Origin of the sequence: Acinetobacter sp. TYF_19, assembly GCF_043105125.1 — a bacterium.
GTDB lineage: Bacteria > Pseudomonadota > Gammaproteobacteria > Pseudomonadales > Moraxellaceae > Acinetobacter > Acinetobacter johnsonii.
The window spans coordinates 1-57,671 of record NZ_JBICLH010000084.1 but is presented as its reverse complement, the minus strand read 5'-3'; the positions used below and the strand labels follow the sequence as shown (position 1 = coordinate 57,671).

Below are 57,671 nucleotides of genomic sequence, written 5' to 3'. Positions count from 1 at the left end.
ATTAAACTCGGCATCATTTTCACCATACCCATCACCGTCGATTGATGACTCGGCATAATACGCCCCGTCACACTCGCTTGTGCAACCCCTTCCCCGATAGCAAATTGGTTCTCTTTGGATTCAAAACGGAAACCTTCATTGATCACTGCCAATAAAGCAGGCTCCATATCTTTTTCCATTGCCTCTTTTGCCAAACAACTGTTTTCACTTTTCGCCAAAATATCAAACAGCGTCTGTAATTTTTGTCGGTTTACATCGAGTACATTAAAATTAAACTGTACGTTTTGGACGGCGGGTGCTGAAGGCATTTTCATTTCATCTAGACGCAACAACATTTCAGTGTTTACAACTCGGTCTGTCAGTTCACTTTGCGTTTCTATACTAAAATTCTTTAGTTCAGCATTGATGGGTTTCTTAATATCTCGATCTGACATTTTCAGCAGATCCATCTGAATTTTGGTTTCACCCGCCTCAAGATACTCGCCATTCAATCCTTGGTTGCTTTCTAACTTCAGCCCCATCATTTGCAAATGTATATTTGGATCAGTGACTGTTAAATTTGGAATTTCAAGCTGCAAATCCAGTATCTTAAGCTGTTGTTCGATCGGTTTTGCCCGAAACTTTAATGTCATCGGGTCTAATCTAGACTGGAGTTGAGCCTCATTGCGGGTAATCACTGGCGTAGTCAAGGTACTATTCAAAGTCCCTAACCAGTTCACTTTGCTTTGTACTTTAAGTGGTTCCTTCAACAAAGACTGAATTGCACCGGGTGCCTGAGTAATGTTAATATCTGAACGAATCGCATATCCATTCCAACTCCGTTGAATATGATCCTGCCCCTTCAATTGGATCACTTCTTTCGGTTTGCATGGGTCTAGGACTAATTCAGCGGTCCAGTTTGCACTGCCATTTAAAGCCCCCATTTGAAATTGTTGATATTGCAACTTTAAATCATTCGACTGTTTGGTGCTGTGTTGATAATAAGCCTTCAAACTTTTATCCGCATAAAGATTCCCCCCTACTGCGACACAGCAAGCGTAAGTACGCCTCCAATACCCCACTTCAATTGAGTCATTTCTTCTATCTCAAGTTGTTTGTTTTTTATTAAAATAAATTATAAAGAGAATCTTTAAATAAAGATAATTGTTTTGCAAATAAACCCCTTAGATGCCATGCCCATCACATAAATGTGAAAACTTACGTCACATTTTTGCTTAAAAGTGTCATCTTTTAACATTTCTATCACGCAATAAAAAACCCAGCCGAAGCTGGGTTTTTTAGTTTCAATGAACCGTTTAAATGATTAACTCATTTTCACTTTGTCAAAGCTCAACTGACCATCTTGTGCAGTGATCATAATATTGTCTCCGGCCACATAGTAACCCGACAATATTTTTTGAGCTAAGTTGTTTTCAACCTGTTGCTGGATGGCACGTTTCAATGGGCGTGCACCGTAAACAGGGTCAAAACCAGCGTCAATCAATAAGTCAAAGGCTTGATCATCCACCGTTAAGCGCATATCTTTTTCAACCAAACGATCACGTAAACGAGCCAATTGGATATCGGCAATACCACGAATTTGCGCTTTTTTGAGTGAATGGAAGACCACTAACTCATCAATACGGTTGATAAACTCTGGACGGAAATGTTGCGTCACAGCATTCATCACCACTGCTCGAACTTCTTCATCTAAAGGATTATCACCCAACTCACGCACATCACTCGAACCTAAATTCGATGTCATGACGATCACGGTATTTTTAAAGTCAACCACGCGACCTTGCGAATCCGTTAAGCGTCCATCATCCAACACTTGGAGCAAGATGTTAAACACATCGGGATGTGCTTTTTCCACTTCATCGAACAGCACGACACTATACGGTTTACGGCGTACAGCTTCGGTTAACACACCACCTTCTTCGTAGCCGACATAACCAGGAGGCGCACCCACCAAACGGCTGACAGAGTGTTTTTCCATAAACTCGGACATGTCTATACGAATCATGGCATCGTCACTATCAAACAAGAAGTTTGCCAGTGCTTTAGTCAACTCTGTTTTACCAACACCAGTTGGGCCCAAGAATAAGAACGAGCCGCTTGGTCGGTTCGGGTCAGACAAGCCCGCACGCGAACGACGAACCGCATTGGATACTGCAACCACAGCATCATCCTGCCCAACGACACGGTTATGTAAGAACTCTTCCATATGGAGAAGTTTCTCACGTTCACCTTGCATCATTTTAGCCACTGGAATGCCCGTAGCAGCACTAACGACTTCTGCAATTTCATTGTCAGTGACTTTGTTACGCAGTAGTTTTGGCTCTTCTTTTTCCTCAACGACTTCTTCTTCATTGAGACGTTTTTCCAACTCTGGAATCACACCATACTGAAGACGCGACATTTCACCCAAGTCGTTTTCACGCTGCGCTTTTTGCAGCGCAATACGCGCCTGATCTAATTCAGCTTGAACTTGTTTGGTACCTTCAACTAAGGTTTTTTCAGCTTTCCAAACTTCTTCTAAATCATTGTATTCGCGCTGAACTTCGCTAATTTGCTTTTCAAGATGAGCGACTTCCGCACGACTACCGGCATCTTCATCCTTTTTCACTGCTTCAAGTTGCAGTTTCAATTGAATCAAACGACGTTCAAGTTTATCCAAAGCTTCTGGCTTAGAGTCCAGCTCCATTTTGATACGAGAAGCCGCTTCATCAATTAAATCAATCGCTTTATCAGGCAATTGACGGTCGGTGATATAACGATGTGACATTTTCGCTGCTGCAATGATGGCAGAGTCTAAAATTTTCACACCATGGTGCACCTCATAGCGCTCTTTCAAACCACGTAAAATCGCAATGGTGTCTTCCACACTTGGCTCATCGACCAACACTTTTTGGAAGCGACGCTCTAGCGCAGCATCTTTCTCAATGAATTGGCGATATTCATCTAATGTGGTTGCGCCAACACAGCGTAGCTCACCACGTGCCAGAGCAGGTTTGAGCATATTGCCTGCATCCATCGCACCATCGCCTTTACCTGCGCCTACCAGCGTATGTAATTCGTCGATGAACAAAATGACTTCACCATCTTGTTTAGACAAATCTTTCAGTACTGCTTTTAAGCGTTCTTCAAACTCGCCGCGGTATTTAGCACCCGCGAGCAATGAACCCAAATCTAAGGATAAAACACGTTTACCTTGTAGGCTTTCAGGCACTTCACGGTTAATAATCCGCTGTGCCAAGCCCTCAACAATAGCTGTTTTACCCACCCCGGGTTCACCAATCAACACGGGGTTATTTTTGGTACGACGCGACAAAACTTGAATGGTACGACGAATTTCGTCATCACGCCCAATCACAGGATCTAACTTACCTGCAAGTGCGCGTTCAGTTAAATCAATGGTGTATTTATTCAGAGAATCACGTTGATCTTCATGATTGTTGCTCATGACTTTCTCATCACCTCGAATTTTTAAAATGACTTTACGTAAGCTGTCTGCTTGTACGCCCACGCTGTTGAGTAGCGTTTTAGTTGCCCCCACTTCGGCTAAGGCTTGCATCACCCAATCGGTAGACAAAAACTCATCGCCTGCTTTTTGCGCGAAGCTATCTGCCAAATTCAGTGCTTTGACTGCCTCTGAACTTAAGTTGACGTCTCCTGTAGGATTTGTCAGTGTTGGTGCATCAGCTAGTGCTTGTTTTAATTTGCTTTGTAAAGCAGGTAAATTGGCACCCGCTTGTTGCAACAAACTCAGATTAGAGGTTTCATCTAACAATGTTGATAAAATATGAATACCTTCAATTGCGGTATGGTCTTTCCCCACTGCAAGTGATTGAGCATCTGAGAGAGCTTGCTGTAAGCGGTTTGTGAATTTTTCAAATCGCATTCTTGTTTTCCTCACAACAAATTTCGAACTTGATGAATATATGGGGACAATTGCTCAAAATTCAATTCAAATTTAATTAATTTTTCTACATTTTAACTTATTTTTCATTAGTTTACCTTAAGAATAAACTCATAAGACTCGATTATAAGATGGGTCTTATCCGCCTTATTTTCAAGCGCCAACCTAGATTATTTATGTATTAAAGACCACGACGGCATATCAATCAGTGATAACCAAAATCATTTGATCAATTATTAATCAAACAAGCAACGCATTTTTCTATTTATTCGTGTGATGAATTGTGTCCCAGTTTACGGAATCAAAACAAAAGCGTGAAGCATGAAAAAGGCCGATCACCAGATCAGCCTCAAATGACTTAAAAGTCAGTGTTTAATTTGCTTCAATAATCTCAAAATCATGGGTGATTTCAACCCCACCATCCATCAACATTTTGCTCGCAGAACAGTACTTTTCTGCCGATAATTCCACGGCTTTTGCGACTTGTTTTTCCTTCACCGCATGACCCGTAATCACAAAATGTAAGTGGATTTTTGTGAACACTGCAGGGATGCTATCTGCCCGCTCTGCCTTGAGTTCACAGCGTACATCGGTAATTTCTTGGCGTGATTTTTTAAGTATGGTCACGATGTCAAAAGAGGCACAACCACCCAGTCCTGTCAGGATTAATTCCATTGGTCTTGGACCACGGTTTTCACCACCATATTCTGGCGATCCATCCATGATAACACTGTGACCACTTTGAGTTTTTGCTTCGAAAGCAACATTCTCTAACCAATGAACAGTTGTTTGCATTGCAAGTACCTAAAAAAAGCTATAGATTGACGAAGTGACTGTACACTAACATAAATTGAGTTGATAAGGAATTTCAGCTCTGACTGTGTGACAAGTTCACCCTAGGTCTGTGCGATCTATATTTTATCCATTTTCGGAACCGTTAGCATGACTTCAAGCTTTTCACAATTAAGCACTGATGCGCTGTCTCCAGGTCAACTCCCCGAGTCAGTCAAAGCATTATTAAAACGCGCATATATTAATCGTTATCCTAAGCGTACCACCATCGTAGATGCAGGCTCAGAATCTAAATCTTTATATTTGATTTTAAAAGGTTCGGTCTCCATTATTCTGCGTGAAGACGATGAACGTGAAATCGTGGTCGCTTATTTAAATGCGGGTGATTTTTTTGGGGAAATGGGGCTATTCGAAGCAAACTCACAACGCACTGCTGAAGTGCGTACACGTGATGTCTGCGAAATTGCTGAAGTAACTTATGAAAACTTCCATGAACTCAGCAAGCAATACCCTGACCTAAGCTATGCAGTATTTGCACAGCTGGTACGCCGTCTAAAAAATACCACACGTAAAGTGACTGACCTTGCATTTATCGATGTTTCAGGTCGTATTGCACGTTGCCTAATCGACTTATCGTCGCAACCTGAAGCGATGATTTTACCAAATGGCCGCCAAATTCGTATTACGCGTCAAGAGATTGGACGTATTGTCGGTTGTTCACGTGAAATGGTTGGTCGTGTTTTGAAAACACTCGAAGAGCAAGGCATGATCGAAACTGATGGTAAAGCCATCTTAATTTTTGATGCCTCTTTAGAAGAGTCAAAAGCGAATGCTGATGACTATGAAGACGAAGAATAAGACTTTCCTCCATAGCTGATACAGCCAAAAGCAAATCTTAGGATTTGCTTTTTTTTATGTCTTTAAATCTGCTTCTGCTTTGACAAAATCATGACAAACTTTGTAAAAATAGTGATTTAACCTACTGGGCATAACTGTGTAACCTAATTCGACCGAAAAAACGCAGTCCATAAAAGGAAATGTTGAATGCAATTTAAACCCTTAGCCAATACAGGCATTTTGGTTCCTGAAATTTGTCTCGGTACCATGACCTTTGGTGAACAAAACACCCAAGCGGAAGCTTTTGAGCAACTTGACTATGCTTTGGCGCAAGGCATCAACTTTTGGGACACTGCGGAAATGTACCCTGTTCCTCCAAAACCTGAAACCCAAGGTGCGACCGAAAGCATTATTGGTCAATGGATTGCCCAGCGCGGCGGTCGGGACAAGCTATTTTTAGCCTCTAAAATTGCGGGGCCATCTCAAGGTGGTAGTCATATTCGTGATGGACAGACTCGTTTTAATGCAACCGACATTTCTTCTGCCCTAGATGGCAACCTAAAGCGTTTACAGACCGATTATATCGATTTATATCAACTACACTGGCCACAGCGCCCAACCAACTTTTTCGGCAAATTAGGCTATGAAAACAGTGAAGTCCAAAACACGCAAACCGTGACCTCTTTGCAAGAGACACTACAAGCATTAGAAGCAGAGATTCAAAAAGGACGTATTCGTTATATTGGCTTATCTAATGAAACACCATGGGGCACCATGAAATTCCTGCAGATTGCAGAACAGCTTGGTCTATCTAAATTTGTCAGTGTGCAAAATCCATACAGCCTACTGAACCGTACTTATGAAATTGGTATGTCGGAAATTGCGAAATATGAAGGCGTTGGTTTACTCGCCTACTCCCCACTCGCTTTTGGCTATCTCACAGGTAAATTCCGTAATGGTGCACGCCCAGCGAATGCTCGCGTGACGCTTTTCAGCCGCTTTAGTCGTTATAGCAACCCAGAGAGTGAATGGGCAACAGAACAGTATGCACAGCTGGCTGAACATCACGGTTTAACGCCGACGCAACTGGCTTTAGCCTTCATCAAGCAGCAGTTTTTTGTGACCAGTACGATTATTGGTGCGACCAACTTAGACCAGCTGAAAGAAAATATCCAAGCCTTTGAGATAGATTTATCGGAAGAAGTTTTACAGGGTATTCAAGCTATCCATCAGCAACAACCTAATCCTGCGCCATAGATATTTCTTAGTTAGCTGTTCAGGTGAAACACGACTTCACCTGTCACAAATAATTTATACTTTTCAAAATCATCAACTGACATTAAAAAAGGACGCCTTAGCGTCCTTTTTTACTCAAAGATAAATTAACGTCTTTGATTATAAACCGCTTGAGCAGCAGCTAAATTCTTACGCATTGCTTCAATACGTTGACTATTTGATGGGTGTGTCGACAGGAATGAAGAACCGCCTGCTCCATCAAGCTTATTCATTTTTTCCCACAGACTAATTGCGGCTTGAGGGTTATAGCCTGCTTTAGCCATCAACATTAAACCACCTTGGTCTGCACGACTTTCTAAGCTACGTGAGTAAGGCAAACCAATACCAATTTGACTACCTAGCTGCGCTGCTGCTGAACCTGTTTGACCTACACCTGCCGCACTTAAACCAATACCCAATGCCAAATCCGTTAATGCCTGCGCACCCACTTTACTCTTCGAGTGCTCTTCTAAAGCATGCACCATCTCATGTCCCATCACCGCTGCAATTTCAGCATCCGTTAGGTTCAATTTATCGACAATACCTGTGTAGAACACCACCTTACCACCAGGTGCAACATAGGCGTTGACCTGATTTGACTTAAGTACTGCCAACTGCCAGTCAAATTTCGTTCCAGTTTGATTCATTTGATCGGCATATGGCTTCAAGCGATTGAATACACCATAAATACGCTTATAGGTCGTAGATGAGGTATCTAAGGTCTTTGTGCTTCGCGCTTCATTCACTGTTTTGTTGAAGCCTTGGGTTGCTGCTGCATTTAATGTTGCAGTGTCTGCACCTGCCACTTCCGCAAAAGTTGCACAACCTGAAATGGTAACCACACTTGCTGCACACAAACTCATTAATATTTTATTTTTCATTATTGCTTAACTCCATCCATCTCAAAGCATTTTACATAATGTGCTGAATTATATTGAATAGATTTAAAGTGTTAAATATCATCACCGCGTTTTATCATAGCAATTATGTAAAAATATCTTCACAATTAAGTACAATAAGCCAAATTTCAGCGGTAAAGCCTTATCTACACGCCACCTTAAACCTACTTACATAAACTGAATTAAAAGCCAATAAACCAAACACAGGATATTTAAACCCAAATACAGGTGGCTTAAGGGTTCAATTTTTTCCTCAAGGGTCGCACTTTTACGCTTTGCAAACAGAAATGCATTTTGGAGCAGAATGATTGGCACCAAGATACAAGCAATAATCACAGACAATCCAATGAGCGCACTATAAATCACGTCTGGATCGGTGGTTTGCCCTTGAATAATCATCATCGCGATTGTTGGTGCACCACCCATAGCAAAAAGTAGTGAGTAAAAAATAGTTCCCGCGATATTCTTTTGCATCCTGCCTGCTCATCTGTTTATTGTGCATTTTATTCTAACAAGCACTTATACACTATGTCGTGCTTATTCATGCAACTTTAGTCGGGAAAATCATTCCATCTCAGCAGCTTAAATCAATATCTGTCAAGCGCATGTACAGATGTACCGCACAAATAAAAAAACCCTGTACGAGACAGGGTTTTTATTCAATGCCTTATCGCTTAAGCGTCAAATGGATGACGTAAAACAATCGTTTCTTCACGGTCTGGACCTGTAGAAATGATATCGATTGGGCATTCGATTAATTGTTCAATGCGTTTTACATAGTTGATCGCTGCTTGTGGCAATTGATCCATTGATTTCGCACCAAACGTAGACTCAGACCAACCTGGCATTGTTTCGTAAATTGGTTTTAAAGTTTCAAATGCAAGCGCATCAGAAGAACCAACACAACCAGAATCAGCAGCTTCGTAACCTACGCAGATTTTCACTTCTTCTAAACCGTCAAGAACATCAAGTTTAGTTAAGCAAATACCTGAAAGTGAGTTTACGTCTACAGAACGACGAAGGATTTCAGCATCGAACCAACCACAACGACGTTGACGACCCGTAGAGGCACCAAATTCAGAACCTACAGTCCCTAAGTGCTTACCAATCGCATCACCTACGTCATTTGCAGCGTCATAAACCAACTCAGTTGGGAACGGACCTGCACCTACACGTGTTGTGTATGCTTTAGTAATACCCAATACATAGTCAAGATGTAATGGACCCAAACCAGAACCTGAGCTTACGCCACCAGCAGTCGTGTTTGAAGACGTTACATACGGATATGTACCATGGTCAACATCTAGAAGTGAACCTTGAGCACCTTCAAACATGATGTTATCACCGTTTTTACGGTAATTATGCAGCTCTGTAGTCACATCAATCACAAGTGGTGCAACCACTTCACGCCATTGATCACACAGCGCAAGTACATCTTCTAATTTAACTGCTTCTACGCCGTAGAATTGCGTTAATTGGAAGTTATGGTACTCAAGAAGTTCAGTTAACTGAGCTTTAAGATGCTCGCCACCACGAACCAAGTCTGCAACACGAATTGCACGGCGTGCAACTTTGTCTTCATACGCAGGACCAATACCACGACCAGTGGTACCAATTTTCGCATTACCGCGCTTGATTTCACGCGCTTGGTCAAGTGCAATATGGTTTGGCAAAATCAGTGGACAGTTCGGAGAAATACGTAGACGTTCTTTAACTGGCACGCCTTCTTTTTCAAGAATATCCATCTCTTTGATGAGCGCTTCAGGAGAAAGCACTACACCATTACCAATTAAGCACAGTACGTTTTCACGTAAAATACCAGATGGAATGAGGTGTAATACAGTTTTCTTACCACCAACGACAAGTGTATGACCTGCGTTATGTCCGCCTTGATAACGAACGACCGCAGCCGCTTGATCTGTGAGCAGGTCGACGATTTTACCTTTACCTTCGTCGCCCCATTGGGTACCGAGTACCACAACATTCTTGCCCATAATAGCCTCATTGCATCATGCTGTTAAAATTGAAGAACTTCTCAGGTTTTAGCTTACCTGAAGAAGTGATTAAATCTGTTCTACAGTCCATTGACCTGCAACATTCACCAACTGGTGCGTTGCATATGGAAGTGTAGTTAAATCATCCTGCCCCAAAAGTTGAATCACGCTCATGCCTTGAGCACGCGTGTGTTCAATCGCTTGGATCAAATCTGTTTGAGTACCTTTGGGTGCAACCACAAGACTGTTTTGCTGAAAACGACCTGCACTAAGTGCATATAAGTCACAACTAAAGCCTGTTGCTGGACGTGCACGCCCAAAGTGCTCACCAATTCCATCATAACGTCCACCTTGTGCCAATGGCGCAGCACGGTTTGGTGCATAAACGGCATACATTAAGCCCGTATGGTAGTGATACGAACGTAGCTCAACCACATCAATACCCATCTGAAGATTTGGCCAACGTGCTTGAATCTCAGATTGTGTAGTTTTTAATGCATCAAAAGCGTGCTTAAATTCTGCATCGGCAATGACATCTAAACTTAAATGCGTTTGCAAGGCATCTAAGTCACTTGCATAACGACCTAAAGTATAAAAGTCTGCACCAAAATTTAAATCTTGGGTAAATTCAGCCAATTCTGGCAGTGCTTTACGTTGGTATAAATCAGAGAGTTGACGTTCAGTCGCTTTGTTTAAACCCGCAACTTTCACCATACTACGGAATAAACCCACATGGCCTAAATCCAAATGGATACCGTCTGCAAAACCTGTTTTTTCAAGCAGGCTGATCATCACATCAATCAGTTCCACATCGGCATCAATGCTGTCTGAACCAAATAGCTCAGCACCTAACTGCAAAGGTGTACGCGTGGTATTAAAGCCTTGTGGTTTGGTATGTAGGACTGTTCCTGCATAGCAATAACGAGCAACGCCTTCAACTGGATGTACATGCGCATCAATACGAGCCACTTGTGGTGTCATATCGGCACGCACACCAAGCAAACGACCAGAAAGCTGATCAATCACTTTAAAAGTGGCTAAGTCTAAATCTTGATTCGATTCTGAAAGAGAAGATAACGATTCGATGTATTCAATGAATGGCGTGTACACCAACTGATAACCTCGAGTTGCGAGGAAATCTAATGCTTGACGACGCAAAGTTTCAATCACTTGCGCCTGTTCTGGTAGTACATCAGCTACACCATCAGGTAATAACCATGTCTCTGAAATGGGCATGTTGTAAACCTAAAATCTTGTCTGCGCGGAACGAATCCGCATAAAAAAATCGGGGCACACCCGATTTCTCTTAGTCTATCACGATACAATGTGCTGTGCATTAGACAATTTCGGAAAATTTAATTTATCGTTTCGATGTCATCGTTAACAACTTTATACATTCTTACCGATTTTGAGCGAACCATTCAAAACATGGCTTTAGACAATGCCCAAGTATCAGAATAAATAATATTAACTCAGCCTAGTGCTCTGCACAGATTGGAAAAATTCATATAAGACTTTGTTTTATATTTTATTTCCAATTATACCTATGCTTGCACAAAAGGCACATTCTTTTATACTTCAGCTCAATTTAACAGCAACAATAAATACTACGTCGTTATACCGATAACACTTTTAATCACATATTTTTTACTTGGGGAAAATTCGATGGAAATGCACAGCAACTTATATTACAAGCATCCAGATGCTCAAATCATGTCAAAATTAGACCGATTATTTCAAGAACACCGCGGCGATGCGAGTCAATTTACGGCTTTAGTCTGTGACATCAATCCAGAACATGGCGCTGAACTGGCCGAAGATATTTTAAATACCGTCGATAATATCGAGTTTGACTTGGGTACTGAATCGCTATACTCCCTAGCGGGTTATTCCATCGCACACTTTGTACATGGTTCATCAGGTGATGAGTTCATGGAAGCGATTTTGTTCTTCCTGAAAGCCTTGCTTCCAGACATCCATGCGCAAGCATGGGGTTGCGGTGATGATGATCCTTGGGAGTTTTGGTTCAAATTTGAAGGTGATGAACTGGTTCGTGAAGATGATGAACCCCTAAATGATCCTGAAGAAGATGAAGAAATTAAAGCCAGTATTTATGCATGGTGGCACGCAGATCTACCTAAAGAAATTAAAGAAGGCTTTTTAAACGAAGAGTCATAACATCCTAAGCAGCATGATTAGAGTACAAGTCCTATCACTTTGAGTCATGCTGCCACATTCACGGGCGATTTTGTTATCAACTTTTGAGCTACCAAATCGGCAGTTCTGTGGTTTGTTTGATATTTTGCAAAGGAATTTCTGTTTTAATACTTTGTATATTGGGGATTTTATTCAAGCGATGGATTTGAAACTGCCGATATGCATCCAAATCTGCAACCACAATACGTAAAAAGAAATCACAATCCCCTGCCATTAAATGACACTCGACCACTTCAGGAACTTCACGAATCGATTCAACAAATTGGTTCACCGTTTGCGGATCCTGACTTTTTAGCCAAATGCGTGCAAAAACGGTCAATCGCAGATTCACTTTAGCAGGATCAACCAAAGCCACATAAGCCCGAATAATCCCGTCTTCTTCTAGTTGTTTTACTCGTCTTAAACACGGTGAAGCAGACAGTCCAATGCGCTGAGCCAGTTCATTATTTTGAAGTTTCCCATCGACTTGTAGTACTTGTAATATACGCTTATCTGTTTGATCCATAAATTCCACCCCTAAAGCATAATTTTGCTCAGACTTAACCAATCACAGCATATTATTCCAAACAAGCTCTATATTAAGCTAAATAAAGCAAAAAATATCTTCGAAAAAACCCTACACTTATTCACCTACTGCACCAAAACCTAGCACGCATAGGCGATTTAAAATGTTCTCCCTTAGAAATACGACTCAAGAACTCAATGACTCCACCGATTACGTCGAGTTTAAACGTGGTATTAAAACATCTATCCCCATGCTGCTGGGCATTATTCCTTTTGCTTTGGTCTTAGGAACACAAGCCACTCAAAAAGGCTTTAGCCATTTAGAAGTTCCATTATTTACTGGTCTAAACTTTGCGGGCGGTTCCGAATTTGCTGTGCTCGAAGTTTGGACCAATCCACCCAATTTTCTCGTTTTAATTTTCATTACGTTCCTAGTCAATAGCCGTCACTTACTCATGGGTGCAAGTCTCGTGCCCTATTTACGCCATTTGCCTAATCGACAGGTTTTCCCTGCCCTGTTTTTCATGTGTGATGAAAGTTGGGCCGCAACGCTTGCCGATGCAGAAAAGAAGAAAAGATTTGGGCTACAACAGGCCTTTAGCATGTCCTACTACGCAGGCATCTGTTTTGCTCTGTATTTGATGTGGGTCAGTTTTACCAGCTTAGGAGCCATTCTTGGTCCTTTGCTAGGCGATGTTCACCGTTATGGATTTGATATGGCCTTTGCTGCAGTATTTTTGGTTTTACTACGTGGTATGTGGAAAGGCTTCAGCGCCGCACGCCCTTGGCTTATCAGTCTAATCAGTGCGTCCATTGCTTATTTATATTTACCGACGGGTTGGTATATGCCTATTGGGGCAATCTGTGGCATCGCCTCTACCTTCTTATTTATTCAGGAGGATGAGCTATGATCCACAGCACAACACTTATCGCGATTTTATTGGTCGCAGCAACCACTTATCTGACGCGTATATTGGGCTATGTTTTGCTGAAAAATAAAACTTTAAGCAACAAACAACGAAAGATTTTGGAAGTTGTTCCCGGCTGCGTACTTATTTCAGTAATTGCACCTTATTTTGTCAAAGACAATGTCGCAGATCTACTCGCCATTGCCATCACATTGATTGCAGCTTCACGCTTTTCACTTTTACCAACCGTTGTGATTAGTATGCTGAGCGCGGCATTATTACGTACCGTGCTCATCTAAACTTAATTTTTAGCGTTCAGGCTGTACGGCTTTAGCGAGAATATTCACCAATTCAGCGTTTTGTAACTCAACTTTTTGCAACTTAGACGTGGTCTGTTCGATCACTTCCTGTTGCACATGCATCTTTTTTGCAAGATCTTGCATAATTTCCAAGGTCTTTTTTAAATTTTCTTCAAGATGATGTACTTTTTCTTGCAGTTGATTCTGCTCTATGCTTGGATCGGTTTTATCTGCCTGATTTTTAAATTGAAACCAAATTAAAAATACGACAGCGACCGCCAACAGCAAAATAAATCCCCAAATTAAGATCAACATAAGCACTGCTCTACATTATTTTCGTTTATAAAGTCATGATAACCACAAGTCTGTCTTCGGTCTATGCCTATCATCTTGTTTTCGGAGTAAAAGATGCTTAAAAATAAAGGACTTTAGGTGGTTGATGCACTAAAAGACTCACACAAATCCAATAAGCGGTTTGCATAGCCCCATTCATTGTCATACCACGCAAAGACTTTGGCTTGATGCCCCACCACCATGGTTTGCGTTAAATCAACAATCAGTGAATAGGGTGAATGGTTAAAATCCGAAGACACCAAAGGTTCATCCGTCACATCCATAATTTCACGGTAGTCTAACTTCGCCGCCTGAATCAGCACTTCATTAATTTTATGGTCGGTAATTGGGGTTTGCGAAATAAAGGTCAAATCAATTGCCGCCACATTAATGGTTGGCACACGAATCGAATAACCATCGATACGATCGGCCATTTTTGGCATGACTTGTTTTAAAGCACCAAGGGCTGACGATGTGGTGGGAATAATATTTTGACCTGAAGCACGAGCACGTCTTAAATCACGATGCGCATGATCTAATACAGACTGATCGGCAGTCACTGCATGAATTTCGGTCATGAGCGCAGTATCAATTCCAAAAGCATCATCAATGATTTTAACCAAAGGCACTAAGGCCTGTGTTGTACATGACACACTGGAAATGATTTGGTCACTGGCTTTGACCTCATGATGATTCACCCCATACACAATGGCGGCATCAACCGAATCAAAAGGTGCCGCGCCAATAATCACCCGCTTTGCACCTGCGCCGATATGCCCTGTTGCCGCTTCGCGCGAGCGAAATAAACCTGTGCACTCTAGAACCACGTCTACATGGAGACTTGCCCAAGGTAAATCTTGCGGGCTTTCCTGACGCAAGACTTCAACTTTGAGTTGTGCTTGATTATTTGATAAATGCAGAAAAATACGTTCATTTTCATAACTTAAATCGACTTTCCCCGGAAAGCGCCCATGCGTGGTGTCATATTTAAATAAATGCAATAAGGTTTCTACATCTGCTACATCATTTACCGCGACGATTTCAAACTGAAAGTTCTTTGGATTTTCAAACCAAGCGCGTAGTACATTACGTCCGATTCGACCAAATCCATTTATCGCCACTCGTTGCATGACTTGCCCTTATGTATAAAATGATGAAAGATAAAGCAGGCCTATATTAATGGATTTATACAGATTTGGTTAAGCTTTCTTTTTCTATGACCCATCAGTGAAGATGATGAATATGAACCCTTAAGTCATAAGTTGACCAGCCTGACCACCTCGCACTAATCACCTCATCTCCACGAAATGATATAAATATCCAACAATAACAAGCAAAATCTTAGAACTATCGAATACATAGAAATGTCATCAATTCGCCTTAAAGTGATTGGTACAACATCCTTTTTCCGTTATAATTTGGCGTTTTAAAATTTTTAAGCCAGTATCTGAAGTCAGCGTATTTAGAATAAGACTTTCTTCAGCTACTATTAGCCAAATCGAAATTATGGAGTGACTTGGTTGTGAGTACTCGTTTTATGACATCAGCTGAAATTCGCGAAGCTTTTTTAAGCTACTTTGAATCGCAAGGGCATACACGTGTCGCGTCGAGTTCTCTAGTTCCCGCCAACGACCCTACTTTGTTGTTTACCAACGCGGGTATGAACCAATTTAAAGATTGTTTCTTAGGCCTAGAAAAACGTGATTATGTACGTGCAGTGTCTTCACAAAAGTGTGTCCGTGCAGGTGGTAAACACAACGACTTAGACAATGTCGGTTATACCGCACGTCACCACACCTTCTTTGAAATGTTAGGTAACTTCTCATTTGGCGACTACTTCAAACGTGATGCAATCAAATTTGCATGGGATTTTCTCACTGGTGAAGCTTGGTTAGCTCTACCTAAAGACAAACTCTATGCAACGGTTTACCACACCGACGACGAAGCATTTGATATCTGGAACAAAGAAATTGGTTTAGATGCATCACGTATTATTCGTATTGGTGACAACAAAGGCGGCCAATACGCATCAGATAACTTCTGGGCAATGGGTGATACAGGTCCATGTGGTCCATGTTCTGAAATCTTCTTTGACCATGGCGACCATATTTGGGGTGGCTTACCAGGCACACCTGAAGAAGATGGCGACCGTTTCATTGAAATCTGGAACAACGTTTTCATGCAGTTCAACCGTACTGCGGACGGCGTATTGCACCCTCTTCCGGCGCCTTCTGTTGATACAGGTATGGGCTTAGAGCGTATTTCTGCTGTTTTACAACACGTTAACTCAAACTACGAAATTGACCTATTTCAACACTTACTCAAAGCAGCCGTTGAAATCATTGGTTTAGATACCGTTGCACTTGAAGCAGAAGCTCGCGAAAAAGGTACACCAGTTCAGTACCCTGCATCACTTAAAGTGGTTGCGGATCACGCACGTTCATGTTCATTCCTAATTGCTGATGGTGTAAACCCATCAAATGAAGGTCGTGGTTATGTACTGCGTCGCATTATCCGTCGTGCAGTACGTCATGGTAACAAGCTAGGCGCAACAGGTTCGTTCTTCCACAAAATGTTGAAGCCACTGATTGAAGTGATGGGCGAAGCTTATCCTGAACTTGCTGCTCAACAAGCACGTATCGAAGCACAACTTCTGAAAGAAGAAGAACAATTTGCCAAAACACTTGAGCAAGGTTTGAAATTGCTTGAAGGCGAATTGGCGCAGTTAAAAGGTTCTGTAATTCCGGGCGAAGTAGTATTTAAACTTTACGATACTTACGGTTTCCCAACTGACCTAACTGCTGACATCGCACGTGAACGTGATTTAACAATTGACGAAGCAGGCTTTGAAGTTGAAATGGCTGCTCAACGTCAACGTGCACGCGATGCAGGTAAATTCGCAATTGACTATAACAGCGTGGTTAAAGTTGAAGGCGAAACTCAGTTTGACGGCTATGACGCAACAATTGGCCAAGGTCTAATTATCGCGATCTATAAAGATGGCGAACAAGTTGATGAAGTGGTTGAAGGTGACGAAGCCCTCATCGTACTGAACCAAACCCCGTTCTATGCAGAAAGCGGCGGTCAAATTGGTGACACGGGTATTTTCAAAAATGACACGGGTATTTTTGAGGTTCAAGACACCAAGAAATCAGGTGGCGCTTTTGTCCACCAAGGTATCGTGACTGTAGGTAGCATTAAGCTTGCTCAAAATGTTGAAGCAACAGTCAAAGCAGATATCCGCGCTGCAACTGCGCGCAACCACTCCGCAACTCACCTTTTGCATGCTGCACTACGTCAAATTTTAGGCGAACACGTGCAACAAAAAGGCTCATTGGTTGCGTCAGATATCTTACGTTTTGACTTTGCCAACGATCAGCCCGTTTCATTTGAACAACTTCAAGAAATTGAACGCTTAGTGAATGCTGAAGTGATTGCAAATACAGCAGTAAGTACTGAACTTCTCGACATCGAATCTGCGAAAGCAAAAGGTGCGATGATGTTGTTCGGTGAAAAATATGGCGATGAAGTTCGTGTACTTTCAATGGGTTCAATCATTGAAGAGAAGAACTTCTCAATTGAGCTATGCGGTGGTATTCACGTTAAACGCACAGGCGATATTGGCTTGTTCAAAATCACTTCTGAAGGTGGTGTAGCTGCGGGTGTACGTCGTATTGAAGCGGTAACAGGTACCAAAGCCATTGAAGTTACTCAAAAAGCCGACCGTGATATCAATATCATCAATGGTTTATTGAAAGCTCAAAAAGACCAAACTTTAGAAAAAGTTGAAGCCTTAGTCGACACAGCATCAAGCTTGCAAAAACAGATCGAGCAACTCAATCAAAAACTTGCCAGCTTCCAAGCTGCTGAACTGCTTAGCCAAGTTCAAACGCTTGCGGGTCGTCAAACGCTGATCACGACTGTTCAAAACATGGATGCGAAATCACTTCGCAACCTACATGACGGTGTGAAATCCAAATTAGAAAATGCAGTCATCGTACTTGCTGGTGTTGAAGGTGACAAAGTTAGCCTGATTGCATCTGTAGCAAAAGACTTTACTGCTTCTATTAAAGCAGGTGACATCATCAAACATCTAGCAACTGAGCTTGGTGGTAAAGGTGGTGGCAAACCTGACTTAGCACAAGGTGGCGCGCCACTAAACGAGAAGTTTGCAACAGTGATGGCAGATTTAACTGCTTGGCTTGAAGCGAAATAAAACTTCACCTTTTGTGTAACTGACCCTGAATGATGCATTCAGGGTCATGGTTTATATGGAACAACTATGGCATTAATCGTTCAAAAATATGGCGGTACCTCTATGGGTACTCCAGAGCGCATTTTAAATGTTGCTCGTCGTGTAAAGCGTTGGCATGACCACGGCCACAAGGTTGTAGTGGTTGTATCAGCAATGAGTGGCGAAACCAATCGTCTACTTGCTTTAGCGAAAGCCATTACCGAAACCCCTGACCCACGAGAATTAGACCAAATGGTTTCTACGGGTGAACAGGTAACGATTTCAATGTTAGCAATGGCGCTCAATTCTATTGGCGTTGAAGCTAAGTCACTTACAGGTCGCCAAGTCGGTATCAAAACGGACAATGCGTTTACCAAAGCACGTATCGAGTCGATTGACACCGATACCATGACTGCGCATTTAGATGCTGGTCGTGTGATCGTGGTTGCTGGTTTCCAGGGCTTCGATGCCGATGGTAACACCACCACGCTCGGCCGTGGCGGTTCAGATACTTCGGGTGTAGCACTTGCTGCTGCATTAAAAGCAGATGAATGTCAAATCTATACAGATGTAGATGGCGTTTATACGACTGACCCACGCGTTGCACCAAAAGCGAAAAAAGTAGACCGTATTTCATTTGAAGAAATGCTGGAAATGGCATCACTTGGTTCAAAAGTTCTACAAATTCGTTCGGTTGAATTTGCAGGAAAATACCAAGTGCCTTTACGCGTATTATCAAGTTTTGATAATGACGATGATGGCGCATTCGACGAAGAATTTAAAAAGAACGTCGGAACACTAATCACCACTGAGGCGGAAGACAACATGGAACAACCAATTATCTCTGGTATCGCATTTAACCGTGACGAAGCTAAACTTACGATTCTAGGTGTTCCTGATGAACCAGGTATTGCATCTAAAATTTTATCGCCAATTGGTAATGCCAACATTGAAGTGGATATGATTATCCAAAATGTTGAAGAAGATGGTACAACTGACTTCACCTTCACGGTAAACCGCGGCGAACTTGCAAAAGCAACAAAAATTCTTCAAGAAACTGCTCAAGCCATTGGTGCGCGCGAAGTTGCTACACGTGACGACATTGTTAAAGTGTCAATCGTAGGTGTGGGTATGCGTTCACACGCAGGTGTTGCAAGTAAAATGTTTACCGCCCTGGCTGATGAAGGCATCAACATTTTGATGATCTCAACTTCAGAAATCAAAATTTCTGTGATTATTGAAGAGAACTATCTAGAACTTGCTGTACGTTCTCTACACACTGCTTTCGGTTTAGACCGTGAACACGGTGAATCAAGCGCACGCGCTTAAGCAATCTTGCGAAAAACTTGTCATTGTCTGACAGTTTTTGCAAAAGACTACAAAAATCAGGAGCCACTATAGTTTTTTCTATAGTGGCTCTGTTATATTAAGCCCGAGGCTTTCTTAAATTTAGATGAATGTTATACCTAATGTCACTAGATATCTAAAAATTCAAGTGTCATGCGGTTGTATTAAACATTTGTTTAAATTTTTTTAAATACAAAAAATTATGTATTTTACTTTAGTACAACTGCAGGTTTAGCGTTTTGCAAGGAGATAAACATGCTGATTTTGACCCGACGCGTCGGTGAAACATTAATGATTGGGGATCAAGTAAGTGTTACTGTACTTGGTGTCAAAGGCAACCAAGTTCGTATTGGTGTCAATGCTCCCAAAGAAGTATCTGTACATCGTGAAGAGATTTATCAACGCATTCAGCATGAACGTGCAATGCATGAACATCTTCAACATCTTGATCAGGACTACCAGCCTGCATTTGAAGATGAAGGTGCACAGCAGAATAATTTCAATCGTTAAGATTGAAACATTCAGATATAAAGCGGCCCGATTGGCCGCTTTAAATTTTTATATAGCCTCTTTTTGCTCAAGCGCCTCAATCACTTTCTTTACAGGCCCAAAACTACGACGATGCTCGTCGATGACCCCATGTTCAGCAATCGCTTCAAAATGCGCTTTGGTTGGATAACCCTTGTGTTTGGCAAAACCAAACTGAGGATATTTTCGGTCCATCTCAATCATTTGATGGTCACGTGTCACTTTGGCCAAAATACTCGCTGCTGAGATTTCAGCATGTAAAGCATCCCCACCCACAATTGCCTCACAGCTCATGCTTAAGCCTTGTGGAATTTTATTACCATCAACCAAGACATGTTCGGGCTGTATCGTGAGCTGTTCAACCGCGCGGCGCATCGCAAGCAAAGATGCTTGTAAAATATTGATCTCATCAATTTCAGCAGCACTTGCCTCAGCAATCGCCCATGCCAATGCTTTTTCCTGAATTTCGACAAAAAGTTTTTCACGTTTTTTTTCAGTCAATTTTTTGGAATCATTCAACCCTTGTATTGGGTTATTCGGGTCTAAAATTACCGCAGCAGCGACCACTGAACCCACCAAAGGGCCGCGCCCTGCCTCATCTGCACCTGCAATTTGCATTTTCTACTCTCATAAAAAATGGCTGATCAACAGCCATTTTAAAAACTTAACAATTTATTCGGCTTAGTTTAGCATTTCGGAGGCGCATGTGGCTGTTGTTTTTGTTGCGGCTAAAGCGCCATAGGTTGCCTTTACTTTGGGATCAATTGCCGCCAAAGCCAACTGCTCTTTAGAGAATACTTTGGGAGAGTTATCACCTACACAGTTACATACTTCACGTTTTTTCTTTTGTTTTTGGTCTTCTGATAACAGCTTACTACCCATGATCCATGTCGGATTAGTTTCGATTTCATCCATACATTTTGCATGTGAGGCCATTTTAATAGCCGAGATTCCATCATCATCTGAGATAGATAAAGGATTCGACACACACGCGGAAAGCATAAGCGAGCCAAACAAACAGAGAGTTAACTTATCATTTTTCATACAGATACACCCTTTGTTGTAAAAGAAATCAGGCTTCAATTGTTATTATTCACATCAATATAAAAGATAAACGCCAAAAAGTACAAAAAAACTGCAAAGAAGCCAGGCATGTCCCCGCTTCTTTGATATATCACAACTTAATTCACCGCTTCAGCCACACATGCATTGATGGTTTTGGTTACTGCATTGCTAATAATAGTTGTACGTGCCGCAGGGTCAATGGCCGCTGTTGCCACATCGACAGCGGTAATATTTTGTGGGGCTTTTTCACTTACGCAACCACAAATTTCAGCCTGAATATCGGTTTTTTGATCAGCCGTCATAAATTTGGTTGCTGTTTTCCATGCTGGTAGATTATTCAACTCAGTCGTACATTTTGCATTAATGGCAATTTTAAGCGCTGCTGTACCCAGTTGTTGCGTGGTGGTCGTCGTATTGGTCGTTGCCATATCAGTCGTTGTACAAGCCGAAAGGATCAAAGCCAAAGGAGCAAGCACTGCAATCATTTTTTTCACGGATATATCCATTTATAACAGTTAAAGTGCGCGTATTTTGCCAAATCTTTGCTAGTTACGGAAACACTATTTCCATGCCATTTTAATATCTTTCGCTTATTGCACAGTTTTAGATCAGTCATGCGTCACTGGTCTGTACAGCGTTGCAGAATATCAACGCTATGTTGCATCTACTACATTTTTGACCTACCTATAGTTCTATAAAATGGCGCAACATAAAAATGGATGTGAATCTAATGAACTCGGCAAATACCCATTACACGCGTACTGCTCAAATCCTGCATTGGCTCATGGCAATTATCTTTATTGCTGCTTGGCTGATTGGTTTTTATAGCGGAAACTTCCTCAGCTATGATGCTGACGGTAGCTTTAAAGGGGATGTCATTACCTTACATAAGAACATTGCAACCACGATTATTTTTCTGGTGGTAATTCGTATCTTTTGGCGTTATACCCACCCTGCACCCAAACTTTCAGACAGCATGTCACCGTTAATGCAAAAAATGGCCCACCTCGGTCATTTGGCTTTATATTTCATTTTGTTGGCTTTGCCAATTACTGGCTGTTTATTTAGCTGGAGTGCTGGGCACCCTGCACCGGTATTGTACCTTTTTGAAATTCCCCGTTTAGTACAAGACAATCCACAGTTACTCGCGATCGTAAAACCTTTACATATCTGGATTTCATGGGCAGCTGGATTACTGTTGGTAGGGCATATTGCAGCAGCACTGAAACACCACTTTATTGATAAAGATAATGTGTTAAATAGCATGACCAAACAGGCAAAGTAAGACCAAGTTGAACCAGCCTAAAAGCATCAATCTGTTGCTTTTAGGACTTCATCCACCACACATCCTTTCAGCGTATTCAACACACCCTGTTGGACCACCTGTTTTTTGACTTGTTCATCAACTACGGCATGTAGCAAGGTTGTTGCTGGAATATCCTTTAACGCATTTTCACCCACGCAACCACAGATTTGCGTTTGGAGCTGATTCTTTTTCTCTTCACCAAGCAATGCTGTACTGACTTTCCACAGCCTTGTCGCTTCAAGCTCAACACCGCACTGATACACCACCACTGGCTTTAATAGCTTTTGAGTTAACCCTGTATCGGTTTTGAGCAAATAAACTGCAAAGAGCACAAAAATAACCACAAGCACTGCAATCATTTTTTTCATATTGATCTCACATAAAAAAGACAGAGCGAACTCTGTCTTTAAAAGGGCATCAGATTAAGCAATGGCTGCAATTTCAGCCGCCCATTTTTGCTTCTCTTCTGCCGAAATAAACGACGCCTCAAAAGAGTTCAGCGCCAATTGTTTTAGCTCAGCTGCTGTTAAGTCTAACGCATCTGTAATGGCAATAAAGTTATCATTCATATAACCACCAAAGTACGATGGATCATCTGAATTTACTGTCACTTGCACACCTTGTTGCAACAAACGGCGGATGTTGTGCTGTGCCATATCGTTAACGACACATAGCTTTAAGTTGCTGAGTGGACAAACTGTCAGTGGCATTTTCTCTGCGATCAAACGCTGCATTAATACAGGATCTTCTTCAGAGCGCACACCATGGTCAATACGATTCACTTTAAGCAAATCTAAAGCTTCCCACACATATTCTGCTGGACCTTCTTCACCCGCATGCGCAACCACTAAAAAGCCAGCTTCACGCGCTTTAGCAAAGACACGTTCAAACTTTGAAGGAGGATGCCCAACTTCGCTTGAGTCCAAGCCCACACCAATGATTTGATCTTTATACGGCAATGCCTGTGCTAAAGTTTCAAGGGCTGCTTCTTCACTTAAATGACGCAAGAAACACATAATCAAATGCGAACTAATGCCAAATTTTGCCTTGGCATCATCACATGCGCGTTGCAGACCATTAATCACTGTTTCAAAAGCAATACCGCGGTCAGTATGCGTTTGTGGATCAAAGAACATTTCGGTATGCACTACACGATCTTCGGCACATTTTTCAAAGTATGCCCAAGCCAAGTCATAAAAGTCTTGCTCATGAATCAGTACATTTGCACCTGCATAATAAATGTCTAAAAATGATTGCAGATTGTGAAAATTATAAGCCTGTTTCACTTCTTCAACCGACTTATAAGGAATGTCTATTTGATTACGCTGTGCGATTGCAAACATGAGTTCTGGCTCAAATGTCCCTTCAATATGCACATGCAATTCAGCTTTTGGTAAAGCACGAATGAGCTCCAATTGACTCATATCTTTTCCTCTTTAAAAATAAAAAAGGGCGTAAACTGAGTTTACACCCTTATCACTATTTGATGAATTAGCCACCAAATAACGCGAATTTTAATGCCCAAAGCACAGCCACGATCCACACCATGTACGGTACAGTCGCCGCTTTACCGGTGAACAATTTAACCAATGCATAGCTAATAAAGCCCATCGCAATACCATCTGCAATTGAGTAGGTAAATGGCATAAATACAATGGTTAAGAACGCAGGTACAGCTTCAGTAATATCATCCCAATCAATATGGGTAATCCCCTGAATCATCAACACACCAACAAATAACAATGCTGGAGCTGTTGCAAAACCAGGTACAGATTGAGCTAGAGGTGCTAAAAACAAACATAAGATAAATAACACACCGACCACAACTGCGGTTAAACCTGTACGGCCACCAGCAGCAACACCCGCAGACGACTCAATATATGGTGTCGTCGAAGATGTACCTAATGCTGCACCAGCAACAATTGCGGTTGAGTCTGCAAATAATGCTTTTTTCAAACGTGGAAGCTTGCCATCTTTCAGTAAGCCTGCACGGTGTGACACGCCAACCAATGTACCTGTTGAGTCAAATAAATCGACCAAGAAAAATACAAAGATGACACCCACTAAGCTTGCCGTAAATAGACCTTCAAAGTCCATTTGCATGAATGTTGGAGCAATTGATGGAATCTCACCAACAACACCTTTAAACTCGCTTAAGCCCATTGCTGTTGAAATTGCAGTTAAAGCCAAGATGCTGATAATAATAGCACCACGCACTTTAAAGTGATGCAGTACAACCACCATCAAGAAGCCAAATAAAGCCAAAAGAACCGTCGGTTGCTTTAAGTCGCCCAATCCAACCAAAGTCGCTGGATTGTCCACAATAACGCCTGCATTTTTTAAAGCAATCAGCGCAAGGAATAAACCAATTCCGCCGCCAATCGCAAGCTTAAGCGACATTGGGATTGCATTCACAATGGCTTCACGGATCTTAAACATACTGATCGCAATGAACACCAAACCTGATACAAACACTGCAGCTAAAGCAGTCTGCCAAGGCACACCCATACCCATACACACCGAATAGGTAAAGTAAGCGTTTAAGCCCATACCCGGTGCTAATGCAATTGGATAATTTGCAACAATACCCATAACCAAACAGCCAATTGCGGCTGCAAGACAAGTCGCTACAAAGACAGCACCATGATCCATCCCCGTTTCGGATAAAATCATTGGATTCACAATAATGATGTAACACATGGTTAAGAATGTGGTTACACCTGCAAGAAGCTCTGTACGAAAACTGGTTTTATTTTCACTCAGTTTGAACATACGCTCGAGCATATTTTCTGAAGATGGATTAGGAGTCGTCATGACCTAGCCCCTGTAAATAAACTTTTAAAACTGTATAACTGCCAAAAAATTTCGACACTCAGTACGATGAAAATCTGATTAAATTTCTGGAAGTTAAAGCAATGAATATGCCAAATTTCCTCAATTTAGGAAAAGTTTATTTAGCCATGAATGATTCAAACGCAGGGTCGAACCATATATACCTAAACAAAAAAGCCGCATAAACCGTATGCAGCTTTCAACAAAAAAGTCATTTTAGACTCAAAGTCTAAAATTCAATATATCTTGGCGCGAATTATAACACACTGATTTTTAATTGTTTTAAATTTATTTTTAATTAAAATTCAACACGATAAGTCATTTATACATGATTTTATTCTATCTTAAGCTTCAAATTACTTTAATGGAGACCTGATCGATTATTGCTTCAGCATCACTTTGAAAACGAGCTATTGACTTTTTCAGGCACGACGTTTGCCTTTGAGAGAGGACTCAACTTTTGCACTTTAGGCTCAGTACTGTTCATGAGTTGATTCAACTGTTGCTGTTTTTTCGTTTCTGTATCCTGAAAAACAACAAACCCAAGCAAACAAACAGCAGCCACAAAAATAGGGATTAGAATTTTTTTCATGACATTCACAATATCCACAACTGCTTTAGCATGATTACAAATCATAACAAATAATACAAAGGGCCACACATTTATCAGATAAAAAGTATCTTCACACTTTATAGTTTTTTCTGATTTAATTATTTCAATAACATAAGATTAAATTAAATGAGTGAGAAAAAAATATGATCAAAGTGCTCAATTTTGTAATATTTTATATTTCAAAAAATTACAGTTGATTAACCTTTTATGAACATAATTTGGTTTAGACAAGATCTTCGCATACACGACCATGCCGCACTTTGGCATGCAAGCCAACATGGACCTATGCTGGCTTTAGTGATCCTATCCCCACAACAGTGGCTATTACATCATGATGCAGCTGTAAAAATTGATTTATATGTCAGACAATTGCACGATTTAAAACAGAGCCTTGCTCAGCTGAATATTCCTTTGCTCATTCTAAATATTCCGCTGTGGCAAGATATTCCACGTCGGCTTTCATCTTTGTGTCATACACTGCAAGTACAACAGATTTTTGCAAATATCGAAATGGGCGTGAATGAGCTTAAGCGCGATGCCGAAGTTCAACAATGCTTAAATCAGCAACACATTGAATTTACACTCTTCCAAGATCGAACCCTCTTTCCCTTAAACAGTATTCGTAACCAATCTGGTAAGCCCTATCAAGTCTTTGGCGCTTTTAAAAAAACCTGTTATGAGCGCTTAAATATTGGCTTACCGCAGTGCTATCCACTCCCTTCTACGCAGCAGCCCATACAACTTCCTACCGATTTAAATACAACCATTCCACACATTGAATCGCTGATTGATGTGAATACGAATGAGCTAAATCAAATTAAAGCCTATTGGCCTGAAACGGAAATATATGCGCTTTCAGTGCTCGATGATTTTATTGATCACAAAGTTAGTGGCTATCAAAAAGAGAGGGACTTTCCATTTTTAAATAGCACCAGTCAACTTTCAACTTATTTAAATCTCGGGATCGTGTCGATTCGCCAGTGTCTCAATGCCCTGTTTCGTGCTCAACACGGTCAATTTATGATTGATAACACAGGCCAGCAGACTTGGTTAGATGAATTACTTTGGCGGGAGTTTTATCAACATATTTTATTTGATTTTCCACATGTCTCTAAACATCTACCATTTAAAACCAACACACAGCGTATTGTTTGGCGAGATTCGCCTGAAGATTTAAACGCATGGCAACAAGGTCGTACTGGTATTCCAATTGTGGATGCAGGCATGCGACAACTACTTGCGACAGGCTGGATGCATAATCGAGTTCGTATGATTGTCGCAATGTTCTTAACTAAAAACTTGTTGATTGATTGGCGTCTGGGCGAGCAATGGTTTATGCAACATTTGGCTGATGGTGACTTAGCGGCCAATAATGGCGGATGGCAGTGGTGTGCCTCCACGGGCACCGATGCTGTGCCTTATTTCCGAGTCTTTAACCCTGTGAGCCAATCTCAGAAATTTGATAGCAATGGTGATTATATTCGACAGTGGCTGCCAGAGCTTGCACATTTAGATGCCAAAAACATTCATGAGCCTTATGCGAAGCAGCAGAATATGGATTTGGACTACCCCAAACCAATCGTCGATTTAAAATCCAGTCGTGTTCGTGCCATCGAAGCATTTAAAGGGCTTTAAACACCTAAAGTTTGGGCTAAGTTCTGCTTAGCAAGACGCTCATAGCACTTTTGGAAAAATGGCGTCTGGTACAGTGGCTGCGTTTCCAAAAAGTGCCTTAACACTTGTTGACGCTTCTGCACATAAAGTGAGGGCTCAACCCAAGCATATTCTTGCCGAATTTGGCATTCATATTCAGCAAAACGCATAGGATCGCTGGCTAAAATAGCCAGATCAATATCCAATAGATAAGCCAAATCAGTATCAGCGGTCGGTGCATGTACTTGGGTTGCTAAAATCCATGCATAGATCTTTGCAATTTGCTCAGCTCCAAGCACATTTTCAAGCATCCGTTGCATATAATCGGCGCTTTGCTGCTCATTATCATGTGCTTTCGGGTTATAAATGACATCATGAAACCAAATGGCCAACTCAACAGACAAAGTATCATCCAGGTAGATTTTGATCTGATGAAAATGCTCTAAACATTCAACAATATGTTGAATGTTATGATAATGTCGCTGCACTTCACTATAGGCGCCATACAGCGACGCATAGAAATTTTGAGTGGTATCGTCATCCAAACTCAGTTTCTTTGCGGTAAGCGCCCAATAGTCCTGAAACTGTTTTGTATACTGCGCCATTGGAATGCCCTTGCATTATGCCGCCTGTTCATCTCGTTTAAAGACCAACTCACCTTTTAATGAGCTGTCGGCATCAAAGTAATAACCATCTGTTTGGAATGATTTTAACCCTTCAATTTGATCAATTTGGTTTTCAATCATATAACGCGCCATCAAACCACGTGCTTTTTTGGCATAGAAACTAATGACTTTATATTTACCATTTTTCTGATCTAAAAACACAGGTTTAATAATTTCTGCTTGAATTTTGCTTTCTTTCACGGATTTATAGTATTCATCCGAAGCAATATTCAGCAAAATTTTAGAACCAGCGTGCTCTAAATCTTGGTTAATTAAATCGGTAATATGATTGCCCCAAAACTCATACAGATTATGTCCGCGTGGGTTAGCCAGCTTGGTTCCCATCTCTAAACGATACGGCATCATCAAGTCCAATGGACGTAGCAAACCATATAAACCAGAGAGCATTCTTAAATGTTGCTGTGCGTACTCAATGCTCGACTCTGACAAATGATAAGCATCTAAACCAGTATAGACATCGCCCTTAAAAGCAAACATAGCTTGTCGGGCATTTGCAAAGTTGAATTCTGGCTGCCAATCGCGAAAACGATCGACGTTTAAGGTGGCAATTTTTTCACTGACGCTCATTAAGCTTGCAATTTCACTTGCTGACAGTTTGCGACTAACTTCGATCAATTCTTGGGAATGTTGCAACAATCTGGGTTGTGTATACGCATCGGTAGGTAAAGCAGTTTGGTAATCTAAAGTTTTGGCAGGAGAAACAAGGGCAAGCATAGATAACCTGATTAAAAAACAATTAAACAGACTATATCAGTAGACTTATTTTATTGCCAATCTGTGTTTTTAATAAGCATAAACGGTTAAACTAGCCGATTCTCCTGTTATATGTATCGATTCTCTATGTCTGAGCAGATGTTCATTCAAGGTCCAGTTGGACAAATTGAAGTTTTTGTAGATTATCCACAGGGTGAAGTGAAAGGATTCGCGGTAGTTACTCACCCCCATCCACTCCAAGGTGGTACGCCTCAACACAAGGTTCCAGCATTACTTGCGCAAATGTTCTTAGAACGTGGTTGTATTGTGTACCGTCCAAGTTTCCGTGGCTCAGGTCAAAGTGTTGGTCTACACGATGAAGGTCATGGCGAAACTGATGATGTTCTTGAAGTGATTAAGCATGCTCGTGCAGCACATACAACTTTACCCTTTTATGCGGGTGGTTTTAGTTTCGGTGCGCATGTCATGGCAAAATGCTATGATGCTTTACAAGAAGAAATTCGACCAAAACAAACCATTTTATGTGGTCTACCAACGGCAACGGTCGCAGGTGTGCGCCACTATGTAACACCACAACTTAAAGGTGACATCTTATTCATCCATGGCGAAGCAGATGAAGTTACCTTACTGTCTGACATGATTACATGGGCTAAACCGCAGCGCCATTTAGTGACTGTATTACCTGGTGCAAACCATTTCTTTACCGGTTACTTAAAACAGTTACGTATTGCGATTACACGTTTCTTGTGGATTTAACGCATCACTCAGTTCAGGAAAGAAACGGCTGTCTAACATTAGCCCCTTTCTTTCTTGAACTTTTATTTTTAATCTAGACCTATCTTTTTTTTCTATTCCAACGCTTAATAAGCCATTTCCAGCAGCTTCATTAGTCACCCCTTATATCTCTTGTCAAAATAGTTTTAAGCCTCCTTTTGAGCGCTAAACTCAACCAGCACGATCTCCATCAAATACCTGTTTTAAAAATCAGTGAGCATTTAATCCTGCTAATGGTACTTTATGCAACAATCTACTCTTGAACTTGATATATTCTGCACATCATTATTCAAATAATAAATTATACAATCAACATCTTAGCTCGTGAGAGCTATTCATTTAAATAATTTTTAAAATATTCAGGGATTTTATGAAAACAATTCTCGGGGCAGTTTTAGTCACTATAGCCACCACATCAGCCTGTGCTCAAGACATTATAGGAACTTGGCGTTATATCGATGATAAAACTGGAGAACCCAAAGGTCTGGTGAAAATTGAAAAGCAAGCCAACGGGACTTATGCTGGAACTGCACTGAAAGCAACACCTCGTCCAGGTTATACAGCAAAAGAGTTTTGCACCAACTGCCCTGCACCCTACACCGATAAGCCTATTATTGGTATGCAAGTGATTACCGGTTTAAAAACTGAAAATAATATTAATTATACGCATGGCAAAATCATTGATCCCGTTTCAGGCAAGCTGTATAGCCTAAAAGGTAAAATTAGCCCAAATGGGAAAAAACTATTCTTAAGAGGTTATTTAGGCGTTTCTGCTGTGGGACGCAGCCAGACGTGGTTACGTGTGGAATAAGGCTTATAGCACATCCAGTTATAAGCGCGTTGACCCATCAAAATATTAAACGTGTTCTGTCCTAAAAAATGCTGAATCAGGAAAAATCAATTCAGCATTTTTTATCTATTCAATTAGCCTTTCCACTCAAACTCAGTAAAACTTTTATCTGTTTTTAGCGTATTTTCAACCGCTTGTGCAAGTTGGTTCAACAAGCTTCGTTCAGCAATTCGGTCTAACCAGTCTTGCTCTTCTTCTGGATAAGAGGCAATTTCGCACACCAGATTTCCTTCGCTGTCATGACCTTGGCACGTAATAGACAGTGGCAAAGTATGATTATCGACACTCACAGCCACCTGATCACCACTTTGTGGCAATGTTTCAAAACCAAATTGACCTAACTTTTGAACCAGCAAGTCTTGTACCTGCTTCTGTACCACACCGCTTTCACTTACTTCCTGCTGCTGTCCATGCTGTGCTGTAAATTGTAATTTTCTCATTGATCATCCCAAAGGCTTTTTTGTTATATGGGTTTAGCATAATGACTTAACACAAAACAGCCAAGCAAAAGCTTGGCTGTTCTCACACAAAATATCTAAGCTTTAGTCTTATTCAGTGACTTGGATCGCTAAACCAGCTTGATTGCTTAATTGCGTAAAGGTCGGGAAACTGGTTGCAACCGTTTCAGTACCAATGATTTTAATTTCACCAGAGGTGCGTAAACCTGCCATTGAGAAACTCATTGCAATACGGTGATCGTGATGTGATTCAATTTCGCCACCGGTGAAAATCGCGCCCCACTCACCTGAACGACCTTTACCTTCGATGATGATGCCATCGTCAGTCGGTGTACAATCGATACCCATGGTTTTTAAACCATCCGCCATCACTTGAATACGGTCTGATTCTTTCACACGCAGCTCAGCAGCACCTGTTAATACAGTTTGCCCTTCCGCACATGCCGCAGCAATGAACAATGCAGGAAATTCATCAATCGCCAATGGCACTTGATCTTCAGGCATATGAATACCTTTGAGTGTACGTGTACCTTGAATACGAATGTCTGCAATCGGCTCTCCGCCTGCAATACGTTCATTTTCAACGGTAATGTTCGCACCCATTTGCTTCAAAATCTCGATCACACCTGTACGCGTTGGGTTAATGCCCACTGCTTCTAAAGTCACGTCTGAACCTTCAGTAATCGCAGCACCCACCATAAAGAAAGCAGCCGATGAAATATCTGATGGCACTTGAATCTCTGTACCGACTAACTTACCGCCACCTTGCAGTGAAATACGGTTGCCTTCTGTTTTCACGTCATAACCAAATGCACGTAGCATACGTTCAGTATGGTCACGTGTAGGTTCTGGTTCGGTAACAGATGTTTCACCTGCTGCCCACAAACCTGCCAATAAAATCCCAGACTTCACCTGCGCAGAGGCCATTGGCAAATCATAGTGAATGCCTTGTAAAGCTTGGTTTCCAGTGATCGAAACAGGAGGTGTACCACGCTCACCTGTGGTTTGAATCTGTGCACCCATTTCGCGTAACGGTTTAGCAATACGTTCCATTGGACGCTTCGACAGTGATGCATCACCCGTCATGACAGAGTCAAATTTTTGTGCAGAAAGCATGCCTGAAAGTAGACGCATCGAAGTCCCTGAGTTACCCATGTAAAGCGCACTTGCTGGTGCTTTTAGGCCATTTACGCCCACACCATGAATCGTCACTTCACCATTTTTAGGACCTTCAATGCTCACGCCCATATCACGGAAAGCTTGTAAGGTTGCTAACGCATCTTCACCTTCCAAGAAACCTGTCACATACGTCGTTCCTTCCGCAATTGCACCAAACATGATTGAACGGTGTGACACAGATTTATCACCTGGCACGCTAAACTTACCTTGGAAACTTTTTTTACCCGGTAATATGGTGAATTGCTGTGTCGTCACTTTATTGTTCTCCATGAAAGGTTTTTGAGCGAGCATATGGTTAAAATGCTGGCGTGCTGCTTGCGCATGTCCGAGCAAGCCCATTAAAGCATGTGAATCTTCATCTTCAATGAGTTTACGAATCGTTGCCAGTTGGTTTTCAAAACCATCTACGGCATTTAAAATGGCTTTTTTATTGGCAAAAAAGATGTCATGCCACATTTGTGGGTCACTTGCCGCAATTCGAGAAAAATCGCGGAATCCCCCTGCAGCATAGCGAAAAATGTCTAAATTATCTTCACGGTTTGCCAGTTGTTCAACTAAGTTAAAAGCCATCAAATGCGGAAGATGACTGGTATGCGCTAAGACTTCATCATGCTTGGCCACATCCATACAAATCACTTCTGCTTTCGCAGCTTGCCATAGTTGGATCAGTTTCTCTACGGCCCAATCAGCACTGGTTGGTAACGGTGTCAAAATCACTTTATGATTTGCAAATAAATCGACCTTACCTGCATGCACACCTGTATGTTCTGCACCCGCAATTGGATGCCCCGGTACAAAGCCAGCAGGCAATGCTTCACCGTACACAGCTTTGGCCGCATCGACCACATTACCTTTGGTACTGCCCACATCGGTAATAATCGTATGTTCATGCAAATATGGTTTAATGGTTTCCAATACTTTTTGCGTTGCACGAACAGGCAAGGCCAAAACCACCAAGTCCGCACCTTGAACTGCCTCCACAGGGTCACTATAGCCTTGTTGGATTAAGCCCAAAGCTTTGGCATTCTGTAAGGTTTTTTCCGAACGTGTAGAGGCTACAATATTTTGGGTTAAACCTTCAGCAATCATCACCCGTGCAAGACTTGAACCAATCAGTCCAAGACCAATAAATGCAACTTTTTCAAACAGTGGCGCAGACATAATTTAAGCGTTCGCCTCTAAACCTAGTACGTTGGCCAAAGCCGTTAAAAATTTCGTATTTTCAGCTTCAGTTCCAATCGATACTCGTAAATGACTGGCGATGCCCACGGGACGAACAATCACCCCTTCTTTTAATAAAGCATTAAAAGTTTGTGCAGGATCGGCTTGTATATCGACCAAAATAAAGTTGGCACGAGAAGGCTCATAGTTTAGACCTAGCGCTTTAAACCCTGTTTCAAGTTGCACCATGCCCGCTTTATTGACCACACGTGATTTCTCAATGAAATCTTCATCTTTCAGTGCAGCAACCGCTGCCACCATGGCTAAATGGTTGACGTTAAACGGCTGACGAATACGATTTAAGAAATCTGTCACTTCTGCCGATGCTAAAGCAAAACCAACACGTAATGCCGCTAAACCAAAGCACTTCGACATGGTACGGCTAACAATCAGGTTCTGATACTGTGCTAAAAACTTTAAGCTATTAAAGTTTTCTGGGAAATATTCCACATAAGCTTCATCTAAAACCACGATCACATGGCTCGGTACTTTTTGCATGAAGCGCTCAAATTCGGCCTCTTCAAACCAAGTTCCTGTCGGATTATTGGGATTTGCAATAAACACCAATTTGGTATTGTCTTTAATTGCCGCCACCATCGCGTCAAGGTCATGCGAAAAACCTTGAGCAGGTACCTCAATCGCTTCAGCATTGATGGCTTGCGTGACCAAAGCATAAACTGCAAATGCGTGTTGGCTATACACTACCGAGTCTTTATCTGAAACAAATGCACGGGCAAAAATTTCAAGTAGATCGTTTGAGCCATTGCCTAAAGTAATACAATCATGTGCTACACCAAACTGCGTATGAACTTGATCCTTCAAGATAAAACCACCACCGTCTGGATATCGTCCAATTTCCGCCAATTCAGCAGCAACTGCTTCTTTTACTTTGTCCGAACAACCCAAAGGGTTTTCATTTGATGCAAGTTTAACAATATCGGTTATCCCCAATTCACGCTCTAATTCGCTAATTGGCTTACCTGGTTGATATGGTTTTAACTTCGCAATACCTTCATTGGCTGGAGCAAACGACATGTGACCTTCCATTCTTACAAGTGGTGTACATGGTTGAATTTAGAGTAAACCCAACCACCTTAGAGATTACAGTACTGCAATCGGGTATGAACCCAACACTCGAACTTCTTTCACGAGTGGACGAATCTCTTCAATCGCCGCTTTAACATTGTCTTGTTCCACATGACCTTCTAAGTCGATGAAGAAAACATAAGCCCATTTTTCAGGCAGTGCTGGACGCGTTTCGATACTGGTCAAACTAATGTTGTGCTTTGCAAATGGTGCAAGGATTTCCAATAATGCACCTGCACGATCATGTGCAGAAATCAGCAATGACGTTTTATCATTACCGCTTTGCGGGATTCTTTCACGACCAATCACCAAGAAACGTGTAGTGTTCTCAGGATTATCTTCAATATTGCTGTGTAAAATTTCTAAGTCATAAATACTTGCTGCAACATCAGATGCAATAGCAGCCGAATGCCATTCAGTACGAATACGACGTGCCGCTTCAGCATTCGAGCTTAAAGCTACACGTTCCACACTAGGATAGTGCGCGTCCAACCATGCACGGCACTGCGCCAAAGTTTGCTGATGCGCATAAATTTGTTTAATGCTGTCTTTACGCGTGTTTTCAGACACAAGAAACTGGTGATGAATACGCAATTCAACTTCACCAATCACATTTAAGTTTGAGGCTTTAAAGCAATCTAAAGTATGGTTGACCACACCTTCTGATGAGTTTTCTACCGGCACCAAACCATAGTGGGCACTGCCTGCTTCCACTTCACGGAACACTTCATCAATCGTCGGTAACGGACGAACCACAGCATCATGTCCAAAGTGCTTCAACACCGCAGAATGTGTATACGTACCGACAGGGCCTAAAAATGCAATACTTTGCGGCGCTTCTAGAGCCAAACATGCAGACATGATTTCACGGAACAAACGTGCCATGGTCACATCAGACAAAGGGCCTTCATTACGCTCCATAACATTCCGTAAAACTTGCGCTTCACGTTCTGGACGGTAAAACATTGGATTCTCTTCAGAAGCAAATTTTGCTTTTGCAACAGCTTCCGCCAGTTTCGCTCGACGATTAATAAGTTGTTGAATCTGTTGATCAACAGAGTCGATATCCTGACGGATTTGGTTGAGGTCAAGAGAAGTCGTTGTGTTTTGATCGTCTTGGATCATTGTTATGTCGCCCTTCATAAACATTGTGCAAACAGTATAACAATAGTTAGCTTTGAAATCTTGCGCAATAAGACTTTGTATGTTTCAGTGCTAAAAACATACAGTTGATTTAATCATCAAGTTTATCAATAAACTGCCCCAATAATAGACATCAATAAAACCACTGAGCCCTGCCTATTTTCTTCTTGCTGTTATGCATAGAACAGCACTCAAGCAAAACACTAAGACAATGTTTTGCGAGTCTTAGCTCAGCGCTTTTAAAGCTGCGTCTAGCTTTTGAAAAATTTTGCTACACCTTCACAAAAATCACCATTCATCCGTATTTCAGTGCGTTAGAATATCTTTTAAAATATGCTTTGCTTAAGTTGACGTATTCATAACAAAGAGAGTATGCAGCAGTAGCGATTGCTCTATAGTCTCAATAAAACAATAATGAACTGTAGGTACTGTCATGCACAAAAAAATTGCAGTCTTGGTCACCTATGACTTTGAGGATGCCGAATATGCTGAACCCGTAGAAGCATTTCGAGCAGCTCGGCATAGTATTATTAACCTTGAAAGTCAGGCTGGCAAAATCATTTATGGCAAAAAGCGTAAAGCTTTTGTCACCATTGACCAAAGTATCGATGATGCCTCCGTGCATGACTTCGATGCATTACTCATTCCTGGCGGTTTTTCGCCAGATAAACTGTGCCAAGATGAACGCTATATCTTATTTGTCAGGCACTTTGCAAACATGCAAAAACCCATTTTATGCAGTGCCGATGCCCCAAAAGTTTTGATGCATGCAGGAGTCGTAAAAGGTCGACGTATGACGTGCATCCACCACCTTCATCAGGACTTAAAAGATGCAGGTGCGGTGCTTTATGACACAGGTGTTGTGAATGACAATAATTTATACATTTCATCGCAAACCCGATATGACTTACCCGCCTTTATACAAGAAAGTTTATTGATACTGAACCGATAAAAAAGAGCCTACTTGAGGCTCTTTTACGCATGTTTATATCAACACTTAAGCCTTAGCGCCCAAGTAGACTACGTGCGACAATTTCTTTCATAATTTCATTGGTCCCGCCGTAAATGCGTTGGATACGCGCATCGACAAAGAAACGTGAAATTGGATATTCACTCATATAGCCATAACCACCAAAGAGCTGCAGTAAATTATCTGCCACCTTCATTTGCATGTCTGTTGAAAAACTTTTTAGCGCAGCCGCGGTTTCGACATCCAATTTGCCTTGCATATAAAGCTCAACGTTTTGATTGTAAAAAGCAGCTGTGGCTTGTTCATCAATCTTGGCTTGAGCCAAAACAAAACGTGTATTTTGGAACTGCGAAATATGTTGACCAAAGGCTTGACGCTCTTTGACGTATTGGATAGTGACATCTATCGAACCGCGAATTGCCCCTATAGCCGTTGCTGCAATTGCTGTACGCTCTCGTGGTAGCTCTTGCATCAAATAAGCAAAACCTTGACCTGCTTGTCCCAATAATTGATCTTTCGGGACTTTCACATTGTCATAAAACAACTCAGAAGTGTCTTGCGAATGTAACCCAATTTTGTCGAGGTTGGTGCCTTTTTTAAATCCGTCTAAGTGGGTATCGACTAACATCAGTGAAACACCCTTTGCGCGGGCTTGCGGATCAGTTTTTACTGCCAAGACCACAAGGTCGGCATGCTGCCCATTTGAAATAAAGGTTTTAGAACCATTTAAAATATAATGCTCCCCTTGCAAAATGGCATTACTTCGCATGGCTTGTAAGTCTGAACCCGCACCCGGTTCCGTCATTCCAATCGCACCGACCACCTCACCTGACACCATTTTCGGTAACCAGTACTGCTTCTGTGCTTCCGTTCCAATGTGCAAAATATAAGGCGCAGCAATTTCAGAGTGACACGAAATACCTGTCGATAAAGCACTAAAACCCGCACGTGCCGACTCTTCCACCAACATCAGTGAATAATGCGTTGGAACACCATAACCACCGTATTCTTCAGGAACATCGACACATAAGAAGCCATTTTCACCCAAGGCATTCCAGACTGAGCGCGGCATTAAGCCTTCTCGTTCCCACTGTTCATAGTGTGGTGCAATCTGTTCATTCATAAAACGGCGAAAGTTATCGCGAAATAGTTCTAGGTCTGCATCGTAATTCAACATATTTCTTCCTTGTAGTGACTTAGTTTTATTATTCAGCCCACATGCTAGCCATTTTTAACGCAACTGTCATGACCGCATCAGGCCATTTTTTTTATGTCAATAAAAAAGGAAGCTCTTAGGCTTCCTTTTTAAGATGAACTGAAATTATGCGTGAGCATTTTCTTCAACAGCCATTTGGCGGTCTACTTCATCTGGATTTGCTAGTGCAAAATGTAATTTCTCTTGGTCTAACTGACCGACCCATTTCGCAACAACAATCGTTGCCAATGAGTTACCCACCAAGTTGGTTAAGGCACGTGCTTCAGACATGAAACGGTCAATACCTAAAATGAGCGCAAGACCCGCCACTGGAATATGACCAACGGCTGACAAAGTCGCTGCCATCACAATAAAGCCCGAACCTGTTACACCCGCAGCACCTTTCGATGAAATCAATAACACACCCAATAAAGTCACTTGGTGCATAAGATCTAGCTGAGTATTGGTCGCTTGTGCAATGAAGATCGCAGCCATCGTTAAGTAGATTGAGGTACCGTCTAAGTTAAATGAATAGCCTGTTGGAATAACCAAACCAACCACTGACTTTTCACAACCCGCAATCTCAAGCTTTTTCAACATACGCGGTAAAACCGATTCTGAAGATGAGGTACCCAGTACGATCAACAACTCTTCGCGAATCATACGAATCATTTTCAAAATACTGAAGCCACAAAGACGTGAAATAGTACCTAAAACCAAGAAAATGAAAAGTAAACAAGTAATGTAGAAACAGATAATCAACTGAGCAAGCTGCGCCAAGCTACCAATACCATATTTACCGATGGTATATGCCATTGCACCAAAAGCACCAATTGGAGCAAGTTTCATGATCATGTTTACAATGTTAAAGAACACATGAGAAATTTGATCGATGAACTTGAGTACAGGTTTACCTGCATCGCCCAATTTATGTAATGCAAAACCAAACATCAAGGCAAATAGTAGCACTTGCAGGATTTCACCTTCAGCAAATGCACCAACTACAGTGTTTGGAATAATATGCATGAAGAAGTCGACAGTTGTTTGCTGCTGACCAGATTCAACAAACTTTGAGATACCAGAAGTATCTAGTGTTGAAGGGTCTACGTTCATGCCTACACCTGGCTTCCAGATGTTAATGACCAGTAAACCGATCAATAGTGCAATAGTCGATACAATTTCAAAGTAAAGTAGCGCAACACCGCCTGTTTTACCCACAGACTTCATACTTTCCATACCCGCGATACCACTCACGACGGTACAGAAAATTACTGGCGCAATAATCATCTTGATCAGCTTAATAAAGCCTTGACCTAGAGGATAAAAAAGCTCGCCCCAGCCAGGTACATATTTTTCAACGCCATTGATAACTTGCGTACCACTAGGGAAAAAATGTCCTACTAAGATACCCGCAATAATCGCGACAATAACTTGAAAATATAGTGACTTATAGATTGGTTTCTTAGTCATAACGAATACTTCTGTAAATCAAAAGACTGAAAAAATCGGTATACCTATACTTCCTCATAGGTAGTTGGCTTTCTGATAAACACAAAAAAGCCCACAGTTTGGACCGCATCCAAACACCGGGTAAAAAAATCATGGTGTACAAACAACAGCACTGTGACAAAAATCACAGTTCATTCATATTTACTGCAATGGGAGAGACTAAAAACTAGCGAGTCACAATTATTGGGTAAATTTTACCTAACATTCTTTAATCAAAGTAAACTGATTTCAGTCATAATGTATAAAATCTAAACAATATGACTCATACTTTAGTCTAATGGTGGGAAATTTATTTAAAATTAAAAGTGCTGTTTTTTTTGATTGTTCCACTAAAATAGCACAACACAGCCTTCACTTACTTTGGTTTTTCCATGAACAACAAAAGAAATATTTATAAAGATGCTGAGCACCCTTTTGCCCAGTTTGTTCGCATTATTGGCAAAGGGAAAAATGGTGCGCGCTCACTCAGTTATGAAGAAGCTTACCAAGCCTTTGATATGATCTTGAAAAATCAAGTGTTAGATGTACAGCTCGGTGCATTTCTGATGCTACTACGAGTTAAGGAAGAGTCTGTAGATGAACTGGCAGGCTTTGTTCAAGCCACACGAGATCAACTGCCGTTCACGCCTTTAGAGGTCGATTTAGACTGGTCTTCTTATGCAGGCAAGCGTAAACACTATCCATGGTTTCTCTTAGCGGCACTGACTTTAGCTAAAGCAGGTTATAAGGTCGTGATGCACGGCGCATCTGGTCATACCATTAACCGTATTTATACTGAACAGGTATTAGAATATCTCGATTTTAATATTTGCCAAACTCAAGCAGATGTGGAACAGGAATTAGCGTCGTGTAATTTTGCTTATCTACCGCTGCACGCCATCTCCCCGATTTTAAGTGACTTAATTTCCCTACGAAATGTTATGGGTCTTCGTTCACCTATTCATACTCTTGCACGCTTAATCAATCCATTTAATGCCAAAGCAACCTTGCAAGCTATTTTCCACCCTGCCTATCGTGGTTCGCATCAGCAAGCGGCATTTAAACTGGGCTATCAAAATAGTGCGGTCATTAAAGGTGAAGGCGGTGAATTTGAACGTAACCCAGATGCAAAAACACTGATCTGCGGCATTAAAAATGGTGAACTCTACGAACATGAGCTACCCAAACTCACTGACAACCGAAGCCCAATTGAAGAAGAACTGGATTTGGCTGAGTTTAAAGCAGTTTGGCTGGGTGAAAAACAGCATGAGTATGGTGAAATGGCAGTGACTGAAACCATTGGCATTGCACTCTATACCATGGGGGTGTGCGATACGTATGGCGATGCCATGCAACAGGCCAAGCAGCTTTGGCACACCCGTTTCTAAGCATAAGGGTCAAGCAAAAGCGTGAACGTTATTCGTCACGCTTTTCGATCCAGTAAAAGTCGGCCCAGTAAGGATAATGCTTTCCTGAAGAATGAATATTTCTGAGATTCAACTGATCACCAATATGGATCTCAATTTTTTGAGATTGATAAGGGCCAGATAAATAAACATCTTTTTGTTGTCCAATGAGGTTTGAACAATAGATTTGATGGCTTTTTATCTTTTTCGATGCTTCACCTGCATGGGCGTTATGGATGTTTATTCCAATCAACAACATCGGATAACCATCATTTTTCATTGATGTGTATTGTGTAACTGGATTTTGAAAATTTTGACTCGGTAATACAGAAACATCTAATAAACATTCAATTTTTCTTGCATCACTTGTTGGCTCTGCAAATACATTAGTCGAAATTGCAGTAATGAAGAATAAACTGAGTCGAGTGAGCTTCATTATTTTTATAAGCATAATGATTGAAACAGTTTTACAGGTTATTTTCTTTTTAGATTCAGTTGTTGAATCACCCAGCATCTGTTGCTGAGCGATTCAACGTATTTTTAATCAATTAAATAAAACGAATAGGTTTAAATTCTGGTTCAGGCACATGAGAATCACACTCCTCACCTTCTTCTTTATGTCCTTTATCAATATAACCCGTACGTTCTTTTTCAGGCGTATTCTGATGCTCCCAAGCAATAACGGCTTGCATACAGGTTTGACGTTGTTCAGCCGTCAACGCAACGCCATTTGGCCATTTACCAATTTCTACAGCTGTTTTTAAACGCTCAACAATATCGGCATCTAAAATAGAAAGCATCTGTTCAATATTCATGATTTAATCCTGTTGAAAAGAGTCAAAATCTTGGTTCCACCCAAGTTTAGTACGGCATGACATATAAAAATCATAACCCGGTGGATGTAATAAATTCAGTTTAAAGGGATGCTTACGAATATGTAAGCTATCACCCACATTGAGCGAAACACTGTGTTGACCATCGGCACTGACCATCGGCAAAACACGGTTTTCACGAATCAGAAGCTTAATTTCACTATGACCACCCACCACAATCGGGCGTGAAGACAAGGTATGCGGATGCATCGGTACCAAAGCAATCGCATCCATCCCCGGATGCACGATTGGGCCACCACCTGACAACGAATAGGCTGTTGAACCCGTAGGCGTCGATACAATCAAACCATCACTGTGTTGACGGTAGACATATTGACCATCGATATTCAGTTCGAAGTCAATCATATGCACCGACTTGCCCGAGTGTAGTACCACATCGTTTAGCGCAATCGCATCATAAATCGTCTCGCCCTTTGAGCGAATTTCCATTTCCAATAAGAAACGACGATCTAACTGAAACTCACCTTTTAAAACTTGATCGAGCTTAAAAATCACTTCAGTCGGCTTGATATCGGTTAAAAAACCCAAACGCCCTCGGTTTACACCCATTACAGGAGTATTGAATTTGACCAAGGCACGTGCAGCATGCAGAAGTGAGCCATCCCCGCCCACCACAATTACCAAATCGACCACTTCACCCAGAAGTGCACGACTCACCGTTTGTGTATTTTTATAAGGAACCAGTTCAGCGGTTTGCGCATCAAAAACGGGATGTAACCCTAAGCTGAGTAGATGATCATGAATAAGACATAAGGTTTCGACAACTGAAGATTTATCTGGACGTCCAATTAAGCCTATGTTTCGAAATGTTTTATGTGAAATTTGCACCTGCAACATCGCTCCGCTACGATTCCCGCCTATCATAACATTATTTATTTAAATTGATTCAAAAACTAAAGTGACTGCTGCTACACACGGAATTGTCTCTATATTTCAGTTTGTTCACAGTTTAATTATTGCAAATTAGCGAAAAGCTTCGCATGATTAGCACAATTTCTCAGGATCTTATTCGTATTTATGAAGTCAGAACGTGGCATAGGTTTAATTGCACTGATCTTCTGCATCTTAGTCATTGCAGCATTCTTGGTGTTTAGTATTTATTTAATAAGACTCGACTCCGTTGTACGTGACAAGTTTGAAGGCAAGCGCTGGGACATTCCTGCGAAGGTATTCGCACGCCCACTCGAAGTGTATACCAATGCCCCTGTCAATCAGGCTGACTTCACTCAAGAGTTAAAACTTTTGGGCTATAAGTCCTCGGAAAACTATACCAAATCAGGGAACTTTGTCAGTTCTGGCAATGAGCTATATGTACACACTCGTGGCTTTGACTTCGGTGATAGTGTAGAGCCTGAACAAGTGCTTAAAGTTACCTTTGCAAATGAGCAAGTGGCTGAAGTCAGTGCAACTAAACCCTCATCTACAGGGATTGCACGTTTAGAGCCGATGCTGATTGGCGGGATTTATCCGCAGCATAATGAAGACCGTGTCCTGATTAAACTCGACAAAGTCCCTAAGCCTTTAATTGAGGCTTTAATTGCAACAGAAGATCGTAATTTCTATAGTCACCACGGCGTTTCAATTCGTGGTACGGCACGTGCGATTGTGAGTAATGTCACGGGTGGAAAACGTCAAGGTGGTTCAACACTGACCCAACAGTTGGTGAAAAACTTCTATCTCACCCCTGAAAAAACCATTAAGCGTAAAGTCAATGAAGCATTTATGGCTTTATTGGTCGAATTTCACTATGACAAAGATGAAATCTTAGAAGCCTATCTCAATGAAGTAAACCTCGGTCAAAACGGTAACTATTCTATTAATGGTTATGGTTTGGCTTCGCAGTTTTACTTCGGTATGCCTCTGCGTGAGCTAAATATTGCGCAGCAAGCTTATTTGGTAGGTTTGGTACAAGGTCCAACATTATATAACCCTTGGCGTAACCCAGAAGCTGCAGAAAAGCGTCGTAATATTGTTTTAAACAACATGTTAGTCATGGGCTATCTGACCCAAGAACAATATGAAACTGAAACGGCTCGTCCTTTAAATGTGATTGCCAAACCGACTCTCGGCCCTTCACGTTTCCCAGATTTCTTAGACATTGTACGCCGTCAGTTACGTACCGAATACCAAGAAGGTGATTTGACCAACCAAGGTCTACGCATCTTTACAACGCTCGATCCGATTGCCCAAACCAAAATTCAAGACGCGTTTAAATCGACTGTTGGTCGCTTAAGCCGTGGCTCAAGCCGTCTAAAAGAGCTACAAGGTGCGGTGTTGGTTGCTCATCCTGAAAATAGTGAATTGGTCGCAGCTGTTGGTTCAACCCAAGACTTTACCGGTTTTAACCGTGCACTCGATGCCAAACGTCAAGTCGGCTCACTGCTTAAACCAGTGATTTACCTCAGTGCAATTCAATCGGGACGTTACAACTGGGCCAGCCCAATTGAAGACAGTAGCATTAGTATTCAAGCCAATGGTAAAGCATGGACACCTAAGAACTATAGCGGTGGCGAACATGGCGTTGTGCCGATGGTACAGGCACTGTCTAATTCATATAACTTATCCGCTGTTCGCCTTGGTCAAGAGTTTGGTTTATCAACGTTTAGTAACCACCTAAAACGTTTTGGTGTGACCAGTAATATTCCAACCTATCCATCCATTTTCTTGGGTGCGGTGGACATGTCTCCGATGGAAATGCTCAGCATTTATGGCAACTTTGCCACAGGCGGTTTTAAGTATCCGACTAAATCCATTCGTACTGTTGTCGATCAAAATGGTCGCTTGCTGACCCGTTATGGTTTAAATGTCCAACAAACCATTGACCCTGCTTCTGCCTATGTCCTGAACTATGGTCTACAACAAGTGATGACCTCAGGTACAGGTCGTTCAGCTTATAACACTCTACCAAACTCACTTCAGCTTGCAGGCAAATCTGGAACCACCAATGACACCCGTGACTCATGGTTTGCAGGTTACTCGGGCAACTATGTTTCTGTGGTTTGGCTAGGTTTAGATGACAATAAACAAACTGGCTTAACCGGTTCTTCAGGTGCGTTGCCAGTGTGGACCAATGTAATGAGCCAACTGCGTCAAAAACCAGTTAACTTACGCCAACCAGATGATGTGCAATGGCATTGGATTGATCGTGGCACGGGTTATCTTGCCGCGCAAGGTTGTGAGGGTGCAATGTATATTCCCCTCTTGCGAAACACCGTACCACGCAAAGCAACCACATGTGGCTTACCGCATTATCAAGTTGAACCCACTTACAATCCTGAAACAGATGGTTACCAAGCTACACCTGAACAAGGCGACAGCATAGACAACTATATTCGTGAAAGTGAATCGAACATGCAGCGTAACTTAGAAGATGAGACGCAAGTCATTTCGAGTGGTAGCTATCAACCTGAATAAATAGGACGGATTTAAATTTTGATGTGGTTTAAACGTTTAAGTATCTTAGCAACCATCGTGACTGTGGCAGGCTGTCAAAGCCTCCCACAGCCATCTGAAAAAAAGATACCTGAAAAGCCGACACAGGCGGATAAAGAGCAGAAAACACCCTCAGGAGTTACAATTCACCCTTATGACCGCGAAGAAATTCAACGTCAGAAGATTGTGATTCCTGAACAGAAAAGCAAACAACAGTTTGATGATGGGCGACAGCTTCCTGCTTTTAAAAGCCTGATGCAAAAAACGCAAACGGCCTATCGCCAAGGCCAGTGGAGCCAAGCACAAAGCTACGCCATGCAAGCACAGCGTTTAGCACCACAGTCGAGTGAGACCTTTTTGTATTTGGCTTTAATTGCTAATCAACAAAAACAACCTGCAAATGCGGAATCGCTTGCACGTCGCGGCTTGAGTTATGCCCAAAGCAATGCCATGAAAAAGCAGCTTTGGAGCATTATCTTAAAAGCAGGTCAAATGCAGAAGAATCAGAAAACCATTCAACAAGCCCAAACAGCAATCAAAAGTCTGTCTTAAAAGCACGCTCCGTTAGATGGAGCGCTGCCCTGCTATACCATAAGCACCATAACTTTGCGCCTTGGCTAAATCAGCTAACTGTAAGCCGCCGAGAGCAAAAATCGGGATGTGAATCTCTTCTGCAATCAAACTGAACTGCTCCCAACCCAAAGTTTCACTATTTGGGTGGCTGAGTGTTTCAAGTACAGGGCTGAGTAAAAGAGCATCACAGCCAATTTCTTGTGCATGTTCAGCACTTATACGGTCATGACAGGCCGCTATATAACGCTGCCCAACGTTCAACTCCCCTTTACTCAATTGCATGAGTTGAGATTGTTTCAGGTGTATGGCCGCAACTGCCTGCTGTTGGAGTGGATTTAAACCTTTCCATAGTTCTATATTAACAATCACCCGTGCCAATTGTTCTACACTTAGTTCTGCAATTTTTAAAATATGTTCAGGACTGGCAGGCACTCGCCAATACAGCACTTGTTGTTCAGGCAAATCCTTCAACAGATCGATTTGATCTGAAATTTTAATCACGGGTGCAGCATAAAGTCGCTTCAAAATGGCCTGATTGGCTTTTGGAAAGTTAAGATCTTGTAATTCGGCACGCTTGAACCACGCCCATGGTGAGTGAATGTCTGCCAATAGATGATTTGATACTACGGCATGAAATAAATGCAAATTGACAATCACATCGTCATATTCAAACTGAATACAGTCAAAAGCATGCCAATCTTGTATATCAATTCCGACCTCTTCTAACACTTCACGGCGACAAGCTTGCTCAGGCGTTTCACCTGCTTCCACCTTCCCTCCAGGAAATTCGTGCTTATTGCCCTGATGCTGTTCCGCCTGGCGCCAGCCCACCAACACTTTGCCTTGATGTAAAAGGATGGCTATAGCAACTTGAACCAAAGGTTTTGACATAATCAGATTCCATTTCAGATGTGTAGCGTATTGAGTGATTGCATGTAACGATATTGAAGTTTTTTATATTTTCAGCGAGAAAATGTTGACAGCCTCATTCGATAATGATTATCATTTAAATCGTTCAACATATACCACGGAGTCGCCAGAATGAACGCACCATTTAGCTTATTTACTCGTAACGAAACAGCCCATTCACTACCAATGCTACACTCAAACAACTTATTTGCCCTAGGCCGTGAAATTCGCATTATGCATGCTGGAGAAGAGTATCGTCTACGACTCACTCGCAATAATCGACTCATTCTTACCAAATAAGAACTATAAAAACCCAATAACAATAATCGTGGAAACAAGCAGTATGTCAGCGCGTACTGCTTTTTAATGTCTTTAAGTTTGATCATTTATGCTTTTTTTATCACAGATCACAATCTGCACATCTAAGCCTCAACCCGATTTAACAGCAGTTCCACTTTTAAACCACCTAAGTCGGATGAACTAAATAACAACTGCCCTGCGTGTAAATCGACAATTTTCTGACAAATCGATAAACCCAAGCCTGAACCTTGTGTTTTTGTACCTAAAGCCCGATAAAAGCGTTCACCTAAACGTTGGATAACCGCAGCGTCGACACCGTATCCACTATTTTCAATCCTCAGTCTGAGTTGCTGTTTTTCGATCGTGAGATTGATAAAAATTTGTGCCTGCTCGGGGCTATAGCGAATGGCATTGTCGAGCAAATTGCGAAGTGCGCTAAATAAGAGCTGCTCATTGGCCAATACATAAACCTGCTCTGCAAGCACCGCGCTAATTTTAATCTGTTTTGAGTCCGCAAAAGGCTGTAAAGCTTTCATCACGTCCAGCATTAGCAGACTGAAGTCAAACTTAGTCTTCGCTAAGCTTTCCTTTTGCTCAGGGTCTAGACGTGCCAGCAACAACAAATTATCCAACACCTGTACCCCACGACTGACATCTTGTTGGATCGGTTTGAACTCACTTTCAAGTTCAGGAAACTTGCGCTTGAGCACCTGAAGTCGCATTTGTATCGCAGAAAGTGGAGAACGTAGCTCATGTGAAGCATCCGCGGTAAAGCGCTGCTCTGCCACTAAAGCTTGGTCTAAACGCGCCAATAAGGCATTCAGTTGAGACAGCATCGGTTGCAACTCAATCAGCTCAGGTTCTGGCATAGAAATAGGTGCTAAATCATTGACCGATTTATTTGAAATTTGCTCTGAAACTTGATGTATCACCCGAAATTTACGTCGAATGGCAAAATGTATCAACAACCACTGTACACACCAGACTAAAAACAACACACCACTGAAAACTAGAATGCTTTGCCAAAAGGCTTGGAAACGTTCGGACATCGACTGGGTCACTTGAACCTGTAAACCGTGATTATCCTGCGCAGTATAAATACGCCACAGTTTCTGCTCTGACCAATAAAAACCATAAGGTTCATCGGAAACCAAACTCAAATGATCAACAGTAATTTTTTCAGGTACATCTTCGGATGCAGTCAAAAGTTGCTGTGCATTATCGAGTCGATAGCGAATATCAAACTCATCACTAAGCTCTGCCAAAGCTTGACCATTGCTGACCGTTAAATCATCTGCCAGCAACATATCGGCCATTTCATCCATAATTTCATCTTGCATAGTCATGGTCTGATAAACCGACACCCCAATAAACATCAGCAATGCCAAAAGCCCCGCCAGTATCGAACTGAGGAGCGAACTTTTAACAAGCTGACGCTGCAGTGAAATTGGCTGAGCCATTATGTGTCCTGATTCATTCTGTAGCCCAAACCACGTATGGTTTTAATACAATGACTACCGAGTTTTTTTCGTAATTGATAAATAAAGACCTCAATCGCATTACTTTCGATTTCATCGCCCCATGCATAAAGACTTTCCTCAAGTTGTTCCCGCGTAACAACATATTCGGGCTTGAGCATCAATTTATGCAAAATTTGAAACTCTTTGGCAGTTAAATTAACAGCTTGACCATTTTGAGTCACACTTTTGGCTTGTGGGTCGAGTTGGATATTGGCATAACTCAATACCTGCGAGCTGCTATGCTGTTGCTGTCGAAGTTGTAAGCGAATTCGAGCAGATAATTCCTCTAGACTAAAAGGTTTGACCAAATAATCATTGGCGCCCAAGTCTAGACCTTCGACTCGATCTCGAATACTGTCACGCGCTGTTAAAAAAATCACAGGAGTCGAGAGGTTCTTGCCACGGACTTTCAGCAAAATGTCATCGCCTGTGGCATGCGGCAAACCACGATCTAAAAGCACACAGTCATAGTGATGCTGTTCAATGGCTAAAATGGCATGGTCACCCCGTTCCACCCAATCGACACTGTAGCCATCCATTTCAAGCCAAGTTTTAATACTCTCAGCTTGAGAGGCATCATCTTCTGCCAATAATATCCGCACTGCTTAACCTGCCTTATTACGATTGTTTAGATCATGCCGTGAAATGGCTCAAAATACAAAAACCACAGGGCTAAGATCCAATCGAAGCCCTGTGGTTTTTTAAGAAAGTCCAATCACATTGAATTGAGCTTGGGCAAGTGTGTTTAGAATTTCACTTGATCTACATCAATTTCAACGCGTTTTGCTGGTTTGTAGTCAATATCTACTTCACCGATAATGGTTACAGGTGTTTTAGCCGAAATTGCTTTGCCACCCCATAATTCATCATCAATGTCGACAGTGATTGAACCAGTTTGGTCACGGAATTCATACTTCTCATCCCCAATGGCTTTGACCACATAACCTTTTAACTGGACGTGACTGTCATCTTTTAATGTTAGCGCATGCTTAACCGTAGTTGGTGTTGAAGCAGCAACTGCCGCTTGGTTCACTGCTGTGTTTGCTACAGCGACTGTCGTTGAACCAATAACACCAGCAACCAATAACGCTTTCATCATCATATTCATATCCAGTACCTCTATTTAATTGTTCACCTATTCGATGAAGTCATTAAACCAAAGCTAGATGAGCTGAATCTTAAGAAAGCTTCAAGTAACGCATTAAACGCTTAGTTGAGTGGGACAACACGTAACACTTCTTCTAGCGTAGTGACGCCTTCTAAAACTTTACGAGCCCCTGCAATTCTTAAAGGCTCAATGCCTTCTTTTTTGGCTTGTTGACGCAGTGCAGTCAAGTCACCATTGGCACCAATCAGTTGCTTCGCCTCTAAACTCACAGGCATAAATTCATAAATACCGACTCGTCCTTTATAACCCGTTTGACGACACTCGTCACATCCGACTGCGGTAAAAACTTTTTCAGGCATTTCCATAATGTAATCAAAAGTCAGATGCTCCCATTCTTGACTGTTGATTTGCTTTTCAACTTTACAATGTGGACATAAGCGACGTACGAGACGCTGTGCCAATACCCCTAAAATGGTTGCCGCGGTTAAGAACGGCTGTACGCCTAAATCATGCAAACGCGTCAGACTGGAAGGTGCATCATTGGTGTGCAGAGTTGACAGCACTAAATGTCCTGTAAGTGCTGCTTGAATCGCCATATTGGCCGTATCATGGTCACGAATCTCCCCCACCATAATAATGTCAGGGTCTTGACGCATCAGTGCACGAACACCATCAGCAAAACCAAGATCAATACCTGTATTCACCTGCATTTGGTTAAAACTCGGCTCTAACATCTCAATTGGGTCTTCAATGGTACAGACGTTCACCTGTTCGGTAGCTAATTGTTTCAAAGAAGAATAAAGCGTGGTGGTTTTGCCTGAACCCGTTGGCCCTGTCACTAAAATAATGCCGTGACTATGCGAAGTCAGCGCTTGCCAATCACTGAGCAAATGCCCTTCAAAACCCAACTGCTGAAAGCTACGCACTAAAACTTCAGGGTCAAAAATACGCATCACCAACTTTTCACCAAAAGCAGTCGGTAAAGTCGAAAGACGCAGTTCTGTTTCTTGTCCTTTCGGTGTCCGTGTTTTTAAACGCCCATCTTGTGGTTTACGTTTTTCCGCCACGTTCATTCGACCTAAAATTTTAATCCGTGAAATCACCGCGGTTAAAGTATTGGCAGGCATGTTATAAATCGTATGTAATACCCCATCAATACGGAAACGAACTTTGCCGTTGTCTTTACGTGGTTCTAAGTGAATATCACTGGCACCTTGCTCAAAAGCAAACTGTAAAACCCAGTCAACTAATTTAACAATGTGTTGGTCATTGGCATCAGGGTTCTGGCTATCGCCCAACTGTAAAAGTGCTTCTACGCCTTTATTATCACGCTCGTAACTCCCAGACTTCTGGGAGTTACTGACAGCACGACTCACCTGATAATACTCGACCATATAGCGCTGTAATTGTTCAGGACTGAGTAATACACGCTGGATTTTTTTCGGTGCAACATTCTGCTCCAAATTTGCGATCCAATCTTTCATATACGGCTGATCTGTTGCAATCAATACTTGATTGGCCTGAACTTCAACAGCCAAGATTTTATTGCGGAACGCGAATTCTTGAGACATCACCGCAGTCAAAGCTTGCACATCGGCTTTGAGTGGATCAATCACATAAAACGGTAATTGGGTCTTTTCGGCTAGCCACTGACACAGCCGATTTAATGTCAGTCTCGACTGTGGATGCGACTGATCCACCAGATTAAAATGAGCAATCCACTGTAAAGGATGCCACTTCAATTGATCGCGTTGACGGTGCGAGGTTTGTACTAGATTTTTTTCTTTTTCAGTGATTCGCCCATCTTTAAACAGTTGATCTAAGCACCAAGTGGTATCAATTTCAAAATTAAAATTCATTGTTATACGTCCCCAAATATAACTCCACTATAGCAAGATTTTCTGTATTCATTCGCACAAAGCATAAGCAAATCCTACAAATATCGAGGAGTAGCCAAGCTCTCAATAGAATCACGAATTTACTCACAAATCTTGCTCTTTTAACTTGAATCCACCTTCAGCATTCGCCTATATTTTAGACAGGTCATTAGATTTTGTGAGATAGGCTTGGACTTCAGCGCAATTTCCATCAACAGTTTAGCGTTATCTGAGGTCCTCATCACCTTGGCTTCAGCATTAGGCTGTGGCCTATTGATTGGTCTAGAGCGCGAACGAAGCAAACTACGTGAAAACCAACAGAGCTTTGCAGGACTACGCTCCTTTGCAATTTGTGCACTCCTCGGTGCCATTTGTTTTTTATTTGGTGTCGGTATTGGCATTGTCGGTGCGTTGATCATCGGCGGCATAGTTATATTCTCAATGAAAAACCAAACCGAAGATTTGGGTTCAACCACTGAACTTGCCTTTGTCATGACCTATTTTATCGGGGCGATGTGCTTATGGAATACATCACTTGCTGCAGGTTTAGCCGTGCTCCTGACCATTATTTTAATGACCAAACATCCGATGCACAGCATTGCGGGGAAATGGATTACTGAGGCTGAGTTTAAAGACGGTATCTTTCTTCTAGCACTGATTCTAGTTGCCTTGCCCTTAACGCCGAATACGCCTTTATGGGGTGCTGTGCTGAATCCCTATATTATTTTAAAATTAGTCACGCTCATTCTTGCTGTTCAAGCGCTTGCACATATCGCCAAACGGCTACTGAGCACAAAAAATGCCATGATTTTATCAGCAATCGCCTCAGGTTTTGTATCGAGTACAGCGACTGTTGCTAGCTTAGGCATGGAAGTACGTGCAGGTCGAGCACTCGCCAAACCCAATGCAGGTGCAGCGCTCATGTCCTGTATTGCAACTTTATTACAACTGCTGATTATAGTCGCAGGTGTGAGTATACTTTGGCTCAAAACCATACTGCTTCCGACCCTTGTAGCAAGTGTCCTTTTAGGGATCTGTGCTTATGCGTTGGTACGATCTGCCCCTGCACAAGAACAACATCAACCCACTGATTCACGCATGTTTAGCTTAAAAGAGGCTGGCATTATTGCCCTGACTTTGACGTTCATCCAAGCGGGTGTGTATGGACTTAACCTTTGGCTGGGAGATGCAGGTTTAATAGCAGGGACTTTGCTGGCTTCTTTATTTGAAATCCATGCAGCGATGGCAACTGTGGTCATGCAAGGAGCACCAGCAGACACGGCAGCAATGTCTGCATTTATCTTAGGTTTGGCTGCACACGCTGTTGCCAAATCCGTTAATGCCGCCTTAACAGGTGGTAAGCAATACTTTATTGCTTTTGCCCCAATTCAGATTTTGCATATGGTGGTTTTGATTGGGCTACTTTGGTGGACGATTTATTAATTCGATTTAAATAATTAATTTTTATAAAATTTAATTTTTTATTTTCATCATATTAATCTATAATCGGCCCGCTTCATTTTTAAACAATAACTTTATTAATAATATATTTTTGAATTGGGATCTTTATGAAATTTAAAATATTATCGCTTGCTGTTTTTAGCGCATTAATGCTTAGCGCGTGTGGTGGCGGAAGTTCTGATAGTTCTAACAATACTAGTACTAGCAATAACTCAACATCCAATAATTCTTCAACTAATAACTCTAATAATACAAATACAGCCCAGCAATGGGAAACAGTTCGTATTGATTATTGGTATGACTCATATACGCAAGCTGCTGATTTTAGTTTAGAAAATACTTTAATTACCTTAGTCGATGGCAAATCTTACGCTGATATAGAAGCGGATGAAGATACAAATGAAATTTACTTAACTGAACAAGGTGAGTATCAAACATTTGGTCCTACAAATAGCCGCTATGGCGCTTTAATGGGAGAAATGACCTTCATCAATAATCAAATCAAACTTAGTCCTTATTCCGCAATCGGATCTACAGGTTTAGAATTCACCACAACTGTGAATCAACGTAATATCGCTGGTGAAAGCGTACTTGCAACTGTAGACCCTGAACTGAATTGGAACTTAGACTATCCCCAATATAGCGTTAAGTATCCAGATGCAATCAATACAAAATTAAAAGCATACCAAGCATTAAAATTCCCAGCGGGTTCAACCTGTTTACAGGAAACAGAATATTCAAATAATCAGGAATATCTACTCTTATCTGAAGCAGAAGATGTATATCAACAGGGCTTTAATGAATACGCAACGGCTTTTGCCAGCCAAACTGGGCAGAAATATTTTAAATACACAAAATTTAATAATGCGCTTGCCTATCATTACAGCCACGATGAAACCGAAGCACACGCTTTTAGTGGATACACGCAATATAATGGCGCCTACTATACAAGTTCAAAAGAAACTGCTGGCGTAGAGTCCAATCTTGCAAATGATATTCAATCAGAGAAAGAGCGAATAAATCAAATGAATATGTCTGCCGACGAGAAAACCGCTCGTTTAACTAAGGTAGATGGCTTAAATAAAGGTTGTGATTTATACAATTCAGTTGCAGCAAATTATTTAAAACAAAACCTGAAGTTTTAAATCTATTTCGAATAACTCAGTGGGTTTAAGTTTGAATCGATACAGGAGCTTATAGCTCCTGTATTTCTATACACGTTTCATTCACTTTAAATTTCACATCTAAATTTGCAAATTTCATCCCATAAATTCTCGCTTCATCATCCTGATACGCCGGTCTGGGATCTAAAGATAAAACGGCTTCAAGCTCTTGTGCAGTCTGTACAGACAATTTCTCACTCATCAAAAGCTGCTGCTTCTGTTCGATCGCCCGATCCGACCATATCACCGATTTACGTTTAGGTTCATCTTGCGCATAGCCACTTTCCGCATCTATAACGGCATCTGAGTAGTGTATATAAGGTTTAATATCGACAATCGGGGTGCCATCTAGCAAATCACTTCCTGTGACATACACTCGAACCGACTTCCCCTCTTTTTTGACGCACTTGAGCTTTACCACCGATAGACCAATCGGTGAAGGACGATACATACTACGCGTAGCAAATACCCCTATTTTTTTATTACCCCCTAAGCGTGGCGGACGAACTTGTGGGCGAAACTGGGTTTTTTCTGGATTTTTATTGTCATGAAACTGCCACACCAACCATAAATGACTAAATGCCTCAATTCCTTCAAAGGCCAGAACATCATTATAGGGGGCTGACATTTCAATATACGATTCCACTTGAACCAAATTAGGCTGCCGAGGAATACCAAACTTTTCCTTATAAGAAGAGTGCATATAGCCAATAATTGGCAAGGTTAACTCAGTCATCATCACTTTTTCTAATAAGCTCAATTAAATATATTCAGTTTATCGAGAATGATTTTAGATTAGAATAGCAACCTGTTCTAATTTGATAATTTATTGAGACCTTTAATGGCTGCTTTCAACGTCGAAAAGATTACTCACGTCCACCATTGGAATGATACTTTATTCTCTTTTAAAACGACGCGCGACACTGCTCTACGTTTTAAAAACGGTCAATTTGTGATGATCGGCCTTGAAGTAAATGGCAAACCGTTAATGCGTGCTTATTCTATTGCTAGTGCAAACTACGAAGAAGAACTTGAGTTTTTCTCAATTAAAGTTCCTGATGGCCCGTTAACCTCTATTTTACAAAAAGTTAAAGTGGGTGACGAAATCCTGGTATCTAAAAAGCCTACAGGAACTTTAGTACTTGATGACTTAAACCCTGGTAAAAACTTATACCTGCTTTCTTCTGGTACAGGTCTTGCGCCGTTCTTGGCAACCATTCGTGATCCTGAAACCTATGAACGTTTTGAGAAAGTGATTGTGGTTCATGGTACACGCTTCATTTCTGAGTTGGCTTACCAAGACCTCATTTTAGACGAACTTCCGAACAATGAGTTCTTTGAAGAGCTAGGCATTAAAGATAAATTGGTTTACTACCCAACGGTTACTCGTGAAGAGTATCCAAACCAAGGTCGTGTAACAACAGTGATTGAAACTGGCGAGATTTTTGAGAAGATCGGTTTACCACGTTTTAACCCAGAAACGGATCGTGCAATGCTTTGCGGTAGCCCAGCATTCCTCGATGACGTTGCTGCACTTCTAGACCAACATGGTTTAAAAGAATCGCCACGTATGGGTGTACTTGGTGACTACGTGATTGAACGTGCATTCGTTGAAAAATAAGATCATATAAAGATATTAAAAAACCGAAGCTTAGGCTTCGGTTTTTTATTTACTCTACGTATAGTTTTATCTAATATTAAAAAAAATAACAAATCTAGAATTTAAACCCATGGCCTTTCCAGAACTTAAATTTAAAGACTATTTAATAGTCAAACTACTTTATTATCCATACAGGATTCTAAAAAAATTCGAAATAATTCATCGACTGATTTGTATTAGTTTTATAGTGATTTGACTATACATCCAAAACCCAAGCCCAGCGGCCTCGATGTACAGTGCAAACTCCAGCATTTTGCTCTCATTACTTATGTCGTTGACCCAGCTCGTCTTAAAGAGATCATTCCAGCACGGTTTAAGTTAGACACGGTCCAGTACCAAGGCAAACAACATGCACTGATGTCGGTAGTCCCCTTCCAAAATTCACCATGGGGCAAACCAATTATCGGGTCTACGTGATTGATCAGGAAACACGGGAACGTTGTGTTTGGTTTTTAGGAACGACTTTGGACTCTTGGACACTGATCGTTCCTCGTTATGTTTGGCAATTACCGTGGCATCCAGCACAGATTGAGTTTGATTGTCAGCAAGATGCAGAGGGGCGATATAGACAATATAAAATGCGTACTCAATCGGCATGGGCCACTTCAGATGTACATTTGTCTCAGTCGGAACATGACCAATGGCATTTTGAAGGCTTTACCAATTTAGAAAGTTATCAAGTCTTCTTGACCCACCCTTTGGCAGGATTTTATCATCGCCGCGATGGAAAACTCGGCAGCTATCGCGTCTGGCATGATCGATTAAATCCGAAACCTGCAACCCTGCACTCTGCCCGCTTTGAACTTTTAGCAAGGCTCAATCTGGTATCCTATGACGATCAGCTCAAACCTTATAGCGTTCTGATTGAACCAATCAATGAATTCACCATTTATTTACCGCCGAGTTGTCTTAATTACTCGGGTAAATAGTGCAATAAATAATGAATACCCTACATATTTTAAGGAATATTAAGCATAATGAATAAATTTCAGCTAAGATAATGAGAGATTGGTTGTTTTTCTCCACAAATTCTCTATAATTCAACAAAACAGACAAGTCTGTCTATTTTTGCTGAAATACTGAATGACCGAAAACATTCAGAGGGTACAAAAAATATAAGAAGGCACATTAAGTTGCTCATATTCATATCATGCTTTATTGTAAAATAATGTGCGATATGGAACATAATCATTATCAGCAAAGCGCGATAACCTAACCGTTATCGCGCTTATTTATTTGCACTTGATTTATTTAAAATGTATTTAAGCCAGCAAGATAATGTGTATTGAGTTAAACTTAAAATCAAAGTTTATATATTAAGCAACCGAGAGTTCCATTTGAATTAAAGTGTTCACACGCTTCCAATAATCTTCCAAATGCACTTGCTTCGGATCGATTTGCGCTTGTATGGTCATGCCATCCAAAATACTCGATAAAAAAGCCGCCAACTGTTCATCCTGCTTCACACCTAGACGATTCAAAGCCTGACATAGCTTGCCTTTTAACCATTCTTTATAATCAATTGCAGGCTGTAGCGAAGACGGATAAATTTTTGAAATTTCTTCAACTGCCTTTTGGAATATACAACCATTAAAATCCGCGCTATGAAACCATGCATGGTACCATTCAAAAATTGCACGAATATGGGAGAGATAATCACTTGGGTCACATGCAGCAATCGTCGCTTCAAGCGACTGCTGTAAATTTTGGTTTCTTGTCACTAAGCATTCTTCAATTAATTTAGCTTTAGATGGCTTTGTTGCATAAATATGTAAGCATCTGATTTAAATAAATTTAATTTTGGATCAAAAAATAATCAAAACTTTTAAAATCATATAGTTATGAAATCTTTGTGCAACAAAGCCGCTTTAGATGGGAAGTATTTGTAAAACGTCATTTTAGCAACGCCAGACTCGCTAATAATCCGATCCACACCGATAGAATTATAACTATGTGAGTTAAAGAGATTAAGCGCTGTGTTAATGATGTCTTCTTTTTTTGACATTTATTTTACCTGATGCACAAAACTTTAAAATTAAGCCATTAACCCAAAAGAACAGCACATGAA

General features: G+C 41.4%; 54 protein-coding genes and 2 pseudogenes (1 of these 56 running past the window's edge). 21 read left to right on the top strand and 35 right to left on the bottom strand.

Going from position 1 to position 57,671, the window contains the following annotated elements:
- From ACF8FD_RS13180 to ACF8FD_RS13170, 3 genes are all read right to left on the bottom strand, one after another.
- On the bottom strand, positions 1 to 992 hold the 5' portion of the coding sequence (locus ACF8FD_RS13180) for a DUF945 family protein (protein ID WP_392453467.1). The gene continues 211 nt to the left of window position 1, outside the view; 992 of the gene's 1,203 nt are visible here — the first part of the coding sequence; the start codon lies at positions 990 to 992; its stop codon lies off the left edge, out of view.
- 311 nt (positions 993 to 1,303) lie between these two features.
- Positions 1,304 to 3,883: an ATP-dependent chaperone ClpB gene (gene clpB / locus ACF8FD_RS13175; protein WP_234304740.1), complete on the bottom strand. Its 2,580-nt coding sequence runs from the start codon at positions 3,881 to 3,883 to the stop codon at positions 1,304 to 1,306.
- A gap of 390 nt (positions 3,884 to 4,273) precedes the next feature.
- Positions 4,274 to 4,696: an OsmC family protein gene (locus ACF8FD_RS13170; RefSeq protein ID WP_004982311.1), complete on the bottom strand. Its 423-nt coding sequence runs from the start codon at positions 4,694 to 4,696 to the stop codon at positions 4,274 to 4,276.
- A gap of 147 nt (positions 4,697 to 4,843) precedes the next feature.
- On the opposite strand from ACF8FD_RS13170, the gene crp reads away from it, so the two are divergent.
- Both crp and ACF8FD_RS13160 read left to right on the top strand, forming a co-directional pair.
- The gene (crp, locus tag ACF8FD_RS13165; RefSeq protein WP_004696183.1) at positions 4,844 to 5,551 is read left to right on the top strand and encodes a cAMP-activated global transcriptional regulator CRP; all 708 of its coding nucleotides are present in this window, start codon (positions 4,844 to 4,846) and stop codon (positions 5,549 to 5,551) included.
- Positions 5,552 to 5,737: 186 nt separating this feature from the next.
- Positions 5,738 to 6,787 (top strand): NADP(H)-dependent aldo-keto reductase, encoded by a 1,050-nt coding sequence (locus ACF8FD_RS13160; RefSeq protein ID WP_234304739.1) that lies wholly within the window; start codon positions 5,738 to 5,740, stop codon positions 6,785 to 6,787.
- A gap of 125 nt (positions 6,788 to 6,912) precedes the next feature.
- On the opposite strand, the gene ACF8FD_RS13155 is transcribed toward ACF8FD_RS13160, so the two are convergent.
- From ACF8FD_RS13155 to ACF8FD_RS13140, 4 genes are all read right to left on the bottom strand, one after another.
- Positions 6,913 to 7,686 carry a M48 family metallopeptidase gene (locus ACF8FD_RS13155; RefSeq protein ID WP_004982314.1) on the bottom strand — a complete coding sequence of 258 codons (774 nt, stop codon included), beginning with the start codon at positions 7,684 to 7,686 and terminating at the stop codon, positions 6,913 to 6,915.
- 186 nt (positions 7,687 to 7,872) lie between these two features.
- Positions 7,873 to 8,178 (bottom strand): hypothetical protein, encoded by a 306-nt coding sequence (locus ACF8FD_RS13150; protein ID WP_004696180.1) that lies wholly within the window; start codon positions 8,176 to 8,178, stop codon positions 7,873 to 7,875.
- 200 nt (positions 8,179 to 8,378) lie between these two features.
- The gene (locus tag ACF8FD_RS13145; RefSeq protein ID WP_004696178.1) at positions 8,379 to 9,698 is read right to left on the bottom strand and encodes an adenylosuccinate synthase; all 1,320 of its coding nucleotides are present in this window, start codon (positions 9,696 to 9,698) and stop codon (positions 8,379 to 8,381) included.
- 69 nt (positions 9,699 to 9,767) lie between these two features.
- Entirely contained in the window at positions 9,768 to 10,934 is a 1,167-nt protein-coding gene (locus tag ACF8FD_RS13140) for an ATP phosphoribosyltransferase regulatory subunit (protein ID WP_184118305.1), read from the bottom strand.
- A 429-nt stretch (positions 10,935 to 11,363) separates the two neighbouring features.
- On the opposite strand from ACF8FD_RS13140, the gene ACF8FD_RS13135 reads away from it, so the two are divergent.
- A complete protein-coding gene (locus tag ACF8FD_RS13135) occupies positions 11,364 to 11,876 on the top strand; it encodes a hypothetical protein (protein WP_234304737.1) in 513 nt (170 codons plus the stop codon).
- Between the two features lie 88 nt (positions 11,877 to 11,964).
- Here ACF8FD_RS13135 and ACF8FD_RS13130 read toward each other — a convergent pair whose 3' ends face one another.
- A complete protein-coding gene (locus ACF8FD_RS13130) occupies positions 11,965 to 12,420 on the bottom strand; it encodes an Lrp/AsnC family transcriptional regulator (protein ID WP_125273521.1) in 456 nt (151 codons plus the stop codon).
- A 163-nt stretch (positions 12,421 to 12,583) separates the two neighbouring features.
- On the opposite strand from ACF8FD_RS13130, the gene ACF8FD_RS13125 reads away from it, so the two are divergent.
- Together ACF8FD_RS13125 and ACF8FD_RS13120 are read left to right on the top strand one after the other, a co-directional pair.
- The gene (locus ACF8FD_RS13125) at positions 12,584 to 13,330 is read left to right on the top strand and encodes an AzlC family ABC transporter permease (protein WP_392453466.1); all 747 of its coding nucleotides are present in this window, start codon (positions 12,584 to 12,586) and stop codon (positions 13,328 to 13,330) included.
- Positions 13,327 to 13,626 carry an AzlD family protein gene (locus tag ACF8FD_RS13120; protein WP_005400577.1) on the top strand — a complete coding sequence of 100 codons (300 nt, stop codon included), beginning with the start codon at positions 13,327 to 13,329 and terminating at the stop codon, positions 13,624 to 13,626. The genes ACF8FD_RS13125 and ACF8FD_RS13120 overlap by 4 nt, the downstream gene beginning before the upstream one ends.
- Before the next feature lie 9 nt (positions 13,627 to 13,635).
- Here ACF8FD_RS13120 and ACF8FD_RS13115 read toward each other — a convergent pair whose 3' ends face one another.
- Together ACF8FD_RS13115 and ACF8FD_RS13110 are read right to left on the bottom strand one after the other, a co-directional pair.
- The gene (locus tag ACF8FD_RS13115) at positions 13,636 to 13,941 is read right to left on the bottom strand and encodes a hypothetical protein (RefSeq protein WP_125273524.1); all 306 of its coding nucleotides are present in this window, start codon (positions 13,939 to 13,941) and stop codon (positions 13,636 to 13,638) included.
- 113 nt (positions 13,942 to 14,054) lie between these two features.
- On the bottom strand, positions 14,055 to 15,089 hold the full coding sequence (locus ACF8FD_RS13110) for a type I glyceraldehyde-3-phosphate dehydrogenase (protein WP_178927678.1): 1,035 nt from the start codon (positions 15,087 to 15,089) through the stop codon (positions 14,055 to 14,057).
- A 392-nt stretch (positions 15,090 to 15,481) separates the two neighbouring features.
- Here ACF8FD_RS13110 and alaS point away from each other — a divergent pair, with 392 nt between their 5' ends.
- From alaS to csrA, 3 genes are all read left to right on the top strand, one after another.
- Entirely contained in the window at positions 15,482 to 18,175 is a 2,694-nt protein-coding gene (alaS, locus tag ACF8FD_RS13105) for an alanine--tRNA ligase (RefSeq protein WP_234304735.1), read from the top strand.
- A 66-nt stretch (positions 18,176 to 18,241) separates the two neighbouring features.
- Complete coding sequence (locus ACF8FD_RS13100) at positions 18,242 to 19,522, top strand: aspartate kinase (protein WP_005400573.1); 1,281 nt, start codon at positions 18,242 to 18,244, stop codon at positions 19,520 to 19,522.
- Between the two features lie 273 nt (positions 19,523 to 19,795).
- Positions 19,796 to 20,050 (top strand): carbon storage regulator CsrA, encoded by a 255-nt coding sequence (gene csrA, locus ACF8FD_RS13095; RefSeq protein WP_004982340.1) that lies wholly within the window; start codon positions 19,796 to 19,798, stop codon positions 20,048 to 20,050.
- 48 nt (positions 20,051 to 20,098) lie between these two features.
- On the opposite strand, the gene rnhB is transcribed toward csrA, so the two are convergent.
- The 3 genes from rnhB to ACF8FD_RS13080 all read right to left on the bottom strand — a co-directional run bounded on the left by rnhB (position 20,099) and on the right by ACF8FD_RS13080 (position 21,627).
- Positions 20,099 to 20,686 carry a ribonuclease HII gene (gene rnhB, locus ACF8FD_RS13090; RefSeq protein WP_234304734.1) on the bottom strand — a complete coding sequence of 196 codons (588 nt, stop codon included), beginning with the start codon at positions 20,684 to 20,686 and terminating at the stop codon, positions 20,099 to 20,101.
- 63 nt (positions 20,687 to 20,749) lie between these two features.
- Complete coding sequence (locus tag ACF8FD_RS13085; RefSeq protein WP_234304733.1) at positions 20,750 to 21,112, bottom strand: hypothetical protein; 363 nt, start codon at positions 21,110 to 21,112, stop codon at positions 20,750 to 20,752.
- Between the two features lie 137 nt (positions 21,113 to 21,249).
- The gene (locus ACF8FD_RS13080; RefSeq protein WP_017396847.1) at positions 21,250 to 21,627 is read right to left on the bottom strand and encodes a hypothetical protein; all 378 of its coding nucleotides are present in this window, start codon (positions 21,625 to 21,627) and stop codon (positions 21,250 to 21,252) included.
- Between the two features lie 236 nt (positions 21,628 to 21,863).
- Here ACF8FD_RS13080 and ACF8FD_RS13075 point away from each other — a divergent pair, with 236 nt between their 5' ends.
- On the top strand, positions 21,864 to 22,418 hold the full coding sequence (locus ACF8FD_RS13075) for a cytochrome b (RefSeq protein ID WP_392453465.1): 555 nt from the start codon (positions 21,864 to 21,866) through the stop codon (positions 22,416 to 22,418).
- Between the two features lie 26 nt (positions 22,419 to 22,444).
- Here ACF8FD_RS13075 and ACF8FD_RS13070 read toward each other — a convergent pair whose 3' ends face one another.
- The 3 genes from ACF8FD_RS13070 to ACF8FD_RS13060 all read right to left on the bottom strand — a co-directional run bounded on the left by ACF8FD_RS13070 (position 22,445) and on the right by ACF8FD_RS13060 (position 25,253).
- Positions 22,445 to 22,807 (bottom strand): hypothetical protein, encoded by a 363-nt coding sequence (locus tag ACF8FD_RS13070; protein WP_178927683.1) that lies wholly within the window; start codon positions 22,805 to 22,807, stop codon positions 22,445 to 22,447.
- A gap of 54 nt (positions 22,808 to 22,861) precedes the next feature.
- Positions 22,862 to 23,863: an adenosine deaminase gene (locus ACF8FD_RS13065; protein ID WP_178927684.1), complete on the bottom strand. Its 1,002-nt coding sequence runs from the start codon at positions 23,861 to 23,863 to the stop codon at positions 22,862 to 22,864.
- Positions 23,864 to 23,930: 67 nt separating this feature from the next.
- Positions 23,931 to 25,253: an NCS2 family permease gene (locus ACF8FD_RS13060; RefSeq protein ID WP_004696144.1), complete on the bottom strand. Its 1,323-nt coding sequence runs from the start codon at positions 25,251 to 25,253 to the stop codon at positions 23,931 to 23,933.
- An 838-nt stretch (positions 25,254 to 26,091) separates the two neighbouring features.
- Between ACF8FD_RS13060 and ACF8FD_RS13055 the strand changes: the two genes are divergently transcribed.
- Entirely contained in the window at positions 26,092 to 27,519 is a 1,428-nt protein-coding gene (locus ACF8FD_RS13055) for a deoxyribodipyrimidine photo-lyase (RefSeq protein WP_234304731.1), read from the top strand.
- Here ACF8FD_RS13055 and ACF8FD_RS13050 read toward each other — a convergent pair.
- Positions 27,516 to 28,142, bottom strand: coding sequence for a metal-dependent hydrolase (locus ACF8FD_RS13050; protein ID WP_234304730.1), 627 nt, complete (start codon positions 28,140 to 28,142; stop codon positions 27,516 to 27,518). The genes ACF8FD_RS13055 and ACF8FD_RS13050 overlap by 4 nt on opposite strands.
- A gap of 15 nt (positions 28,143 to 28,157) precedes the next feature.
- Entirely contained in the window at positions 28,158 to 28,937 is a 780-nt protein-coding gene (gene yaaA, locus ACF8FD_RS13045; protein ID WP_234304729.1) for a peroxide stress protein YaaA, read from the bottom strand.
- Between the two features lie 126 nt (positions 28,938 to 29,063).
- Here yaaA and ACF8FD_RS13040 point away from each other — a divergent pair, with 126 nt between their 5' ends.
- Both ACF8FD_RS13040 and ACF8FD_RS13035 read left to right on the top strand, forming a co-directional pair.
- Positions 29,064 to 29,693 carry an alpha/beta hydrolase gene (locus ACF8FD_RS13040; RefSeq protein ID WP_010327145.1) on the top strand — a complete coding sequence of 210 codons (630 nt, stop codon included), beginning with the start codon at positions 29,064 to 29,066 and terminating at the stop codon, positions 29,691 to 29,693.
- A 388-nt stretch (positions 29,694 to 30,081) separates the two neighbouring features.
- The gene (locus tag ACF8FD_RS13035; RefSeq protein WP_010327146.1) at positions 30,082 to 30,522 is read left to right on the top strand and encodes a DUF2147 domain-containing protein; all 441 of its coding nucleotides are present in this window, start codon (positions 30,082 to 30,084) and stop codon (positions 30,520 to 30,522) included.
- A 113-nt stretch (positions 30,523 to 30,635) separates the two neighbouring features.
- Here ACF8FD_RS13035 and ACF8FD_RS13030 read toward each other — a convergent pair whose 3' ends face one another.
- From ACF8FD_RS13030 to pheA, 4 genes are all read right to left on the bottom strand, one after another.
- On the bottom strand, positions 30,636 to 31,001 hold the full coding sequence (locus ACF8FD_RS13030; RefSeq protein ID WP_125274733.1) for a hypothetical protein: 366 nt from the start codon (positions 30,999 to 31,001) through the stop codon (positions 30,636 to 30,638).
- 108 nt (positions 31,002 to 31,109) lie between these two features.
- Positions 31,110 to 33,359: a bifunctional prephenate dehydrogenase/3-phosphoshikimate 1-carboxyvinyltransferase gene (locus ACF8FD_RS13025; RefSeq protein ID WP_392453464.1), complete on the bottom strand. Its 2,250-nt coding sequence runs from the start codon at positions 33,357 to 33,359 to the stop codon at positions 31,110 to 31,112.
- Between the two features lie 3 nt (positions 33,360 to 33,362).
- Entirely contained in the window at positions 33,363 to 34,454 is a 1,092-nt protein-coding gene (gene hisC, locus ACF8FD_RS13020) for a histidinol-phosphate transaminase (protein WP_234304727.1), read from the bottom strand.
- A gap of 66 nt (positions 34,455 to 34,520) precedes the next feature.
- The gene (pheA, locus tag ACF8FD_RS13015; protein ID WP_234304726.1) at positions 34,521 to 35,630 is read right to left on the bottom strand and encodes a prephenate dehydratase; all 1,110 of its coding nucleotides are present in this window, start codon (positions 35,628 to 35,630) and stop codon (positions 34,521 to 34,523) included.
- Between the two features lie 451 nt (positions 35,631 to 36,081).
- Here pheA and ACF8FD_RS13010 point away from each other — a divergent pair, with 451 nt between their 5' ends.
- Positions 36,082 to 36,600, top strand: coding sequence for a DJ-1/PfpI family protein (locus ACF8FD_RS13010; protein WP_392453463.1), 519 nt, complete (start codon positions 36,082 to 36,084; stop codon positions 36,598 to 36,600).
- A 52-nt stretch (positions 36,601 to 36,652) separates the two neighbouring features.
- Here ACF8FD_RS13010 and ACF8FD_RS13005 read toward each other — a convergent pair whose 3' ends face one another.
- A complete protein-coding gene (locus tag ACF8FD_RS13005; protein ID WP_234304724.1) occupies positions 36,653 to 37,795 on the bottom strand; it encodes an acyl-CoA dehydrogenase family protein in 1,143 nt (380 codons plus the stop codon).
- 144 nt (positions 37,796 to 37,939) lie between these two features.
- Positions 37,940 to 39,283, bottom strand: coding sequence for a dicarboxylate/amino acid:cation symporter (locus ACF8FD_RS13000; RefSeq protein ID WP_087526574.1), 1,344 nt, complete (start codon positions 39,281 to 39,283; stop codon positions 37,940 to 37,942).
- Between the two features lie 410 nt (positions 39,284 to 39,693).
- Here ACF8FD_RS13000 and ACF8FD_RS12995 point away from each other — a divergent pair, with 410 nt between their 5' ends.
- Positions 39,694 to 40,689: a glycosyl transferase family protein gene (locus ACF8FD_RS12995; RefSeq protein WP_234304723.1), complete on the top strand. Its 996-nt coding sequence runs from the start codon at positions 39,694 to 39,696 to the stop codon at positions 40,687 to 40,689.
- 28 nt (positions 40,690 to 40,717) lie between these two features.
- Here ACF8FD_RS12995 and ACF8FD_RS12990 read toward each other — a convergent pair whose 3' ends face one another.
- From ACF8FD_RS12990 to ACF8FD_RS12980, 3 genes are all read right to left on the bottom strand, one after another.
- Positions 40,718 to 41,158, bottom strand: a complete 441-nt coding sequence (locus tag ACF8FD_RS12990; protein ID WP_234305082.1) for a hypothetical protein — start codon at positions 41,156 to 41,158, stop codon at positions 40,718 to 40,720.
- A 97-nt stretch (positions 41,159 to 41,255) separates the two neighbouring features.
- A complete protein-coding gene (locus ACF8FD_RS12985) occupies positions 41,256 to 41,522 on the bottom strand; it encodes a YeaC family protein (protein ID WP_058869973.1) in 267 nt (88 codons plus the stop codon).
- Positions 41,523 to 41,525: 3 nt separating this feature from the next.
- Positions 41,526 to 42,464 carry an NAD(+) kinase gene (locus ACF8FD_RS12980; protein ID WP_004696112.1) on the bottom strand — a complete coding sequence of 313 codons (939 nt, stop codon included), beginning with the start codon at positions 42,462 to 42,464 and terminating at the stop codon, positions 41,526 to 41,528.
- A gap of 153 nt (positions 42,465 to 42,617) precedes the next feature.
- Here ACF8FD_RS12980 and mrcB point away from each other — a divergent pair, with 153 nt between their 5' ends.
- The gene (gene mrcB, locus ACF8FD_RS12975; RefSeq protein ID WP_392453462.1) at positions 42,618 to 45,014 is read left to right on the top strand and encodes a penicillin-binding protein 1B; all 2,397 of its coding nucleotides are present in this window, start codon (positions 42,618 to 42,620) and stop codon (positions 45,012 to 45,014) included.
- 21 nt (positions 45,015 to 45,035) lie between these two features.
- Positions 45,036 to 45,584, top strand: coding sequence for a tetratricopeptide repeat protein (locus ACF8FD_RS12970; protein WP_114392842.1), 549 nt, complete (start codon positions 45,036 to 45,038; stop codon positions 45,582 to 45,584).
- A gap of 12 nt (positions 45,585 to 45,596) precedes the next feature.
- Here ACF8FD_RS12970 and ACF8FD_RS12965 read toward each other — a convergent pair whose 3' ends face one another.
- A complete protein-coding gene (locus ACF8FD_RS12965; protein ID WP_234304721.1) occupies positions 45,597 to 46,496 on the bottom strand; it encodes an NUDIX domain-containing protein in 900 nt (299 codons plus the stop codon).
- Positions 46,497 to 46,646: 150 nt separating this feature from the next.
- Between ACF8FD_RS12965 and hemP the strand changes: the two genes are divergently transcribed.
- The gene (gene hemP / locus ACF8FD_RS12960; protein WP_004696105.1) at positions 46,647 to 46,814 is read left to right on the top strand and encodes a hemin uptake protein HemP; all 168 of its coding nucleotides are present in this window, start codon (positions 46,647 to 46,649) and stop codon (positions 46,812 to 46,814) included.
- Positions 46,815 to 46,936: 122 nt separating this feature from the next.
- Here hemP and ACF8FD_RS12955 read toward each other — a convergent pair whose 3' ends face one another.
- From ACF8FD_RS12955 to ACF8FD_RS12940, 4 genes are all read right to left on the bottom strand, one after another.
- Positions 46,937 to 48,274, bottom strand: a complete 1,338-nt coding sequence (locus ACF8FD_RS12955; RefSeq protein WP_234304720.1) for a HAMP domain-containing sensor histidine kinase — start codon at positions 48,272 to 48,274, stop codon at positions 46,937 to 46,939.
- A complete protein-coding gene (locus ACF8FD_RS12950; protein ID WP_005400550.1) occupies positions 48,274 to 48,936 on the bottom strand; it encodes a response regulator transcription factor in 663 nt (220 codons plus the stop codon). The genes ACF8FD_RS12955 and ACF8FD_RS12950 overlap by 1 nt, the downstream gene beginning before the upstream one ends.
- Before the next feature lie 143 nt (positions 48,937 to 49,079).
- On the bottom strand, positions 49,080 to 49,442 hold the full coding sequence (locus ACF8FD_RS12945; protein WP_004696098.1) for a NirD/YgiW/YdeI family stress tolerance protein: 363 nt from the start codon (positions 49,440 to 49,442) through the stop codon (positions 49,080 to 49,082).
- Between the two features lie 101 nt (positions 49,443 to 49,543).
- The gene (locus ACF8FD_RS12940; protein ID WP_234304719.1) at positions 49,544 to 51,301 is read right to left on the bottom strand and encodes a GspE/PulE family protein; all 1,758 of its coding nucleotides are present in this window, start codon (positions 51,299 to 51,301) and stop codon (positions 49,544 to 49,546) included.
- Positions 51,302 to 51,508: 207 nt separating this feature from the next.
- Between ACF8FD_RS12940 and ACF8FD_RS12935 the strand changes: the two genes are divergently transcribed.
- Together ACF8FD_RS12935 and ACF8FD_RS12930 are read left to right on the top strand one after the other, a co-directional pair.
- Positions 51,509 to 52,762, top strand: a complete 1,254-nt coding sequence (locus ACF8FD_RS12935) for an MgtC/SapB family protein (protein WP_392453461.1) — start codon at positions 51,509 to 51,511, stop codon at positions 52,760 to 52,762.
- A 125-nt stretch (positions 52,763 to 52,887) separates the two neighbouring features.
- Complete coding sequence (locus tag ACF8FD_RS12930; RefSeq protein ID WP_234304717.1) at positions 52,888 to 53,925, top strand: hypothetical protein; 1,038 nt, start codon at positions 52,888 to 52,890, stop codon at positions 53,923 to 53,925.
- 49 nt (positions 53,926 to 53,974) lie between these two features.
- Here the strand turns inward: ACF8FD_RS12930 and tsaA are convergent, their stop codons facing one another.
- A complete protein-coding gene (gene tsaA, locus ACF8FD_RS12925) occupies positions 53,975 to 54,682 on the bottom strand; it encodes a tRNA (N6-threonylcarbamoyladenosine(37)-N6)-methyltransferase TrmO (RefSeq protein WP_017397215.1) in 708 nt (235 codons plus the stop codon).
- Positions 54,683 to 54,784: 102 nt separating this feature from the next.
- Here tsaA and ACF8FD_RS12920 point away from each other — a divergent pair, with 102 nt between their 5' ends.
- Together ACF8FD_RS12920 and ACF8FD_RS12915 are read left to right on the top strand one after the other, a co-directional pair.
- Positions 54,785 to 55,564, top strand: coding sequence for a ferredoxin--NADP reductase (locus ACF8FD_RS12920; protein WP_004696086.1), 780 nt, complete (start codon positions 54,785 to 54,787; stop codon positions 55,562 to 55,564).
- A 231-nt stretch (positions 55,565 to 55,795) separates the two neighbouring features.
- A pseudogene (locus tag ACF8FD_RS12915) lies at positions 55,796 to 56,532 on the top strand (DUF2071 domain-containing protein).
- A 387-nt stretch (positions 56,533 to 56,919) separates the two neighbouring features.
- Here the strand turns inward: ACF8FD_RS12915 and ACF8FD_RS12910 are convergent.
- Positions 56,920 to 57,351: pseudogene (locus tag ACF8FD_RS12910) on the bottom strand (TetR/AcrR family transcriptional regulator); the annotation flags it as partial.
- Positions 57,352 to 57,434: 83 nt separating this feature from the next.
- Complete coding sequence (locus ACF8FD_RS12905; RefSeq protein WP_392453460.1) at positions 57,435 to 57,608, bottom strand: TetR/AcrR family transcriptional regulator; 174 nt, start codon at positions 57,606 to 57,608, stop codon at positions 57,435 to 57,437.
- Positions 57,609 to 57,671 lie beyond the last annotated feature (63 nt).

Excerpts from the sequence above, each read along its gene's own strand:
- clpB (WP_234304740.1), bottom strand. The coding sequence starts at position 3,883 with ATGCGATTTGAAAAATTCACAAACCGCTTACAGCAAGCTCTCTCAGAT.
- ACF8FD_RS13170 (WP_004982311.1), bottom strand. The coding sequence starts at position 4,696 with ATGCAAACAACTGTTCATTGGTTAGAGAATGTTGCTTTCGAAGCAAAA.
- crp (WP_004696183.1), top strand. The coding sequence starts at position 4,844 with ATGACTTCAAGCTTTTCACAATTAAGCACTGATGCGCTGTCTCCAGGT.
- ACF8FD_RS13160 (WP_234304739.1), top strand. The coding sequence starts at position 5,738 with ATGCAATTTAAACCCTTAGCCAATACAGGCATTTTGGTTCCTGAAATT.
- ACF8FD_RS13155 (WP_004982314.1), bottom strand. The coding sequence starts at position 7,686 with ATGAAAAATAAAATATTAATGAGTTTGTGTGCAGCAAGTGTGGTTACC.
- ACF8FD_RS13150 (WP_004696180.1), bottom strand. The coding sequence starts at position 8,178 with ATGCAAAAGAATATCGCGGGAACTATTTTTTACTCACTACTTTTTGCT.
- ACF8FD_RS13145 (WP_004696178.1), bottom strand. The coding sequence starts at position 9,698 with ATGGGCAAGAATGTTGTGGTACTCGGTACCCAATGGGGCGACGAAGGT.
- ACF8FD_RS13140 (WP_184118305.1), bottom strand. The coding sequence starts at position 10,934 with ATGCCCATTTCAGAGACATGGTTATTACCTGATGGTGTAGCTGATGTA.
- ACF8FD_RS13135 (WP_234304737.1), top strand. The coding sequence starts at position 11,364 with ATGGAAATGCACAGCAACTTATATTACAAGCATCCAGATGCTCAAATC.
- ACF8FD_RS13130 (WP_125273521.1), bottom strand. The coding sequence starts at position 12,420 with ATGGATCAAACAGATAAGCGTATATTACAAGTACTACAAGTCGATGGG.
- ACF8FD_RS13125 (WP_392453466.1), top strand. The coding sequence starts at position 12,584 with ATGTTCTCCCTTAGAAATACGACTCAAGAACTCAATGACTCCACCGAT.
- ACF8FD_RS13120 (WP_005400577.1), top strand. The coding sequence starts at position 13,327 with ATGATCCACAGCACAACACTTATCGCGATTTTATTGGTCGCAGCAACC.
- ACF8FD_RS13115 (WP_125273524.1), bottom strand. The coding sequence starts at position 13,941 with ATGTTGATCTTAATTTGGGGATTTATTTTGCTGTTGGCGGTCGCTGTC.
- ACF8FD_RS13110 (WP_178927678.1), bottom strand. The coding sequence starts at position 15,089 with ATGCAACGAGTGGCGATAAATGGATTTGGTCGAATCGGACGTAATGTA.
- ACF8FD_RS13100 (WP_005400573.1), top strand. The coding sequence starts at position 18,242 with ATGGCATTAATCGTTCAAAAATATGGCGGTACCTCTATGGGTACTCCA.
- csrA (WP_004982340.1), top strand. The coding sequence starts at position 19,796 with ATGCTGATTTTGACCCGACGCGTCGGTGAAACATTAATGATTGGGGAT.
- rnhB (WP_234304734.1), bottom strand. The coding sequence starts at position 20,686 with ATGCAAATTGCAGGTGCAGATGAGGCAGGGCGCGGCCCTTTGGTGGGT.
- ACF8FD_RS13085 (WP_234304733.1), bottom strand. The coding sequence starts at position 21,112 with ATGAAAAATGATAAGTTAACTCTCTGTTTGTTTGGCTCGCTTATGCTT.
- ACF8FD_RS13075 (WP_392453465.1), top strand. The coding sequence starts at position 21,864 with ATGAACTCGGCAAATACCCATTACACGCGTACTGCTCAAATCCTGCAT.
- ACF8FD_RS13070 (WP_178927683.1), bottom strand. The coding sequence starts at position 22,807 with ATGAAAAAAATGATTGCAGTGCTTGTGGTTATTTTTGTGCTCTTTGCA.
- ACF8FD_RS13065 (WP_178927684.1), bottom strand. The coding sequence starts at position 23,863 with ATGAGTCAATTGGAGCTCATTCGTGCTTTACCAAAAGCTGAATTGCAT.
- ACF8FD_RS13060 (WP_004696144.1), bottom strand. The coding sequence starts at position 25,253 with ATGACGACTCCTAATCCATCTTCAGAAAATATGCTCGAGCGTATGTTC.
- ACF8FD_RS13055 (WP_234304731.1), top strand. The coding sequence starts at position 26,092 with ATGAACATAATTTGGTTTAGACAAGATCTTCGCATACACGACCATGCC.
- ACF8FD_RS13050 (WP_234304730.1), bottom strand. The coding sequence starts at position 28,142 with ATGGCGCAGTATACAAAACAGTTTCAGGACTATTGGGCGCTTACCGCA.
- yaaA (WP_234304729.1), bottom strand. The coding sequence starts at position 28,937 with ATGCTTGCCCTTGTTTCTCCTGCCAAAACTTTAGATTACCAAACTGCT.
- ACF8FD_RS13040 (WP_010327145.1), top strand. The coding sequence starts at position 29,064 with ATGTCTGAGCAGATGTTCATTCAAGGTCCAGTTGGACAAATTGAAGTT.
- ACF8FD_RS13035 (WP_010327146.1), top strand. The coding sequence starts at position 30,082 with ATGAAAACAATTCTCGGGGCAGTTTTAGTCACTATAGCCACCACATCA.
- ACF8FD_RS13030 (WP_125274733.1), bottom strand. The coding sequence starts at position 31,001 with ATGAGAAAATTACAATTTACAGCACAGCATGGACAGCAGCAGGAAGTA.
- ACF8FD_RS13025 (WP_392453464.1), bottom strand. The coding sequence starts at position 33,359 with ATGTCTGCGCCACTGTTTGAAAAAGTTGCATTTATTGGTCTTGGACTG.
- hisC (WP_234304727.1), bottom strand. The coding sequence starts at position 34,454 with ATGTCGTTTGCTCCAGCCAATGAAGGTATTGCGAAGTTAAAACCATAT.
- pheA (WP_234304726.1), bottom strand. The coding sequence starts at position 35,630 with ATGATCCAAGACGATCAAAACACAACGACTTCTCTTGACCTCAACCAA.
- ACF8FD_RS13010 (WP_392453463.1), top strand. The coding sequence starts at position 36,082 with ATGCACAAAAAAATTGCAGTCTTGGTCACCTATGACTTTGAGGATGCC.
- ACF8FD_RS13005 (WP_234304724.1), bottom strand. The coding sequence starts at position 37,795 with ATGTTGAATTACGATGCAGACCTAGAACTATTTCGCGATAACTTTCGC.
- ACF8FD_RS13000 (WP_087526574.1), bottom strand. The coding sequence starts at position 39,283 with ATGACTAAGAAACCAATCTATAAGTCACTATATTTTCAAGTTATTGTC.
- ACF8FD_RS12995 (WP_234304723.1), top strand. The coding sequence starts at position 39,694 with ATGAACAACAAAAGAAATATTTATAAAGATGCTGAGCACCCTTTTGCC.
- ACF8FD_RS12990 (WP_234305082.1), bottom strand. The coding sequence starts at position 41,158 with ATGCTTATAAAAATAATGAAGCTCACTCGACTCAGTTTATTCTTCATT.
- ACF8FD_RS12985 (WP_058869973.1), bottom strand. The coding sequence starts at position 41,522 with ATGAATATTGAACAGATGCTTTCTATTTTAGATGCCGATATTGTTGAG.
- ACF8FD_RS12980 (WP_004696112.1), bottom strand. The coding sequence starts at position 42,464 with ATGATAGGCGGGAATCGTAGCGGAGCGATGTTGCAGGTGCAAATTTCA.
- mrcB (WP_392453462.1), top strand. The coding sequence starts at position 42,618 with ATGAAGTCAGAACGTGGCATAGGTTTAATTGCACTGATCTTCTGCATC.
- ACF8FD_RS12970 (WP_114392842.1), top strand. The coding sequence starts at position 45,036 with ATGTGGTTTAAACGTTTAAGTATCTTAGCAACCATCGTGACTGTGGCA.
- ACF8FD_RS12965 (WP_234304721.1), bottom strand. The coding sequence starts at position 46,496 with ATGTCAAAACCTTTGGTTCAAGTTGCTATAGCCATCCTTTTACATCAA.
- hemP (WP_004696105.1), top strand. The coding sequence starts at position 46,647 with ATGAACGCACCATTTAGCTTATTTACTCGTAACGAAACAGCCCATTCA.
- ACF8FD_RS12955 (WP_234304720.1), bottom strand. The coding sequence starts at position 48,274 with ATGGCTCAGCCAATTTCACTGCAGCGTCAGCTTGTTAAAAGTTCGCTC.
- ACF8FD_RS12945 (WP_004696098.1), bottom strand. The coding sequence starts at position 49,442 with ATGAATATGATGATGAAAGCGTTATTGGTTGCTGGTGTTATTGGTTCA.
- ACF8FD_RS12940 (WP_234304719.1), bottom strand. The coding sequence starts at position 51,301 with ATGAATTTTAATTTTGAAATTGATACCACTTGGTGCTTAGATCAACTG.
- ACF8FD_RS12930 (WP_234304717.1), top strand. The coding sequence starts at position 52,888 with ATGAAATTTAAAATATTATCGCTTGCTGTTTTTAGCGCATTAATGCTT.
- tsaA (WP_017397215.1), bottom strand. The coding sequence starts at position 54,682 with ATGATGACTGAGTTAACCTTGCCAATTATTGGCTATATGCACTCTTCT.
- ACF8FD_RS12920 (WP_004696086.1), top strand. The coding sequence starts at position 54,785 with ATGGCTGCTTTCAACGTCGAAAAGATTACTCACGTCCACCATTGGAAT.
- ACF8FD_RS12905 (WP_392453460.1), bottom strand. The coding sequence starts at position 57,608 with ATGTCAAAAAAAGAAGACATCATTAACACAGCGCTTAATCTCTTTAAC.